A 56,410-nucleotide genomic window follows, 5' to 3' on the forward strand; every position below is an offset into this window, starting at 1 on the left:
CTTGCCCGGCCGGACGGCAGTCTGCGGCAGCGCATCGGACCAGCGCAGCCACCCGGCACGCGACAGGTGGAAGATCAGGTGGATGCCGTCGACGTCCAGGTCGACCCATTTGCCGTGCCGGCGCACGTCCGTCACGGAGAGGCCACCCAGCGAATCCACCGGCGGGTCATAGGTTTTCAGCACCGAGAAGGACCCCAGCTCGACCTTCGCGACCGGGAGGTCGAGCACGCGGGACCGCAGGAAATCGACCAGTCCCTGCACCTCGGGCAGCTCAGGCATCGGCATCACTCCGCGTGCCCGACTCCTGCACGAGGGCCTTCCGGACCAGCCGGTGCAGGGTGAATCCGTCCGGCCCCTCGCACACGATCATCCGCAGCGGTCGACCGCGCAGCTCGTCACGCACCAGCGGGTGACCGTGGGACAGCAGCTGCTGGGTCACGGTGAGCTGCCGGATCGCGATGCACGCAACGTTGTCGGGGTGCTCGACGGCGAAGTCTTCGTAGATGACCGGGTCGTGCTGACCGTCGTCACCGACGAGAAGCCACTGGATGTGCGGGAATTCACGCGCCAGCCGCCGCAACGACGTGCGCTTGTGCTCCTGCCCGCTGCGGAAGATGCTGTCGTCGGTCGGGCCCCAGTCGGTCAGCAGCGCCGGGCCGAGCGGGAAGCCGTGCCGCCGCAGGAAGCGGGTCAGAATCGGCTGGGTGTTCCACGCTCCGGTGGACAGGTAGATGATCGGCGCGCCGGGATGGTCGGCCAGCAGCGAGCGATACATCGCCGGCATGCCGGGCACGACCTTGCGGGCGGTCTCCTCCAGCACGAAGCTGTTCCAGGCCGCGATCATCGGGCGGGGCAACGCGGTCACCAGGCAGGTGTCGTCGACGTCGCTGATGATGCCGAAGCGCGTCTCCGGTCCAATGACCTCGATCGGAGCCTCGACGGTCAGGTCACCGACGGTCACCGTGGCGTGCTGCCGGCCCGGCGCGAGCCCGTGGTCGCGCAGCTCGACATCGAGGTAACCGCCTCGATCGGTCGTGGCCGTGGCGCTCGCGGCTCCGAACCGCACCTGCACGTCGACTCCGGCCAGCGGAGCGGTGAAGAACACCTTGAAACCACGACGGATCGGCGCTTCCTCTGCCGCAGGAGCGGTCGTTGGCTGACCGTCGCGCCCCAGCACCACACGCGCGAGCACGCGTGCAAAACCCTCACCGGCATACCCCATGTAAGGCAGCACCTGCTGCTGCCAGCCGCGCTTGCGCAACCGGCGCGCCACGATGCCGTTGACGGCGTCCTCGGCGCGTGCTGCGGGATGGGCTTTGGGCATGTGCTCAGGTTAGAGCCCGCGGGGGACTACTGGTCATCGTCGTCCGGGTGAACTATCCGCAGGATGATCTCGGTCGCGCTGCGCAGCGCCACCCGCTCCTGCTCGCTCAACCGCGCGACCTCGGGCGCCAGCGCCGCCGCACGCGAAGCGCGCAACTGCTCCAGCTGGGTGCGACCCTCGACGGTCAGATCGATCAGCGCGACCCGCGCGTCACTGGGGTCGGTGGACCGGCTGGCCCACCCGGCGGCCTCCAGCCGCTGCACCTGGGTGGTCATGGTCGGCTGGCTGCAGTGGTCGGCGTTGGCCAACTCACCGATGCGCGCCGGGCCGAGCTCGTCGATCAGCGAGAGCAACCTGGCCTGCGCGGGTGGGATCGGGAGCTCGGCATGCCGGGTCGCCCACCGATTGAGGCGCGCCACTGCGCTGAGCAATCTGGCGCCTTCGGGAACGACGGACTCACCAGCGGATTCGGGCTGCATGGGCGAATGGTAAATAGCATTTCTATGTGTCGTCAACCCGCCGGAAGCGGTTGCTCCGCGGCGGTCGGGTAATCGGTCAACGACCCGGAAGCCGAAATCGATCCCGGCGCGCGTATGCCGTGCAGTATGCCGTGAACCGCGCCGCTCAGCGGCCGATCCTCAGCGGCCGATCGCCGTCGCGACGCTCCCGCTGCCCTCGTCCAGCAACTTCGCTGCCGCCGTGGCGTCGACACCGGCCAGCAGCATCACCACGGCGACCTTGGTGCGTCCGTCGGCCGCGGTCAGTGCACGCGCCGCAGTCTGCTCGTCCGAGTCGGTCGCCGCGGCGACGATCCGGCCGGCGCGGTCGACAAGCTTGTCGTTGGTGGGTCGCATGTCGACCATGAAGTTGCCGAAGGTCTTGCCGATGCGCACCATCGCCCCGGTCGACAGCATGTTGCAGACCATCTTCTGGGCGGTGCCGGCCTTCAGCCGCGTCGACCCGGTCAGCACCTCCGGCCCGGTGGCGACCTCGATCGCGATGTTCGCCTCGCGACCGATGACCGACCCGACGTTGCAGGCCAGGGCGACCGTCTGGGCGCCCCGCTCGTCCGCGCGCCGCAGCCCTGCCACGACGTATGGCGTCCGCCCGCTCGCCGCGATGCCGACGACCGTGTCGTTGGGTCCGACCTGCATTCCGTCGATGTCGGCTGCCGCGGTCTCGGTGTCGTCCTCGGCCCCCTCGACCGCCTCGACGAACGCCCACCGGCCGCCGGCGAGCAGCGCGGTCACCTGGTTCTCGTCGGTGTCGAACGTGGGCGGGCACTCGACGGCGTCGAGCAGCCCGAGCCGTCCGCTGGTGCCGGCCCCGACATAGATCAGTCGACCGCCGGCGCGCAGCGAGCTGGCGATCACCTCGACGGCCTTGGCGATCTCGGGCAGCACCCGGCGGACGGCCACGGCGACGGTCTGGTCCTCGTCATTCATCAACTCCAGCATCTGCTGGGTGTCCATCGCGTCGAGTCCGGCGCTGCGCGGGTTGCGCGCTTCGGTGGTGAGGTCACCTAGGTTCATCGATCTACTTTTTCCTTTTCGTTGCCGACTGCTTGCGATGCTTGATCGGCTGAGCCTCGCGGACCGCGTCGTGCGTGCGGGTCAGCGCCTCGGTGGTGGCCTCGAGGGACGAGCGGGCGACACCGACGAAGAGGAAATCGACGACGGCGAGTTGTGCGGTGCGGCTGGCCAGCGCCCCGGACCGGAAGGTCGTCTCCCGGGCGGCCGTGGTCAGCACGATGTCGGCGTGCTGGACGATCGGGGAGCCGGAGAAGTTGGTGACCGCGATGGTGGTCGCGCCGGTCTCCTTGGCTGCGGCGAGAGCCTCGACGACGTCCTGGGTGGCGCCGGAGTGCGAGATGCCGATGGCGACGACCGACGGGTCGAGCAGCACGGCCGAAGTCATCGCGGCGTGAAACTCCGTCCAGCAGAAGGCGATTCGGCCGGCCCGCATCAGTTTGTATTGCAGGTCGGTCCCGACCAGGCCGCTCGCGCCGATGCCGAAGATCTCCACGCGAGGAGCCCCGGCGACGGCTGCGATGGCCGCGTCCAACTGCGACAGGTCGAGGTGCTCGGCGGTCTCCTGCAGCGCGCGCACCTCGTGGTGCACGATCCCGGCCACGATGTCATCGGTCGTCTGCGCCTCGTCGAGGTCGGGCGGCGGTTTGCGGGTCGGCCCGCCCAGCGCGGACTCGCGGGCGGCGGCTCCGGCGAGCGCGAGCCGCAGGTGCGGATATCCGCTGAAGCCGACACTGTGGCTGAACCGTGCCACGGTCGCCACGGAAGTCGCCGCACGCTCGGCGAGTTCGGTGATCGACAGGTGCGCGGCCGCTGCCGGGTCACGCAGCACGACGTCGGCGACGCGATGCTCAGCGGGTTGTAGTTGGGGCAGCACCGAACGCATGCGCACGAGGACGTCTCGTGTGGGGTCTGCGGTCGAGTCACCTGTTCCGTGATCCATGACGTCCCTTTCCGACCTTCGGCTCCGACCTTCGGCGCGGGCGTCCCAAGGTGTTGGTTGCGAGTCAGGAAGTTGATTCCTGAACGACCAGGCTTCACTGTAACCATCGAGTGAAAACTTCGTGCCAGCTGCGCACCCTCGACCGTTAAAGATTGACATATTCTGACGGCGGCTTTGCGTGACACATAGTGAGCGCTTGCTCGGCGTTCCGGCCACGCAACGCCACAAGATGCGCATTGTCTGCCAGTCGCCTGGGAAAAGGCTCCATATTGCAGGAGGTTCGATGATCGTCGTCGGCTGCATCTCCGGCACGTCGGTCGACGGCATCGACGTCGCCGTCGCGGACCTCGCCGGCGCGGCCGATGGTGACCTGACGCTGCGGCCGTTGGGCGCCCGGACACACCCCTGGTCGACGTCCACCCGCGACGGGCTGCTCGCGCTGCTGCCTCCCGCCGCGACCACCACCGCCGACGTATGCCGCCTCGACATCCTCGCCGGCCGGGAGATCGCCGACGCGGTGCAGGCAGCGATCGACGACTTCGCCGGCGGCACGGCCGATCTGGTGGTGAGCCATGGGCAGACCGTCTTCCACTGGGTCGAGGACGGAGTCGCCCGCGGCGGTCTCCAGCTCGGTCAACCGGCGGCGATCGTCGAACGCACCGGTCTGCCGGTCGTCAGTGATGTCCGCAGTCGTGACATCGCCGCCGGCGGGCAGGGCGCTCCGCTGGCCGGGACCCTGGATCTGCTGCTGCTGCTTGCGGGTCGAGTAGGGCGAGGAACGAGCCCGTATCGAGACCAGCGAAGCGCGGCTGCTCTCCTCAACCTGGGCGGCATCGCCAACGTCACCGTCGTGTCGCCGCACGGGACCGCCGCATTCGACACCGGTCCGGCCAACTGCCTCATCGACGCGGCAGTCTCCGCGGCCACCTCCGGTGCTCGGGCGTATGACGCCGACGGCCGCCTCGCGTCCTCCGGCTCCGTCGACAGGCGCCTGCTGACCCGGTTGCTGAAGGAGCCCTACTACGCCCTTCCCGCACCGAAATCGACCGGGCGGGAGCTGTTCACGACCGACTATCTCGACGCGTTCGGCGATCGACCGACCTCCGTGGTCGGGCTCGCCGACTTGGTCGCGACACTGACCGAGCTGACCGCAGTGACGGTGGCCGACGCGCTGCGCCCCTACGGCGTGACGGAGGTCTACGGCTCCGGCGGGGGCATGCGCAACCCGGTGCTGCGGGAGCGGCTCGCCGCGCAGCTCGCACCCGCCCAGCTTGCGTCCACCGACCAGCTCGGCCTACCGATCGACGACAAGGAGGGCTACCTGATGGCGTTGATCGGCTACCTGACGTGGCACGGCATCCCCGGTGTGCTGGCCGACGCCGACGGCCGCGCTCTGACCGGCGCGACCACCCCGCGGGTGCTGGGTCGGATCAGCCCGGGGGACAAGCCGTTGCGGCTGCCGGACCCTGGCGCCATACCGCGCAGTCTGCGCGTGGTGGACTGATCGGGTGACCGAGCCGGAGCCACTGCACCCGCTGCTGCGACAGCGGTGGAGCCCGCAGGACTTCCGCACCGACCATGAGCTGGACCCGGTCGCGGTCGCCACGCTCCTGGAGGCCGCCCGTTGGGCGCCGTCCGCCGGCAACTCGCAGCCGTGGGCGTTCGTCGCCGCCCGGCGCGGGGACGATATGCACCAGCGGCTGGTCCCCAACCTGCTCGGCGGGGCGCGTCGCTGGGGTCCGCGTGCCAGCCTGCTGCTGGTCAACCTGTGTCATCGGTATGTCGACGAATCCGACTACGAATACTCCGAATTCGCGATGTATGACCTCGGTCAGGCAGTCGCCCACCTCACTGTGCAGGCACAGGCGCAGGGCCTGTCCGTGCGGCAGTTCCGCAGCTTCGACAGGGACGCGATCGAGGACCTGCTGACCGTCGCACCGGGGTGGCAGGTCGCCACGATGGCCGCCGTCGGCGTGCCTCCGGCGACGCCCGCGCCATACGCCGCGAAGTTCCCGGACGGGCAGGTCCTGCCGCGTGCCCGGCGCGACCTGTCCTCCGTGCAGACAGAAGGGCGCGCGGGCTCAGTCGACCCGGGCGGGCGCGAAAGCCGCTGAGCTGCGGGCATATCCGATCGCAGCCACGGCCGCACCCGCGATCACCGCGGTGCTGGCGCCGAGGGTTGCCGCGAACGCACCGGCGAGCACGACGATGCCCGGGTGCATGGCCCAGAGCACGCCACCGCCGCGGCCGGGACCGGACATGAAGATGCCCGGCGCCGGGCCCTTGTGCGCATAGAGCAGCTGTCCGCCGGCGATCAGCAACACCACTGCCACACCGTATGGCGCTGCGTCCGCACCGCTGCCCGTCGCCAGCCCGACGACCGTGACCAGGACGAACTGCACGACCGCCAGCGGCGCCAGGTGCAGCACGGCCTCGTGCGTCCAGGTCAGTCCGAGCAGCGACTGGTCACCAGCTGCAGCGGCCTGCCCCTGCAGGCCGCGGGTGAGACCGGCCGCGCCGATATGGCTGAGCACCACCAGGATCGGCAGCAGCAGCGGTGAGTCGGCGTGCTGGACGGCGTTGAGCCCGGTCAGCGCCACGGCGACGCACTCGAGCACGACCCAGCCGAGCGAGGACCAGCCGGTGCGCAGCAGCCCCGTCACGTCGGCGAGGATCACCGTCAGGTGTGGTCCGGCCACGCGGATCCGGGCCGGCTTGTGTCGCAGCTTCAGCGAGAAGGCCTGGGCGCGAGCACGTCTGGTGTCCGACACGATGAGTGAGGACGTGACCGCCTCGGACAGCAGCGACTGCCGCAGCATGTCCGGGCCGGGCAGTGCCTCCACGAGGGGCCAGCTCGCCATACCGCCGAGGGGTGCGTGGCCACGCACCTGCCCGCGCAGCCAGCTCTGGATGATCAGCAGGCCGCCCAGCAGGCCGAGCACGATGCCGACCGCCAGCGAGACCGCCGAGCCGCCGGCCATGGTGAAGCCGATCGGGATCGCGACGCCGAGACACAGGCAGGACGTCATCACCATCAGCTGGCTGCCGCGCCACGAGTCGCGCAGGGTCAATCGTCTGGGCAGGTCTGTGCCCACAACGAATTCGATGTGCCCGGGCTCCGGCAACACCGGTCCGCGAGCGCCGCCCACCTTGAACGCCACGGCTGCCACCATGAGTATGACGAGCACGGCGACTCCGACAGCACCGATCGGCTGCTGCTCGATCCAGCGCAGCACACCAGGCCATTCCTCGAAGACGTAGTGCGCCAGCACGGAGCCGTAGACAGTGCCGACGAGCGCGGCGAGGTAGGCGCCGAAGAGCGCGGACGACATCGGGCCGCCCTCGCCGCGGTAGCGCAATTCGTAGGCGTCCGAAAGGCGTTCGCGCTCCTCCTTGGTGGCCTTGGGCATCAGGCGCCCTGCGGGAAGTGGACGGTGCGGGTCGCGGTGGACTTGGCCAGCTCCTTGTCGTGGCAGACCCAGACGACCGACCCGCCGTCGGCGACGCGCTCGCGCAGCACCTCACCCAACAGGGCACGGCGGCCTTCGTCCAACCGCTGCTCCGGCTCGTCCAGCACCAGCAGTGCCGACGGTCGCAGCAACACCATCGCCAGCTCGACGAGTTGCCTTTGACCGGAGGACAGCTCGGCCAGGAAGCGATTGCCGAAGCGCATGATGTCCAGACGGTTGAGCACGGCCGCGATGCGCTCGCCGGCGCCGTCGCGGTCACCGCCCCAGGTCTGGTCGATCAGGATCAGGTGGTCGGCGACGGTGAGGTCGCGGTAGCCGGCGACCGGACCGATGAGCGGCGCGATGATCCGCCGGGTCGCCGGGTCGCGCTCGTCGATCGGCTGGCCGTTGAGCGTGACGCTGCCGGACGTGGGCGCCAGGTTGCCCGACAGCACCCGCAGGAACGTCGTCTTGCCGGCGCCGTTCTCACCCAGGATCGCAATGTTCTCACCGGATTTCACGGTCAGCGAGGTCGGCGGCAGCATCGTCACCTCGCCCTGGACGCAGCTGACCTTGTCGACCTTGATCCGGTCGAACGTGGGTGCGGTGGCCGTCATTGCAGCCACCCCAGGTGGTCGTGCAGCAGCGCGTAGCCGACGAAGGCGACCGCGTCGAGGGTCGCGTGGGTGATGATCAACGGGAGCACTCTCCTGGTGCGTAGATAGACGGTGCCGAGGATCAGCCCCATCGCGATGTTGCCGACGAATCCGCCGAACCCTTGGTAGAGGTGATAGCTGCCGCGTACGACGGCCGACACCACGATCACCACCGGCAGCTTCCAGCCGGCCTGACTCCACCGGGTGTAGAGGTAGCCGACCATGACGACCTCTTCGAGGATGGCGTTCTGCGCCGCGGACAGCAGCAGCACCGGCGCCGCCCACCAGTGGCTGCCGAGGTCGGCAGCGACCACGGTGGTGTTGAAGCCGAGGTCGCGCGCCGCGACATACAGCAGCAGGCCGGGCACGCCGACCCCGACGAAAGTGCACAGGCCCCAGGCGATGTCGTGGACCGGGCGGGTGTGGTCGATGCCGAGAAAGCTTGCCGGGCGCCGGACCTCGCGGCCGAGCAGGTGGATCGCCAGCAGCGCGGGCACGACTCCGAGCCCGACACCGACCAGTTGATAGGTCAGGTCGAGCCAGGACTGGCTGGCCTGCGAGTTGTTCAGCGACGACGTCTGCTGGTTGAGCGCCGTCGTGGACTGCAGCATCTTGATGATCGACAGGATCGAGTAGATCGCCGACGATCCGAGGCTGAGCAACAGCAGTAGGACGGTTTCGGTGATCAGCGTGCGCGGCGGGAGCTTCGTGGCGGGCACGTTGAGCGGTCCGCGCCACAACGTGCGGAGTTCACGCGTCAGGGCCGTCACCCGGCCATATAACCACCCGACCCTGGGTCGGCGCAGGTCGCGCCGCCCAGGGTCGGGTGTGGGGAGAGCCGGGGATTACCGCTTGCGGTGGTCCCAGTGCTTGAAGCCGGCCTTCTTCGCGGCTTCCTCGTCGGTGAACCACACCTCGGCCTCGGTCCGGTCGAAGTGCGGGCTGTCGGACGTGTGGAACATCATCGAGTCGGCGTTGCCCTTGATCGTATGCCGCTCGGACGGCGCACTGCCGTCCTCACGCGGGGAGGCAGCGCCGTCTCCGAACTGCGCCCGGATCGGGTCATCATCCGCAGTGTCCGGCGCTGCAGTGCCGGACGTTGCGGTGTCGGGTGTTGCAGCGTCGGCTGGTGCTCCGGCTGCGGGCTGCTGCCCGGCTGCACCGGATGCGTCGTGACCCGTAGCGGAAGTTCCGGTCAGGCCGGTCACTGCCGGACCCGTGTGGCTGGTGCCCACGGTGTATGACGTGCCACCGTCACTCGACGCCGCGCCGGCCGAACCGGCCGCCGACTGACCAGCCGACTCACCAGCAACCGACTCACCAGCAGCAGGCGAGCCCGCAGCGGAGGCGCCGGCATCGGTGGACGCTGCGCGTGCGGCGGCGTCCGTCGAGCCGGAACCTGAACCCGCTGCGGCAGCACCGGCAACACCCGCACCGGCAACACCGGCGCCCGCTGCGCCGCCACCCGAAGCCGCCCCACCACGCTTGTCCCTGTTCCAGTGGGCGAACCCTGCGGAGGTCGCGGCGCCCTCGTCGCGGAACCAGACCGCGGCGCTCGTCGCGTCATACCGCGGGCTGTCCGGGGTGTGGAAGAGCATCGAGTCGGCGTTGCCCTTGATGGAGTAGCCGTCCGGGGCAGAGCCGTCCGACTTCGGCGATGCTGCACCGTCACCGAACCGCTCGGTCATCGGGTCCTTCGACGAGGCTGCGCCCGCGTCGCCGGACGAGCCGGCAGCCGAAGCACCTGCAGCCGAAGCACCTGCAGCAGCCGCGCCACCGGCAGCGGCGCCGCCCACGGCATACCCGACTGTCTCGCCGCCGCCGTCTCCGGCAGTGGCACCAGCGGTGCCAGCGGTGCCAGCGGTGGTGTCAGCCGTGGGGTCACCGACCGTCGGTGCTGCCGGTGCACTGGACTGGCTCGCCTCGGTCGCCGCGGATGAGGCGCCCGCGGTGGGTGCCGCGTCGGCGCCGGTCGGGCCGCCGACTCCGGGTGCGCCGCCCACGGTCTGGGCGTCACCGCCCAGGTTGGCACCGCTGACGTCCTGCGCGTCGGACACCTTCTGCGGCTCGGCAACTGCGGCGGTGCCAGCCTCGTCGGTGCTGCCCTTGTCGGCGTCGCTGACTGTGTCGGTCTTGTCGTCGTCATCCCGCGATGCGGCATACGCAGCGGCACCACCACCGACAGCCGCTGCACCACCGGCGGCCGCGTAGGCCGCACCATGTCCGCCGGCAGAGTCACCCGCCGAATCGGCTGAGGACTCAGCACCTTCCGGCGTGATCGTGCCCGCAGCCGGACGCTGCACGTCAGTGTCCTGCAGCTCGTTGTCGTCGTGCCGCGTCGAAGCCGCGGCGTTGTCCTGCGACGCGTCCGCAGCGTGTGCGCCGCCAGCCTGCCGAGCACTTGAACCATCGGGCGACTCGGCGGTGTCGACCGCGTCGTGCACGTCGTAGAACTCACCTTCGCCGTCGGCCGGCAGCGTGTCTCCGGTCGTGCCGGCAGCAGCCGTGTCCGTGGCTGTCTTGTCCGTGGCTGCCCTGTCATTGCCCGCGCTGTGCCGCCCGCCGGAGGAATCTGCAGCAGCCTTGTCGTCGGCGCTCGTCTCGGCGCCACGCTCGTCGGACGCAGCCTTGTCAGTCCCGGTCTTGTCAGTCCCGGTCTTGTCAGCCCCGGTCTTGTCTGTCCCGGTCTTGTCAGCGCCGGACCGGTCAGCCGCACTCTTGTCGCCGGCCCGGTCCGAGTCGTCATCACCACGCGACGCCGCGACAGCGGCTCCGCCTGCGACGGCTGCACCACCTGCAGCAGCACCGGCGGCGGCCTTGCCGCCGGAGCCTCTGTCTGCACTCGCGCGGTCAGCCGGCTTCGAGTCCGCTCGATCGTCGCCGGACGCGTGCCGCCCGACCTGGCCCTGGCGTTCGGCGGAGGCGCCCTTCGAACCCCTCCCCCGGACCAAGAACCAGATGATCAGCGCGATGATGATGATCGCGATGATGATCCATACCCACACCATTTTGACCGACTCCTTCCATGGAGAACGTCGACGGATGACGGCATCCGGCGTGGATACCGATCACCATTCCACTCCTATCCCTCCCTAAGCTGGCCGCCGTGTCAACACTCTTCCGTCATCCGCGCGTCTTCACCGGCGACCCTGAGCAGCCCTATGTGACTGGAATCCTGGTCGATCACGACCGCATCATCGGCATCGGAGAAAGTGCGCAGATCGCTGCGGAACACGCCCCGTCGACAGTCGTCGACCTGCCCGGGGCACTCGTGTTGCCCGGCATGCACGACGCGCACATCCACACCGCAGGCATCGCGCGCTCGCTCGTCGCGGTCGATCTGCGCACGGCCACTTCATTGCCGGATGCCCTCGAGCGCGTCCGTGAGCACGCGCAGGCGCTGCCCGCCGGATCGTGGATCTTCGGCGGCCGCTGGGACAGCAACAAGTGGGAGCACCCGGTGCAGCCCACGGCTGCCGATCTCGACACCGTCAGCGGTGATCACGCGATCGCGTTGTCCAGCATCGACGGGCACACCATGTGGGCCAATTCGGAAGCGTTGCGCCGGGCTGGCATCACCGCGTCCTGGCCGGACCCGCCCGGCGGTATGGCGGTGCGCGACCCGCAGGGCAACCCGACCGGCATCCTGCGCGAGTCCGCCCAAGACCCGATCGGTGATGTTGCCGCCGGGCCGGACTCCGGTGACCTGCGCGAGTTGCTGAAGGCAGCACAGACGCACCTGTTGTCGGTCGGGCTGACGGCCGTGACGGACCTCAACGGCGAGGAGGCGCGAGCGGCATACCTCTCGATGCACGAGGCGGGCGAGCTGTCGATCCGCGTCGTCAAGGGCATCCCGATGGAGGCACTCGACCTGGCCATCGGCGAAGGGCGACGCACCGGCGACGGGGACGATTGGCTGCGCGTCGGGCCGGTGAAGCTCTTCAGCGACGGAGCGTTGGGCTCCCGGACCTGTCACATGAGCCGCGGTTTCGCCGACGATGCCACGAACCTCGGCATGGCGGTCATGACCGAGCAGCAGATGTATGCCGCCGGCCGCGCCGCCGTCGATGCCGGCATCGCTGTCGCGACGCACGCGATCGGTGACCAGGCGTGTCACGTGGTGCTGGATGTCTACGAACGGCTTCGCCGCGACACCGGCACGACGCTGCCGCTCAGCATCGAGCACACGCAATATCTGCAGCCCGATGACGTGGCGCGTCTGCACATGTGGGGCATCACCGCGTCGATGCAGCCGACACACTGCACCAGCGACATCGACCTGGTCCGCGCGCTGCTGCCCGACCATGATCTGGTCGCCTACGGCTGGCGCAGTGTGCTGGACTCCGGCGCCGATCTCGCGCTGGGCTCGGATGCTCCGGTCGAGGAGGCGAATCCGTTCCACGGCATACATGCCGCGGTGACCCGTCAGCGCGGTGACGGCACACCCGACGGAGGCTTCCAGCCGAACGAGCGCATCACTGTCGCCGAGGCCATCGCCGGCTACACGACCGGGCCGGCCAAGCTCACCGGCACCGCAGACCGGCGCGGCACGCTGACCGCCGGCATGCTCGCCGACTTCATCGCCGTCGACACAGACATCACCGACCCGGCGATCCTGGCCGACGAGCCGCTGCGGATCCGCAACACGCAAGTGCTGCAGACCGTTGTCGGCGGCGAAACCCGTTGGCAGCAGGGTTAGTTCGCGACCACGGTGTCACCCACGCTGACGACACCCGTGGTGATGACGTCGGCATACGCACCCAGGAGCAGGTCTCGCTCCTGCGCCAGCGGGCGGAGCAACTCGCCGTCGACCCGAGCTCCGTCCTGGTCGATGTCGATCATCCTGCACCTTGGAATGCGCTCGACCACGCGGAGCGTGGCGTCGCCGATCGAGACTCGGCTTCCCATCCAGCGCTCTTCGACGAACGGTTCGTCCGAGGCGAAGACGATGTTCACGCGCAACCGGCGCGAGTCCGGCACAACACCCCATCGATCAGCGCACCATTCCAAAGTGGCGGTGCCGACGAGTGAGACCGCGCCCATGTCCTGGTGAGACACCGCCGTCTCGGGCGTGACCCGCACTGCGGCGTCCATCGCCTGACTGAGCTCATCGTCCAGGGCGGGGTCCCCGACTTCCCACCGTGCCGGCCCTCTGGACACGAGCACGTCACCGGAGTGAGTCGTGCTGGCCGCGTATGCGAACACCTCGTCCCGTCTGCGGAACCGCCGGGTGCTCTTGCCGGAGGCGAAGCGTCCTTCCTCGTCCTCGACGGCATACCAGCGGTCACCGACCACCCCGCGCTCATCGAGTGCGACGGTGCTGAGCGGCTCGCCGCCCATCGACTTGACCGGATAGCGGCGCAGCGAAACGACTTCAAGGTCCACCTCCCGAACGGTATCCCCGTGGGACTGGGCTCGGGCTAGCCATCCCCTCGGTCGCGCGCCCCAGAGTGGAACGTCCAGGTGATGTCCATCAGGGTGCGTTCGACGTGCGATCGGGTCGGCGGTGGCATGCCCGGCGGGCCGGGTGGGTGGCTGGTCGCGACCAGTCCGCCTGTCGAAGTGGTCGCGCCGGTGGCATCGCCCGCCACGTCGTGGTCGGGGTGCTCTTCGACGTAGTTGCACCGCTCGCAGAGCCCCTGAGCGTTGCGCTCGGAAGTCGGGCCGCCGTCGGCATACCGGGTGATGTGGTCGATGTGCCGAATCGGCGCGGAGCAGAACGGTGTTCGGCAGGTCTGGTCGCGCAGTTTGATGAACTTCGCAAGTAACCCGGTGAAGGTGCGGGACCGCGACTCCATGCCGACCAGGTCGCCGGAACCCGGGAAGGTGAACAGGCGCCGCACCTTGGCCTGCTGCTCGGGGTCGGCCACCCACTCGCGGGCAAGGTCTGCGGGGATCGGACCGTAGTCGGGCACGTATGCCGGGACGTCGCCGATCAGACTGTCGATCGGCATCACCAGGTTGACCTCGACGTCCGGCCCCTCGGCCGGGCTGCGGCCGGTGACGCGCTCGACGAGCGTGTCGGCCATCACCTGACCGCGCGGATGCTCAGGAGTAGCAGTGGCTTTCGCGGCCGCCTCCAACGCGCCGTAGCAGGCGACGCCGTCCTTGACCGGGAGGAGCGCGGTCAGTCGCGTCATACAGTCGGGAGCCGGGCGCAGGGTGACCCGCCGCTCGGACTCGGCCCGCGCGCGACGGGCGGCGACTGCCTCCGGGTCCAGCCGATAGGCGTGTGCTCGTGCCGTGGCGACCAGCCGCTGGTGGCTGACGGTGCCGAGCTCGTCGGCGACCTCGGCGTCCACGGCAGCGCGGTCCTCGCGTGACAGGCACGCGGTCTCGCGGCACAGCGCCGTGGCGTCCCACTCGGTGATGACCCCTGCGGCCAACGCCGCGCGCGTGTGCGGCATCTCCTCCGTCACCGCGTGCGCCAGGCCGAGCAGTCGCGAGCCCAGCTGGGGCGCACAGCGACGAGCCAGCGCGACCTGCGAGCCGACCATCCGGGCGGTGTCGGCCGCCTTGATGCCACGAGGAACATCCCGCTCGCGTTGACCCTCGTGCACCTGCACGGCCAGCCGCGCCTGCCGGGCCGACAGGGCGTTCTTGAGCTCCTCGCACGCCCGCAGCTCGGCGAGTGGGTCTGCGGTGCCGATCGCGTCGTCCAGTCGATCGTGGAACGAGCGCAGTGCAGCCACGTCGAGAACGTCACTCACGTTCTCGTTCACGTCTGACTGCATCTCGCTCATGTGTTCGATTGTTTCACGAATTTCACTGCAACACAACACTTTTCAGAGATAGATGTTATCCACATCCCCCCGTTTCCGTGTGCGTCGTGCACAGCCGGCGAATAGGGATGTGGACAACCCGCAGCCATTTCGCCGGCCGCGACGGGAGCCTTGAATCCTTACACTGCCGGGCGTGCCATTTCCCGATGAACTCATGCCGCACGGTGTGCAGGTCCACCCCTATCAGCAGGACTGGGCGGACCAGGCGCACGAACTCGCGATCCACTTGCGGGAGCTGGTGCCGGCCGCAGTCGTGATTGAGCACATCGGTTCCACCTCGATCCCGGGCATGAGCGCCAAGGACTGCCTCGACATGATGATCGTCGTCCCCGATCTGGACCCGGCGGCTGCGTGCGAATCCGCAGCAGACCGAAACCTGGGCACGGTTCAAGGTTGCAGCCGCACACGCTGCGAACGACCTGGCCGCGTACGGCTCAATCAAAGAACCGGCGTGGCGTCTCCTGATGGAACTGGCCGAGCAATGGGCGGCCCGAACGAAATGGGCACCTCCTCTCTCAGCACACTGACGTACGAGAGGGGACGCGGCGGAGGCGCGCTACAGCGCCAGACACTTCTCGAACAACGTCGCGCTGAGCCATGCACCGTCGAAATCTCGCCGACCGACCTCTCGGTACCCGAGGGCGCCGTAGAAGTCCCGCAGTCGCCGGTTGGACTCGACACAGTCCAGTCGCAGGACACTCACGCCTTCAGCGATCGCGCGGCGCTCCGCCCACGCGAGCAGCGAGGCACCACTTCCGGGCGCAGCCACCCGACGCTCGGTCATCAGTCCATGGACATAGCGCACACCGTCGGCGGCCCCGGGCCACACGTCGTGGTCGACGCAGAGATAGCGCAGCGCTCCGACGGTCACATCCGATGCGTCGACGCCGACGAACCATTCGCCCCGATCGACCTGCGCGGCAACCTGTGCGGGCGGCACCTCGCCGATGCCCCGTTGCTCGACCCCGAGATCGGCCAGCCACTTCTCACAGCCCAACCGCATCGCAAGCAGTGCCGCAACATCAGCAGGCGTTGCAGCTCGGACATCAGCGACGGCAGAAATCACAGGCAGCACGATTTCACGGCAACAGGATTCAGTCCTGGATCCGCCGCCAGGGCTGTGCCTGCTCGATCTGCAACGCCAGCCGCAGCAGCAGCGACTCGGTGCCGTGGTTCGACGACAGCATCGCGCCGATCGGCAGCCCCTCGTCGGTGGCGCCAGCCGGCACGGAGATCGCCGGCCCACCGGTCGCGTTGTGCAGCGGCGTGAAGCCGGTGTAGTCGACCAGCCGGCGGAAGTGCTCGTCGGCCGGCAGGTCCGCGGCCAGATAACCGAGTTTGGGGGTGGTGTGCGACAACACCGGCGTGAGCACGACGTCGGGGCCCTTCGCAAAGGCCAGTCGCGACGCGGCGGAGGACGCGAGCAGCCGCCCGATGTAGACCGGCGCCTTCCAGAGCCGCTTCTTCGCCGACGAGGCGAGTCCCACGGTCAGCGGCTCGAGCTTGTCGGGGTCGAATCCGGCGCCCCACATCCGTGCACCGCCGGACCGTGCCGCCATCGCCAGGAAGTTCCAGTAGTCGATGAAGTCGTCCTTGAAGAACCCGGGGACCGGCACGTCATACGGCTCGACGTGGTGCCCCAGCGTCTCCAGCAACCGGCCGAGTGCCTCGACCGAGGACCGCGTCGCGTCGTCGGTGCGCGGCGCGACCGGCGAGTCGAGCATGATCCCGATCCGCAACGGGCGGTCGATCGGCCGGTCCACTCCCTCGATCGGGGCCAGCAAACGATTGCGGTGCACCCGCTGCGCCGCGAGGTAGAAATTCGCGACGTCACGCACCGACCGCGCGAGCACCGAGTCGGTCACCAGCCGGACCGGCATCGCCTCGCCGCCATCGGTCAGCCGCAACCTGCCGCGCGTCGGTTTCAGCCCGACCAGCCCGCACGCGGCGGCCGGGATCCGGATCGATCCGCCGCCGTCGTTGCCGTGCGCGATCGGCACCACGCCGGAAGCGACCCACGCGGCGGACCCGCCGGAGCTGCCGCCGCTGGAGTAGTCCAGGTGCCACGGGTTGTGCGTCTGGTCGGCCAGCGTCTCGGTCGTCGCCGTCCAGCCGAACTCCGGCATCGTCGTCGTGCCGATCGGAATGATCCCGGTCTGCAGATATTGCGCCGCGACCCGGCCGTCCTTGGCCTGCGGGGTCGGCGGTATGGCGGCCGACCCCTCTGTCATCGGCATACCGCCGACCTTGATGTTGTCCTTGAATGCCGCCGGCACACCTGCGAACTCGGCGTCACCCGGAGTCTTCGCCCGCTGTCGGGCTCGGTCGAAGTCGGTATGCCGCAGCGCGTGCAGCGACTCCTCAACCCTCTCAGCGCGCGCGATGGCAGCATCGACCGCCTCGGCGGCACTGATCGCGCCGTTGCGGATCTGCTCGGCCACCCCGGTGGCATCGAGGTCACCCAGAGCATCGTCGGTGAAGGCGTGGACTCGCGTGCTCGTCTCCTGATCACTCACTCGACCAACCTACTGGTGAGTCACTTACGTTGGCGATGGAACCGCGAACCGAGTCGTCGCGTCTCAAACGGCGCCGCCTCGGCGACCACACACTCGATCCCCCACCGAAATGGAGAACTCATGGCTCTGCGCGACAAGCTCGCCGGCCGGATGCAGCCCCTGCTACAGGACGGAGAGCAGGTGCACCACGTCTTCATGGTGCAGTCCGGCCCCAGCCCGTACTGGATGTTCCTGACGACATTCGTCGTCTTCATGAACCGCTACCACGTCGTCGCCGTGACGGATCGTGGCATCGTCGTGGCCCGCGCCCCGTGGTGGATGAACAGCAAGCCGAAGAAGGCGGTGGCCCGACTGCCACGCGACATCGTGCTCGGACCGGTGAGCGGCCTGTGGGGCGGACCGCTCTACCTGTCGCCCGACGGCAAGAAGTCGTGGGTCCACAAGCGCTTCCACAAGGACGTCGAAGCGGCCGACGCGCAGTTGCAGTCCAGTGGCCGCGCGGCCGTCGGCACTGCGCAGCAGCCGATCCCGCAGGAGGCGTTGGCACAGGTCACCATCGCCGACTGACCTACTGGCACGTCCTGCTTCCGGAATTTTGCGTCGTGCCACAGTTGACCACGATGACCGAGAACGCGCTCGACCTCCAAGACGTCGCCTTCATCCGCGACGGGAAGCGACTGCTGGACGAGATCACCCTGACCGTCGGACGCGGCGAGCACTGGGCCCTGATCGGGCCCAACGGAGCGGGCAAGAGCACGCTGCTGAACATCTGCGGCGGGGTGACCTTCCCCAGCCGCGGCAATGTGCGGATCCTCGGCGCGCAACTCGGCCGGGTGGACCTGCGTGACCTGCGCCGATCGATCGGCTTCGTCAACCCGCGGCACCCGTTGCGCTCCAACATGCGCGCTGCCGACATCGCGCTGACCGGTGAGACCGGCTCGATCGAGCTGGTGCCGCGCTGGACACCACCGGACCACGTGCGTGATCGGGCCGCGCTGTTGCTGAAGACGATGGGCGTCGAGGACGACCTGCGCTGGCACACCATGTCCCAGGGCGAGCGCGGGCGCGTGCTGATCGCCCGGGCGCTGATGACCGACCCGCCGCTGCTGCTGCTCGACGAGCCGTCGACCGGGCTCGACGTCGCCGCACGGGAGCAGATGATCCGCACCATCGCCGAGCTGCCGGAAGCGCACCCGCAGCTGACCAGCGTCATGGTCACCCATCACTTCGAGGAGCTGCCACCGTCGACGACGCACGCGGCGCTGCTGCGCGGCGGGCGGCTGGTGGCCGCCGGACCGGTCGATCGGGTGCTGACCACCGACCGGGTGACCGAATGCTTCGACCACCCGATCGAGATCGTCCGTCGCCGCGGTCGCTGGAGCGCGATCGCGGGCTGAAGCGGCGGCCGCGGATCCGGCGTGGCTGTGTCTTGCCGGACCCGCAGCCGCGTACGGGTCACTTCACCCAGATCTGCGACAGGCTGGGCATGCTGATCAACGGATTCATCACCACGTTCCCGATGTTCTTGCCGAAGGTCGCGGAGTTCATCGAGTAGTCGTCCGGGATCGACGGGAAGTACTTCGTCATCAGCTCCTTGTCCAGGGCCGCCCACTTCGGGGCCGCCTTGGCCGGGGGCAGTTGCCCGATCTTGGCCATCTCGGCGTTGACCTTGGCGTTCTTGAACTGCCCCACGGACAGCCCGTTGGGTATGCCGGCACCGTTGAACAGCACCGGGTAGACCGAGTCACCGGTCGGCCAGTCGTAGCACCAACCCGGCGTCCCCTGCCCCATGTTGACCGGGGCGGACGGGTCGGAGATCTTCTTCTCGTACTCGGCGGTGGACACCGGGATGTCCTTGACCTTGAAGCCCGCCTTCTCCAGCCCCGCCTTCTCGGCGTTGTTGGCGGCAACCTTCGTCGGCTTGTCGCTGACGTAGTAGTAGGACAGCTTGAAGCCGAGCTTGCCCGCCTTCTTCAAGATCGCCTTGGCCTTGGCAGGATCGCCGTTGCCCTGCCCGGTCGCATAGGGCAGCGGCGAATACTTCTTGAAGCCCTGCAGGCTGGGTGCGGCATACGTCGTCGCCGGCTGATAGCTCAGCGAGGATGCACCCGCTGCCTTGCGCATCTCGTTGAACGGCCACGCGTAGCCGATCGCCTTGCGGATGTTCAGCGGGATCTTGCGCGAGTCCAGCTCGTCGAAGAATTCACACGACGACGGCCCGAGCGCGAACTGGTCCTTCTGCGTGCCGGTCACCTTGTTCACCAGGGATGCGTCGATCGCGTCGATGTTGATGGTGTTCGCGCCGACTCCGCTGTTGGCCAGGATGCGCTGCTGGGACGGCAGGTCCTGGATCGAGAAGTTGATGTTGATCTTGTTCGGGTAGGCGTTGCGCACCGGGTCGGTCTTGGGGTCCCAGTACTTGTTCCGGGTCAGCACCATCTTCTGGCCCTTGGTGTAGTTCGCCACCTGGTAGGGGCCGGTCGTCAACGGGTGCAGCTGATACTTGCCCTTGGTGTCCGCGCTCTGCGGGATCGGACTGAACTCCGGGAACGACGCGAAGTAGTTGAACGACGGCATCTTCTTGGACAGGTGGAAGACCAGCGTGTTGCTGCCCTTGGTGGTCACGCCGGGGAACTTCGCGTGCGGCTGCCGGAACGGCCCCTTGTAGCTGCTGCCGCCCTTGAGGAACTCCATCTGGTAGTTGGTGCCGTTGGCCGCCACGCTCTCGGTCGCGAACGACCGCTTGATCGCATAGACGAAATCGGCCAGCTTGACCGGCTTGCCATTGGAGTACTTCAGGCCGGGCTTGATCTTGAAGGTCCAGGTCAGCCCGTCCGCCGACGGCTTGCCGACGCCCTCGGCCAGGTCGGGGACCAGCACCGGCTTGCCCTTGACGATCTTGTATTGCGTCAGCGTCCGGAAGAGATACTGCGTCGCGTAGGCGTTGGAGTCGATGTAGTAGATCCCCGACGGGTCCATCGTCGGCGGGTTCGAGCCGTCGTCGATGTTCAAGGTGCCGCCCTTCTTGGCGCCCGTGACCGCCGGCGCCGGGCCCTTGAGGTCCGGATTTGTCGCAGCGACAGCGGCTTTCGTCTGTTGGGCCGCTGCGGTGTTGCTCCCGCCCCCGCCGCTGCTGCTCGGGGATCCGCCGCTACTGCAAGCAGCAAGTGAGAGCGCGGCAGCACCTGAGGCTGTGAGAGCGGCCAATTTTGTCCAGCGCATGGTGATTCTCCTAGTCATCACTTCCCGGCCGTGCCGGGGAGAGCCGGTTCACCACTGCATCTCTGCTGCGCGGCTGCCCCCGGAGCCACCTCGGTCGGACTGACCGATCAGGGATGTGGAACCAACTGATTGCAACGCTAGGAAGCGGTCATGGGAGCTCTCCGTGAGCTCCCTGGGAGCCACGGGTTCGGTATCAAGTCGTGATCTGCGCCCGCTGCTCAGCTCGCGCCGGCGTCAATCTCCTGACCGGCCTCCGCCAGAACCGCGTCCCACGTCTGCACGCGGGAGGTGTATGCCGGAACGGCGGCCAGGTCGTCATGCTCGACGGCCGCGGCGAGCCACCCCAGCAGCGCGGGCTGCGCCCGCTCGACGAAGTGCCGCAACTGCTGCTGCGGCAGTGCCAGCACTCGGCGGCACAGGCGTGCGTTGGGCACGAAGCGTCGCTCGTCGGCGATCTCCAGCAGGTCCTGCGCGCCGTCGATCGCGGCCTCGTTGAGCACCGACTCGATCTGCGGACACTGCGCGAAGTCGGCGGCGTCGACGACATACAGGTGCCACACCTCGGCGACACCCGCGTCGTTGAGGCAGCGGTCCATCGCCCGCTCGTGGTTGCCGGTGACCCGGATGTCGTCGAGCGCGAGCACGGTGGTGCCGCTGACATCGCGCTCGGGCGTCAGGTCGGCGGACCCGATCGAGGCGCGCCGGTCGGCCGGCGTCATCCGCGAGTAGTCGCCGTTGCTCACTCCGCGCCGGTTGATCCGGAACGCTCCGACCTCCAGGTCGGGGCGCAGCGAGCGCAGGTGCTCCACGAACGGGATCAGCAGGCTGTATGCCGCCGGCGGCACCTGCGCGAATGCCGACGTGGTGACCAACACAGGCCGACTGTCCAGACACTGCGCGGCCAGCGCTGCGAGCGCGACCGCGAAACGACGACCGGCAGCCGCGTCACCGTGCTTGAACCGGGAGTATCCGCGAGCATCGACCAACGCAGCCTGCGGGAGCCCGTGCTCGGAGTCGAGCTCAGTCAGGCAGATGCGATTCATCCCGCGCTCCTTCCGACAGTGTTCGTTGACCGGGAATCGGACTCCGTGAACAGGGCGGTGGTTCCCGCGGGATAACCGGCCAGGAAGTCCGCGCCGGTGGCCTCGGCGTCCGCCCGGAAGCGCTCGACCAGCTCCGGTGGGCAGGCCGCCAGGAAGTCGGCGACGTCCGGGTCGGCCAGCATCCGCTTCAGGAAGCGGATCGTCGGCACGAACTCACCACGCCGCACGCTGGGCAGCATGTCGTGGATCGAGGCGACCTGCGCGTGGTTGAGCGCGGCCTCGACACTCGGGTCGGCAGCCAGCTGCTCGTCACAGGTCGCGACGTATGCCGTCACGATCTGCCCGACGCCGTTGTCCTGCAACAGATCCACCATCACCTGCTCCGCGAGCCCGGTCACCCGCACGTCGTCGACAACGATCGCGACCGCGTCACGGACCGGCCCGGTGAGCCGGAAACCGATGGATGCCAGGTCGTTTCGCCGGTCCTGTGCGGACGACGCGGCATAGTCGATGTGTGTCACCGAGTCCTTCCGCACGTGTATGACGCGCGCCTCCGGCGCGACCGTGCCGGACACGCGTCTCGCGACGGTCAGCCGCTCCGCGATGCGGTCGGCGAGGTAGCGACAGGCCGGCGGTGCCACCAGGTAGGCGACCGGCAGGATCACCGGTCGTTGCTCGGTCAGCAGCGACGGGACCTGCGCGATCAGCGCCTCCGCGAGCCCGTCGGCGAGCCGGTGCGTCGACGGCAGGTCGCCGTGCTTCATCAGCGAGTAGGTGCGGGTGTCGAAGTCGGCTCCGGTCCGTGCGTCGACCGGGTGGCCCGCGGTGCCGGTCAGCGGGTGCGCGACGACCTGCGTCAGCGGCGTGATCATGCGACCTCCTGCAGCACCCGAAGGGTCGACGCTCCGTCCGGCTGCACCAGCGCCGCCGACATCCCGGCCGCCTGTGCACCGACGACGTCCGCGGCCGGGTTGTCCCCGACGTGCAGCACCTCGGCGGCCGGCGTGCCCAGCACGTCGCACGCCGCCGCGAACATCCGCAGGTGCGGCTTGGCAACGCCCAGCTCGTTGGAGAAGACACCGGGGATCCCGCCGAAACCGGCCAACGCCAACAGCTTGCGCATCAACTCACCCGGAAGCATGCCGGTGTTGCTGGTCAGCACCACCGGCATCGGCAGGGCCGACACCGCCGCAGGGAGTTCCACGTGCAACGGCCGCGGCGGGTGTGCGAGCGCCAGCTCCTCCTGCGCGGCATACAGCTGGGGAGCCTGTGCGGCAACGCCATCGGTCGGGCGACCGAGCGCCACCAGAGTGGCCTCGATCCGCCCGGTGAAGCCGACGTCGATGCCGTCGCGCACACAGCGGTCGTCGACATCACGGTCGGCCTGCCGCATCGCACTGTCGAAGGTGTCGGCGGGCACGTCAGGTGCCACCGCGGCACGCAGCATCGCATTGCGGGCGGGCTTGAACGCCGGGTCACTGCCCAGCAGGGTGCCCCAGATGTCGAGGCTGACGCCGGCCGGCGGGCGGTCGGTCTTCGTCATACGAAGGAGGTCAGAGGACGCTCAGCGCCAACGGCTCGAGATCACGCGCGGTGCGGCCGTTGCCGGGCGCGCCGATCGCGGTGAAGTTCCAGCCGCCGGGGGTGCGCGAGACGCGGGCCATCACCAGCGCGGTGTGCGTGCCGGAGCCGGTCAGCTGGAAGCGGGCGAGCTCGGTGTCGCGAGCCATCGAGTCGACGACGCGGACGAAAGCGTTGTCGATCTCGCTGAAGTTCTCGCCGCTGTAGGAGTTGACGACGAAGACGATGTGCTCGACCGAGCCGTGCACCGCACCGAGGTCGACGTTGATCGACTCGTCGTCGCCGTCGCCCTCACCGGTGAGGTTGTCGCCGGTGTGCTGGATGGCGCCGTCGCTGGACTTCAGCTTGCCGAAGTAGACGGTGTCAAGCACGCGGCCGCCGCCGATGACGATGGCCGACGCGTCCAGGTCGATGTCGCGCTGGACCTGCTTGGTGCCACCGAACATCTTCTTCTTGGTGACGACCTTGGCGTCCCAACCCAGGCCCATGCGGACCCGGTTGAGGTCGCCGCCGTCCTGCTTGCGCAGATCGACGGTCTGGCCCTTGGAAAGGCTGATGCTCATGTGCGTGCTCCCTCGTTCTCGATTTCTGCGTCGGCCCCCTCGGCCGCTGCATCACGTTTGTTCGCCAGCACGGAGCTGGCCCAGGCGGCAAGGATGAAGGCGATGCCGATGGCACCGATCACGAACTGGCCCAGATCGACCCGGATGCTGAGCACCAGCAGCACCGCGAGTGCACCGATCGCCCAGTGGGCGCCGTTCTCCAGGTAGCGGTATTCGGCAAGCGTGCCGTTGCGGACCAGGAAGATCGTCATCGACCGGACGTACATCGCGCCGACACCCAGGCCCAGCATGATGATGATCGGGTCGGGCGTGATCGCGAAGGCCCCGATGACACCGTCGAAGGAGAAGGTCGCGTCGAGCACCTCGAGGAAGAGGAACATCGAGAACGCAGCCTTGCCGGCCAGCAGCACCTTCTCCCCGGTCGTGGAGTGCGCGTCGGCCTCCTCGAACTCGTGGTCCTTGGCCGCCTCGCGTTCCTCCATCATCGTGGACAGGCCGTTGACCGCAAGATATCCGAGGATGCCGAGCAGGCCGGAGAAGAGCACGATCGAGCGCATCTCGACCGCGGTGTGGACGTGCGTCTCGTGCGTCAGCGTCTCGGCGGCGACCAGCAGGAAAGTGCCGGCGATGATGACCGACAGCACGTCGAGCTTGCCGAGCCTCTGCAGTGGCTTCTCGATCCAGGTCAGCCAGCTGATCTCGCGGTCCTCGTCGAGCATGAAGTCCAGGAAGAGCAGCAGCAGGAACATGCCGCCGAATGCCGCGATGGCCGGGTGCGCCTCGTTGAGGATGTAGCCGTAGGTGCCGGGTGTGTGCGGGTCGCCCTTCTCCAGCGCCAGCTGCAGGGCACGCCAGGGCGTGATCGACCCGGAGAGGCAGACGATGACGAAGGGGAAGACCAGCCGCATGCCGAAGACCGCGACGAGCACGCCGACGGTCAGGAACATGGTCTGCCAGAAGTGGTTGAGGCGCGTCAGGTATTTTGCGTTGACCGCGGCATTGTCGAACGAGAAGACGATCTCGACCACGATCAGGATCGCGGTCAGCCCGACGCCTGCCCAGTTGTCGTAGAGGAATGCGACCACCAGCACGGCGAACGTGATGACGAAGTCGATCCGAAAATGCTTCAGCGCTTGCAACAGGTGCTCTTCTCGGGGTGACGGGAACAGAAATCGCTAACAGTATGACGACCGGGACCGGCTGGTGGTTTCACCGCAGTGGCAACGAAGGGCCACGACCGAGGGTTCCCGGACGTGGCCCTGTCGGCCATCAGTAGGCCGCGATACTTCGTGGGGTTACTTATCCGACCTGCAGGCCGAACTGGGTGATGACGCTGGCCAGGCCGCCCGCGAAGCCCTGCGCGATGGCGCGGAACTTCCACTCGCCGCTGTGCCGGTAGAGCTCACCGAAGATCAGTGCGGTCTCGGTCGAGGCATCCTCGCCGAGGTCGAAGCGCAGACCCTTCTCCGAGTTGTTCGGGTCGTCGGCGTCGAACACCCGGATGTAGGCGTCGGCGACCTGCCCGAAGTTCTGCCCGCGCTGGTCCGCCTGGTCGATCGAGGCGACCACGACGATGCGCTCGACGTCCGGGGAGACCTGGTTGAGCGCGACGTGGATCTGCTCGTCGTCGCCGTCACCTTCGCCGGTGCGGTTGTCCCCCTGGTGCTGCACGGCGCCGTTGTCGCCGGTGAGGTTGTTGTAGAAGACGAAGTCGGCGTCGTGCCGGACCTTGCCGGTGTTTGCCAGCAGCAACACCGAGGCGTCCAGGTCGAAGGGTGCACCGTCGGTGGTCCGCGGGTCCCAACCCAGGCCGACCACGGCGTTCGTCATACCCGGAGCGGCCTTCGCCAACGAAATGTTGCCGCCCTTGCTGAGGCTCACTGCCATGGTGAGTTTCCTTTCCTGTCGTAGCTCTTGTCGTGACTCATGTCGTGCTGCTCGTCATACGAGCGGGGTGTAGGGGTCGCGCCAGGACATCTCCCGATAACCGTATGCCGCGCAGACCTGCTGCAGGGTGCCGGAGTAGGGATCGTGTTCGGCGCGGATGACGAGGCGGCCTTCGACCGCGTGCGCGGTCAGCAGCGCCTGCGCGCCGAGCGTCGGGCCCGCGACCAGCGGCAGCTCCAGTCGTGACTCGCCGTATGTCGTCACCGTGACGGTGCCGCCCGGCAGCTGCTTGGACGGCCGGGTCGGCACGGCGAAGAGCAGCCAGCGCTGGATAGAGGTGATGCTGCGCAGGTTGACCGCGACACCGCTGGAGGTGGCCCGGAAGATCGGCCGTCGCGGGTCGGGTCCTTGCTGGGAAAGGCCTGGCAGCACAAGGGATTGGCGTCCGTCGCTGGTCTCGAAGACCATGCCGAGGACGACCTCGGACGGGTTGGGGACGGCGACCTTGGCCTCGAGGGCACCCGCCGCGGACTGCATCCGGGTCAGCTCCACGACCGGCTCGTGCTCGGTCAGCAGGCGGCGTTCGCGAGCGTTGATCGCAGGCAGTCCCAGGTCGTGCTCGGGGATCCGCCGGTGGCCGTGCGGCGACGTCCGCACCGGCGCGGGCGCACCCGACGGCGCGTCCAGCGAGAGCGATGTACCCGAGGAAGCTGGTCGAGTGCCGGGGGAGCGAAGCGGAGGAGGTGTATCGAGACCCGCTTCCTCCTCGTCAAGACTCAGCGACGAACCACCCGACGCCGGCGTCGAGGGTGCGCTGGGCGCTCCGAGGTCGAGCGACGAACTCGCCGGCGGCGCTGATGCTGGTCGAGTGCCGGGGGAGCGAAGCGGAGGAGGTGTATCGAGACCCGATTCCTCCTCGTCAAGACTCAGCGACGTACCACCCGACGCCGGCGTCGAGGGTGCGCTGGGCGCTCCGAGGTCGAGCGACGAACTCGCCGGCGGCGCTGATGCTGGTCGAGTGCCGGAGGGCTCTTCCTCATCGAGACTCAGCGACGTGCCACTAGATGCTGGTCGAGTGCCGGGGGAGCGAAGCGGAGGAGGTGTATCGAGACCACGAGGCGTATCGAGAACCGGCTCGTCCCCATCGAGACTCAGCGACGTGCCTCTAGATGCTGGTCGAGTGCCGGGGGAGCGAAGCGGAGGAGGTGTATCGAGACCACCAGGCGTATCGAGAACCGGCTCGTCCCCATCGAGACTCAGCGACGTGCTGCCCGATGCCGGCGTGCTCGGTGTATCGAGATCGAGCGAGGTACCGCTCGTGGACGCGGACGGTGCATCGAGATCGAGCGAGGTGCCGCCGCTTCCTTGGTCTCGATACGCTCCCCCGCTGCGCTCCTCCGCTACTCGACCGGCGGGGAGCGACTGCTCGGCGGCAGGCTGCGTCGACCGGAGGCTGCGCGCACGCAGCCACGGCAGGTCGGTGCGGGTGCCCTCGCTCACAGCTTGACTCCGTACTCCTTGGCCACTCCCTCGAGCCCGGAGGAGTATCCCGAGCCGAGCACCCGCAGCTTCCACTGGCCGCTGTGGCGGTAGAGCTCGGCGAGCTTGAGCGCGCTCTCCCCGGACAGTCCCTCGGCCAGGTCCACCGACGAGATGATCGACGCGCCGCCGTCCAGGTTGAGCAGTCGCACCACGAGCCGCTTGAGCTGCCCCAGCGAGCGACTGCTCCCGCTGCCCTCGGAGAGGTAGAGGACGAAGACGACCTTCGCGACGTCGTCGGGCACCTGGTCCAGCTCGACCTCGACCTGCTCGTCGTCGCCGCCGAGCGCCTGCTCGAGTTGTGCCGTCGACAGGTCGGCGGAGACCAACTGGTTGAAGTAGACGACGTGCTGGGGCGAGAGCGCCTGACCGTTTGCACCGACCAGCAGCGTGAGCAGGGTGAGGTTGTCGTCCAGCACCCGCTCGCCACCGGTGTCCCAGTCGATGCCGAACACCACACCGGTCAGGTTCGGCAGCTCCCGCTGCAGCGCGATATTGGCGCCCTTGGCCATCGGGCTCACGATCTGCCCCTCACCTTTCTCGACTCCACCCTGGAATCCAGTTTGGAATCCGTCTTGGAATCCGTCGTCAACCGCGAACTTCTCGCGACCGTTGTCACTTAATCACTGATCTGCGTGCTGTCGGCGTGCATTTCCGGCGACCGTTGCTACTTGTGCACCGGAATCGCCCCGTATGCCGACCCAACCGGCGACCGTTGCTACTTGTGCACCGGAAACCCGCGGACCGTCCCTCACAGGTCCAGATCCGACTCACCGAATTTCGTCTCCAGGAAGCGGCCGTGCACCTGCAGCGCCTGCATGTCCCGCATCCGGCTCGCCTCGGCCAACTTCTCCACGCTGTGCCGCAGCGTCGTCAACTGCTCCACCAGGGCGTCGGTCGCGCGCTCCTCCGCGTCCGGGTCGGCGGCGCGGACGGCTCCGACATACGACCTGATCGACCCCGGCAGGTAGTCGGTGAGCGTGCCGTTGATCGCGACCCGCACCCCGATGTCCAGCCGATCGGCCTCACCGGACGTCAACACCTCGCGGATCGTGTCGGTGACCGCGCGGGCGAGCACCACGCCGATCGTCGGCAAGTCACCGGCGCTGCTGTTGATCTCCAGGACCAGTGATTGGTTCTTGCGCAGCAACGACTGGACGGAATCACCCGCCGGGTCGGTGACGGCTTGCGTGGCAGCGTCGAAGCGGGCCTGTGCCTGCCCGCGCAACTGACCGGACGAACCGTCGGGGTCGAACAGGCGCGACAACAGTCCCACGGCTGCCCGGCCCTACTGCTGGCCGCCCGGCAACTGCTGCCCGGAGTTGGGGGGCAACTGCTGGTTGCCGGTCGGCTCGAAGCTGGCCGCCGTCCTGGCGTCGATCCCCTGCGAGCGCATCGACCGCTCGAGGTAAGGCTTGGCGCGCTGCACCTGACCCTCCAGGGCACCGATCGTCTGCGACATCGACTGCGTCGCGTCGGACCGGAACTTGTCGATCGCGTCCATGGTCTCGAAGACGTTGTCGAAGGCCTTCTGCAGCTTGTCGACCTCGATGGTGCTGCTGGCCGCCTGCTTGTTGATCTCGGCGCCCTGTGTGCGCAGCTGCTCGGAGGTCTGCTCGATCAGGTTGGACGTGGTGGTGTTGAGCGCGGTGATCTGGTCCAGGACGATCTTCTGCTGCGCGAGCGCCTGGCTGACGATGACGGCGGTGCGCAGGGCTGCGACCGTGGTGGTCTGTGCGCGGTCGACACCGCGGATCAGCTCCAGGTTGTTCTTGCGCACCAGGTCCAGAGCGAGGTAGCCCTGCACCGAGACCGCCATCTGGGTCATGATGTCCTGCCGCCGCTGGCGGACCGCGAAGAGCACGTCGGACTTCATGATGTCGGAGTCCTCGGTGCGGCCGGCAGCCGACAACTCGGCGATCTTGCTCTCCACCGCGGAGTCCAAAGCCGTTGCCAGCTGGTTGTATTCGCCCAGCTTCTGCATCGCCTGCCACATGTTGTTGCGCTCGATCTCGATGGACGCGTTGTCCTTGCGCAACTCGTCCTGACCGGCGGCCAGCGACCGGATGATCGCATCCAGGTGGCTCTGCGCCGACTGGTATTTCATGAAGTAGTTCTCGATCTTGTTGCCGCCGGGCAACCACTTCAGGATCTTCTTGGCGCCCTTGAGGTCGGCGCGGTTGGGGTCCAGGTCGGTGATCGTGCGGCGCAGGTCGACCAGGGTGCCGCCGACCTTGGACTGCGCGGAGTCCTTGCCCGCCTGGGCGGCCGGACGCTGCAGCATCCGGTTGGACACGTCCGAGGTGCGGCGGATCTCGCTGTCACCCATGTTGACGATCGAGTTGACCTTCTCGCTGAAGGCCGGTGCCTTCATGTCCATCGAGGTCAGCTCGGTGACGAACGCCTGGGCCTTCTTGTCCAGCTCGGTCTGTGCCTCGGGCGCGACCGGCACCGCCTGCACGGCCTGCTGGTCCTGGATCACCGGCACGGCGTCGGGCGCCTGCAGCACCAGCCCGGTCGAGGTCGCAGCGGGCGCCGGCGCGGGCGCTGCCTGCTGCTGGGGTGCCGGCGCGGTCTGCTGCTGTGGTGCAGCCTGCTGTTGCGGGGCAGCCTGCTGTTGCGGGGCAGCCTGCTGCTGCGGTGCCGGCTGTTGCTGTGCAGGGGGCTGCTGGGGCGCAGGCGGCTGCTGGCCCCCATTGCCCTGCTGGAACTGGTCACCGAGCCCACCGCTCAGATCGAGGTTGGACATGTTGCGAGCCTCCTAGCTGCCGCGGGCGTTCCGCGGACCCCCGAGTGTTCCTCATACCTTATGTATTGGTGCGCGAAGCTCAACAGCCCCCGCACCTCCTGCACGTCATACGACCGGACATACGACCGCGCGAAATGGCCAGGCGTTCCACTGGTCGTCCAACGAACGAGCAGCCCGCACGATTCCACGCCGTCGAGTCCGGACCTATAGTCCCGGACGTGACCTCTCTGCGCATCGCGATCATCATCGGCAGCACCCGACCGGACCGGGTCGGCCCGACGATCGCCGAGTGGGCCTTCGGGCGGGCGGCGGAGCGCAGGGACGCGACATACGACCTGATCGACCTGGCGCACGTCGGGCTGCCCCTGCTCGACGAGCCCGAACCCGCTTCGGCACAGCACTATCAACAGGAGCACACCAAGCGCTGGTCCCGCCTGATCGAGTCGTATGACGGCTACGTCTTCGTCGCGCCGGAGTACAACCGCGGCATGGCGGCGTCGCTGAAGAACGCCATCGACTTCCTGTACGCCGAGTGGAACGACAAGGCCGCGGGCATCATCTGCTACGGCTCCAGCGGCGGGCTGCGCTCGGGCGAGCAGCTGAAGTCGACGCTCGGCGAGGTGCAGATCGCGACGGTGCGCGCGCAGGTGTCGCTGTCGATCTATGACGACATGGTCGACTTCGTGCAGTTGCAGCCGCGTGCCTATCAGGCCGGCAATCTGGACGCGATGCTCGACCAGCTGCTGCGCTGGGCCGCTGCAATGCGCGCGCTGCGCACCGGTGGCCTGATCACCTGACTCACCCGCGCAGCACGTCGTTCGGGAAGCCCGGGCTGCGGTGCCCGTCGCGGCCGATCATCGTGTCTGCGGCGACGAGTGCGTTGACCACTGCTTCCTCGGTGGCCTCCACGACCGCGCCATACAGGGGATTGATCGCCGGCCACGGCACGAACTCCAGCCGTTGTATGCCGCTCGGCGCGGCTCCGATGCCGCTGCCCAACGCGCCGGGGTTCGCCGTGGAGAAGGCCAGGAAGACATCGCCGGAGAAGTGGCTGCCGGTCGTGCCGGTGCGCGCGAGGCCGAGAGTGACGCGCCGGGCGAGCGCCTTGCACTGCAGCGGCAGCAGCGGTGCGTCGGTGGCGACGACCGTGATGCACGAGCCGGATCCCGGCGGGGCGCTGCGTGCCGTGTCCTGCATCGGGTTGTCGTCCAGCAGCTGCGTCCCCAGCGGACGACCGCGGACGGTGAGCTGCCGGCGTCCGCCGAAGTTGGCCTGGGTGAGGACACCGACGACATACTCCTGCTCGCCGACCGTGACACGGCGTGACGAAGTGCCGGTGCCGGCCTTGAAGCCGTAGCAGTTCATCCCCGTGCCGCCGCCGACGCTGCCCTCGGCGAGCGGCCCGGATGTTGCGGCGTCGAGCGCCGCGGCAGCGGTCTCCTCGCGGACGTGCCGGCCGTTGATGTCGTTGAGGTAGCCGTCGAAGGTCTCGCCGACCACGGGCAGGTGCCAGCTCTCCTGCAGCGCGGGGCGCTGCGCCAGCGACCAGTCGATCACCCCGCGGTGCACCGGACCGACCGCGTGGGTGTTGGTGATCGCGACCGGCAGCGCGAGTGACCCGCTCTCCTCGACCCAGTGACTGCCGGTGAACTCGCCGTTGCCGTTGAAGGAGAACATCCCGGCCGCGAGCGCCGTGCCGACCCTGTCGCTGCCCAGCGGCAGTATCGCGGTGACACCGGTGCGGACGTCCTCCCCCTCGACGAGGGTCGCGTAGCCGACCTCGACTCCCGGCACGTCGGTGATGGCGTTCCAGGTGCCCGGCGTGCCGTCGAAGTCGACGTAGTCGCGAGCACGGCGCTGATCGACACTCATCCGGCCACTCAACCAGACGCTGTGCGCCCGGTTGGTCCAGGTCGGTCGACTCAGGCCGTCCGGTGTGCTCGGGCCAGCAGGGCTGCGACGACCGCGGTCGCGACCGCACTGATCACCGCGGCCACCAGCAGGATGGTGTGGATGCCGTATGCCGTGCTGTCGACGGCCGCGTGGGTGAGCTGTCCGCGCAACTGCGGCGGCGCCTCACCGGCGACCAGGCGTCCCGCGCCGGAGGCGATCGCGTCCTGCAGGACACCCAGTTTGGCCTCGGGCAGGTGCGCCGGGGCGACGTCACTCGCGATGCGCGAGCCGGTGCGAGCGGCGAAAAGTGCTCCCAATGCTGCAACTCCGGCTGCAGTGCCGACCTGCCGCAAGGTGTTGACCACCCCGGTCGCCATACCGGCGCGGTCGGGTTCGACACTCGCCAGCGCTGCGTTGGAGAGTATGGCGCTCGACGCGCCCAACCCGATGCCGGCGAGCACGAAGCCGGGCGCGAGCGCGGTCCAGTCCGAGGTCGCGTCGATGCGGGAGGCCCACCAGAGGCCGACGGTGACGGCGAGCATGCTGCCGGTGATGGTGAACAGGATCGGGATGCGGTGGTTCAGCTGCGCGAAGACGGGCGCAGCGACGAACGACGTGACGGTCAGCGGGAGGAACCGCAGACCGGCCTCGAAGGGCGTGTAACCGAGCGTGTTGACGAAGTAGAGACCGACGTAATTGGTTGCGGCGACAAGGGTTCCGGCGACGATGAAGCCGGTGACGCCGATCGCGACGAACCCGGGGCGGCGGAAGAGCTCGAGGTCGACCATCGGCTGCTCGGCGCGTGCGGAGCGGACCAGGAAGGCTGCCAGCGCGAGCGCCGCGACCACGAACGCGCCCACGATGAGCCCGGACCCCCAGCCCTCCGACTGGCCGCGAATCAGCCCGAAGACCAACGCTGCCAACGAGATCGTCAACAGTGCCGTGCCCGCGACATCAACCGACCGAGGGGTCTCGGCCTTCGACTCCGCCAGCCCGACGCGTGCCCCGATGAACGCCAGCACGCCGATCGGGACGTTGATCGCGAAGATCCACTGCCACCCGGCGTTGTCGACGATCAGCCCGCCGAGCAGCGGACCGACGGCGGTCGCGCCGGCGAGGGTGCCGCCGAAGGCACCGATCGCCTTCGCCCGGGCCTTCAGGTCGGGGTAGGCGTGTCCCATGATCGGCATCGCCGTCCCGAAGAGCATCGCGGCGCCGATTCCCTGCAGAGCGCGCATTCCATTGAGCATCAACGGATTCACCGCGAGCGCACAGGCCAGCGAGCCGATCGTGAAGATCGCCATACCGGCGGAGAAGAGGCGACGGCGGCCGAAGCGGTCGCCGAGCGTGGCGGCGGTCAGCAGCAGTGCGGCCAGCGGCAGCGTGTAGGCGTCGACCACCCACTGCAGGTCGCCGAGGTCGGCGTGCAGGTCGGCCTGTATGTCGGGCAGTGCGACCGCGACGATCGTCATGTCCAGCATCAGCATGAACATCGCGACGCAGATCAGCGCCAGCGCGACGCCCGGTCGCTTGGGCGCGGCCGGCGTGCCGCTGTGGGGTGGGGTGAGCGTGCTCGCGGTCATCTCTGCCTCGGAACTTTGGTGCGGTGATGGTGGACTGTGCTTGGGCTACGGCTGTTCGGTGACTTAGTGAACATCCGTAGCGCTACAGTCGTCAACAGATATTTCTGAGAGGATCGCCGCATGCCGCAGAACAAGACCCGTCGTCGCGCCGTCGCGCCGCGCGGAGAAGGCACGAAACTGCGCGACGAGATCCTCACCGCGACCGTCACGCTGGTCGAGGAGCTCGACGATCCGTGGCAGCTGTCGCTGCGCGCCGTCGCGCGACACGTCGGCATCGCGACCACCTCGATCTACCTGCACTTCGAGTCGCTCGAGGACCTCCTGTTCGCCGCGAAACACCAGATGTGGCAAGCCTTCGGGGCACAGATGGTGGCCGCGGCGCAGGAGTCCGGCGGCACGCCGTACGACAAGGTGCTGGCCTTCGGCCGCGCCTACATCACCTTCGCCCGCGAGCACCCGGGTGCGTTCCGCACGCTGTTCACCACGGCGTGGAAGCTCCCGGTCGACGACGGTATGACGTTCGCCGGCGAGGCACAGTTCGGGCTGCTCGCCGAGGTGCTGCGGGACGTCGCAGGCTCACCCGAGGAGGCGCACCTGCGCGCGGTGCAGCTGTGGTGCGGCATACACGGGCTGGTGGTGCTGCGGCAGCCGATGAGCCTCTTCCCGTGGCCGGAGGTCGACGCACAGCTGGAGTCGCTGGCGCGGGCGTGGACGAGCCCCGCCACCGCTTGATCTCGATACACCTCCCCCGCTGCGCTCCTCCGGCACTCGATCAGCGCGGGCTAGCGGTAGCCGGCGGCCTGCAGGCCGTAGAGCTCCGCGTAGTGACCGCCCGCGGCCATCAGCTCCTCGTGCGTGCCCTGCTCGGCGACCGCGCCGTCGGCCAGCACGATCACCCGGTCGGCCGACGCGACGGTCGAGAAGCGGTGCGTGACGATCAGCGTGACCCCGCCCGCGCGCGAGGTCTCCTTGGCAGCGGCGGCGTAACGGTCGAAGAGCTTGTGCTCGGTCGCCGGGTCCAGCGCCGAGGTCGGCTCGTCCAGCACCAGCAACAGGGGTGACTCCCGGACCATCGCGCGACCGATCGCCAGGCGCTGCCACTGACCGCCGGACAGGTCCACCCCGCCCGGCCAGGACGCGCCGAGCCGGGTGTCGAGCCCCTCCGGGAGCGCGGCGAGGACGTCGGTGGCCGCGGCGGCGTCGAGGGCCTCCAGCAGGCGTATGTCGTCGGGGAGGCCGAGGGCAAGGTGGTCGAGTGCCCGGGGGAGCTGCGGGGTCCCCGCGAAGTATTCGGAGGAGCGAAGCGGGGGAGAAACTTCGTGGGGTGCCGGAGCGGAGGAGGGTGTATCGAGACCCTCGATCTCGATACGCTCGTCCCTCGCTACTCGATCACCTTCAGCATCAAGGTGGTCGAGTGCCCGGGGGAGCGAAGCGGAGGAGGGTGTATCGAGACCGCCGACACCGATCGCTTCGCGCGCGGTGAGCTCGAGCTTGAGGTGATCCTGGAACGCACCGGCACAGTGGCGACGCCAGTCGTCGAGTGAAAAGTCTTGCAGGTCAGTCGAATCCACCAGAACCTTGCCGGCGCTGACGTCATACATCCCGGTGAGCAAGCCGATGAGAGTGGACTTGCCGGCGCCGTTCTCGCCGACGACCGCGATCACCTCACCGGCCGGCAGGTGTAGGTCGACGTGGCTCAGTGCCTCGCGGGACGAGCCGGGGTAGCGGAAGGTCACGTCCTGCAGCGTCAGCCCGTCACGCAGCGCGGTCGGCGCGGGTTGCGCGCCGGAGTGGGCGTCGGCGGTCTTTTCGCCATACTCCTCGAGCCAGCGGTAACGCTTGACGGTGCGCAGCGTCCGCCCGAGGAAGTGCACGGTGTTCTGCAGGCTGCCGACCACGTCGCGCAGCTGGCCGACGACGAGGATCCCGGTCGCGAAGCGTCCGGCGGACACCCGCCCGTGCAGCGCGTCGTGTGCCATCCAGGCAAGGATGGCGATCGCGGCGGCGACATACAGCACGGTGATCCCACTTGAGGCGAGAGAACCGCGAGTTTCCGCTCGCGCAAAGGGAATCCGCCACTCCCATGACTCGCGCCCGAGCAGCCTGAGCACCGTGGCGCGCGCCCCGAAGACGCGCAGCTCGGACGCTGCGACCGGGTCCGTCGTCAGGTCGGCGAAGTGCTTGCTGCGGCGGCCGGCCTGTGCCGACTCGTCCTCCGCCTCCTTCTCCCAGCGCATCGTCGCACTCGCCCACCAGGAGGCGGGAGCGCCGACGAGGAGGAGCAGCAGGAGGCGTATGTCGGCTCCGATCGCGACGATGATGGTCGTCACCGGCGCCACCAGGTTGTTGCAGGCGTTGATCATGGCGTTGTACGCCATACCGAGGGCGCCCATGCGTTCGCGCAGTGCGTGCATCTGGTCCTGATAGCGCGGGTCCTGCAGGTGATCCAGGGTTGCGGTCGTGCCGCTGATTCGCCCGATCCGAGCATCGAAGTGCTGCCCGATGCGCTCGTTCAGCCCGATCCGGGCCTGCACTCCGCAGATGCCGAGGATGAAACCGAACGCCTCGGTCAGGATCATGCCGCCGACGCCGAGCACGAGGGGTGTCAGCCGGTGGGCCGTGAGCCCGCCGACGGCGAGACCGATGAAGAGCGGTCGCAGGTATTGCAGGATGCGACCCAGCACTTCCAGGAACGCGATGATGGTCGCACTGCGGCTGATCCCCCACGAGGTGTGCACGATCAGCTTGATGGACTGCCAGTGATAGCGAATCATCAGCATTCACCTGCCATTTCGGTCGCTCCGGCACCTGCGGCGGCAAAGCGTGCCGCTTGCAGGTGGAACATCTCGGCATAGGGTCCGCCGTCGCCCAGCAGTTCGTCGTGCGAGCCGTCCTGGACCACGCCGTCCGGTCCGAGCACGACGATCCGGTCAGCGTGCCGGACACTCGAGAGTCGGTGACTGACCAAGATCGTCGTGACGCCCTGCGTCACCTCGAGGAAGCGACTGAAGATCTCGGCCTCGGCACGCACGTCGAGCGCCGCGGTCGGCTCGTCGAGCACCAGCACACCGGCTCCGGCGGAGACTGCGGTGAGCGCGCGGGCGAGCGCGACGCGTTGCCACTGGCCGCCGGAAAGGTCTGTGCCACCGGCATATCCAGGCTCGAGCACGGTGCTCCAGTCATCGCCCACGCGGGTGAGCACGTCAGTGCCGGCTGCGTCGCGCAGCGCCGTGTCGGCCGTATGCCGGTGCTCTGCCACACCCCCGGCGCTGTCGCCCGCGGCGAATGCGTCGGACAGCAACGGAAGTGCGACGTTGTCCTCCAGGCTGAGCTGATAGCGGACGAAGTCCTGGAAGATCGTGGCGACCCGGCGCCGCGACGCGTCGTCCTCGGCCGGATCCTTTCCGTCCACCCGCACGGTGCCGGTGTCGGGTCGGTAGAGACCGCACAGCAGCTTGATCAGGGTGGACTTCCCGACGCCGTTGACACCCACGATCGCCACGGACTGGCCCGCGGGGATGTGCAGGTCGAGGTTGCGGAAGACCGGCTCCGTGCGGGACGGATAGGTGAAGGTGACGTCGGTGATGTCGACCATTGCTGGTCTCGATACACCTCCCCCGCTTCGCTCCTCCGGCACTCGACCAGCTTGCTCGCCGCCCTCGACCAGCTGCGGGGGCAAGCCGAAGTCGGCGCGCAGCTCACGAATCTCGTTCTCATAGAACCGAGCTCGGACAGCCTGCACGTTGACGTCGCCGAGTGCGCCGAGCGCGGCCATCTGCATCAACCCCTGCAGGACCGTCACTGCGCCGCCGATGGCCAGGCTGCCGGTCCATGCGGCGTGTCCGGCCCACGCGTAGGACCCGATCAGCATCAGCGCAGTGGCGAACGCACCGACGAACGCGCCGCGGACGGCCCGATCACGGCGTTGCCAGACGCCGGTGAAGGCGATCGTCCAGACTTCGGAGTAGCGCCGGAGGACCCAGGGCGTCATACCGAAGAGGCGCAACTCCTTCGCGGCCCCACGATCGAGTGGGAGTGACCGCAGGTAGTCGGCTTCCCGCCGCTCAACGCTCCCCTCCTCGACCAGATCGCGCAGGGTCACGTCGAGGTATCGCGTCCAGCTGGCGTGCAGCAGCCGGAAGGCGAGCAGCGTCCACAACGCCGCCGGCCACGACCACTGGGCGACAGCGACGAACCCGCCGAGCCCGACAGCGGCATACCCCAGGACAGCCCAGACCGACTGCATCGCGTTGACACCGAACATTCCACGCAGGTAGCTCTCGATCTCGGTGAATCGTGCTCTGGTTGCTGGGTCCTCGAGGTGCTCGATGCCGTGCGGGGCATTCGCCGCTTCGGCGAGCATGGTCACCTGCTGACGGGTGAGCCGCGCCTGGAGTGCGTATGCCGCGCTGTTCTGCCAGGCCTCCGCGAGCGGCTCGAGAGCGAGGCCGATCGCGGTCATGGCCAGCCAGAACCAGACTCGGTCGGATCCGACGGTCAACGCTTCGAGCGCCTGACCGCTGGCGTGGACCATCAGCCAGATGCCGACGCCGCGGAGGGCGACGACGAGCAGCAGCGCAAGCACCAGCGGCCGACTGGAGCGCCACATCATCCGCCAGAAATGCCGCTCGACACCCACCCAGCGCCGTGCCCATGTCGTGAGACGCGATATATCGAGAGCTTGCACAAGGAGGAATGTAAACACAGAGCTACTTCGATCGCTACCACGTATTCTGAGTAGGTGGAGATCACCGACCCGATTCAGGTGCGATCGCTGGTCCGCGACGAGGCAGCGACCTACCTCGCGCCATTCCTGCACGAGGACCATTCGGTGAGCGAGGCGGCGGCGCTGCTGAAGCTGCCGCTCGCCCGGGTCCACTACTGGGTGCGCAGCCTGTATGCCGACGGCATCCTCGAGGTGGTGGCCGAGCAGCGCCGCAAGGGTCGCCCGATCAAGCGATATCAAGCAATTGCAACGGAATTCATCATTCCTGCGGAGTTCCTGCCGGAGGGGCATTTCGCCGGCCTGATGCGGCGGTCCAACGCCGAGATGACCGAGGATCTGCTCGCGGGGTCACCCGAGTGGGTCATCGCCGGCGACTTCCGGATCTGGGCGTCGGCGCCGACCCGCGGCAGCCAGGACCGCTTGCCGCGCGCCGGGGTGGACCGGGGCGCCGTGACGCATCAGAGCATGTGGACCGTGCGCATCACCGAGGACGAGGCACGCGAGCTCCAGCAGGAGCTGAACGACCTGCGCGACCGGTGGATCGCGCGCAGCCAGGACGAGTCACAGTTGCGCGCCTACCACGCCTCCGTGGCGTTCGCGCCGACCGGTGAGAACGCTTGATCTGAGCGGGTGCTGGACCACAGGAGGAACCCCGCAATCCCGGCAACGGTGAACCACAGATCCGCCCCGAAGCTCACCACGCCGAAGTCCCCGGCAGCGGCATCCATGACCAACGCGGGTGCGCCGCGCAGCAGCGCGAGGATCGACGCGACCCGCGTCACGCGCCGCAACCGTTCGGTGCCGGAGCCCGATGCCAGGAGCAGAGCCCCGCCTGCCGCAGCGATCATCAACAGGCCGGCCAGGACGTCATACGCGAGGAACCAGGGCCGCTCGAAGATCGACTCGAACGACTCGTCGAGCCCGCCACGCCACCCTGCCGCCCACGCCAGATGCACGCAGCCGAAGCTTAAACTCCATGCGGCCAAGGCGGTTCCGATGATCCGTGTTCGTTGTGACATGACATCGAAGGTATGGCGCCGCCGTGTGCTGCTCTTCCCGCGCGCGGAGGAATCAGCTCCCTCTCACGGGGGAGCAGGTGGCCGAGGAGGTCCGAGCGAACGCGAGGACCGTCTCGAGGCCACGCGGGCGGGGTTTCGAGACGGCTCCTGCTTCGCTGGTCTCGATACACCTCCCCCGCTTCGCTCCACCGGCACTCGACCCGCGCCTCACGGCAGTCGCTGGCGCAGCGCTTCGTGCAGCACGATGGAGCCGGCGGTCGCGGCGTTGAGCGAGCTGGCCGAGCCCACCATCGGAATGCTCAGCATCAGGTCGCACGCCTCCCGCCAGGCGCGACTCATCCCGCGGGTCTCGTTGCCGATCACCAGGACCGTCGGACCGGCGAGGTCGACCTTCCGCAGGTCGGTCTCACCACCCTCGTCGGTGCCGAAAACCGTGTAAGCAGTGTCGGATTCACGCTGCTCGGCGATCCAGGTGATCACGTCGGATGCAGCGGGGACACGGACGGTGGGCAACGCGAAGAGCGAGCCGGTGGATGCCCGAACGGCGCGCGGATCATAGGGATCAGCCGCATGCCCAGCCACGATCAGCCCGGTTGCGCCGAACGCGTCCATCGAGCGCAGCAGCGTGCCGATGTTGCCCGGCCCGGACGGTCGGTCGAAGACGACGAGCAACGGAGCTTCGGGGTCTCGATACGACCGGCCTGGTTGCGCGAGACGATCGAGGTCGTCGTCGGGCATCCGCACCACGGCAACCAGCTCCGGTGCTTCGTCGGAGTCGCGCTCGGCCAGCTCGGCGAGCAGGTCCTCGGCGAGCTCGTAGCGGGCGCCGGGCGCGGTGCGCCATACACCATCGGCCCAGTCACTGGGACGCGTGCGAGCCGGGCGCAACAGCGCCACGAAGTCCCAATTGTGCTCCAGCGCAAGGGATATCGGGCGTACGCCCTGCACGATGAACTCGGCTGCGCGATGCCGTTTCGTCCGGTTGCCGAGCAGCGCCTGCCACTGCTGGAAGGTGGCGTTGCGACTTGTGATGCGCGTCTTCGAAGGGCTCACGGCACCATCTTCTCTCGTACGGGACCTCGAGACGCTCGTCCCTCGCTCCTCGGCCACCTCAAGCAGAGCTCCTTCGTCGCCACTCGACCTACGTCGGCGTGGCAGGGTGGAGGAATGACCCAGGCATCATCCGCGGACGACCGCGCCCAGGAGTTCGCGAACGACTCACTCGCCGACGGCAGCCCGACCGCTTGGTTCGACCGCTTGTATGACGCCGCCGGGCGCGGCCAAGCCGAAGTGCCGTGGGACCGGGGCGCTCCGCATCCGCTGCTGGCGGAGTGGTTCGCGCAGCATCCCGAGGAGGCGACGGGTGACGGGCGGACCGCGATCGTGCCGGGTGCGGGACCCGGCCATGACTCGGAACTGCTGGCATCATTGGGCTTTCGCACTACCGCATTCGATGTCGCGCCGACCGCGATCGAGCAGGTGCGGGCCGCGCACCCCGACAGCCCGGTGGACTATCAGGTCGCCGACCTCTTCGAGCTCCCCACGGAGTGGCAGGGCGCCTTCGACTTGGTGGTGGAGTCGATGACCGTGCAGTCGATGCCGCGCGACGTGCGGGCGAATGCCACTGCCGCTGTCCGGTCGCTCGTCGCACCCGGCGGCGTGCTGCTGGTCATCGGCGGTGTCTTGCCTGCCGACCACGACCCGGCATACGGACCGCCGTGGCGGCTGACCCGGCACGAGATCGAGGCGTTCGGCGACGACGGCCTGGCCCTGCAACGAATCGATCAGGATGCCGAGGGAAACCGCTACCGGGCTGAGTTCAGGAGGGCCCGCTAGGGACCGCCAACGGGTCTCGATACACCTCCCCCGCTTCGCTCCTCCGGCACTCGACCCGCGTTGTCGGGCCAGACGCTGACGGCGTCGGGCGCGACCTGGACCAGCGCCGTGTCGCCCGGGCGGTATCCGTTGCGCTGTGAAATCAGCTGGTGCGCCAGCAGGTTCAACCCACCAGCCCACTCCAGCTCGAGACGCAGCTCGCTGCCCAGGTCCGCGACGTCGACGACCGTCACCTTGTCGCCGACGTCACCCACGATCACCCGCTCCGGCCGGACACACCAGGTCACCGGCGTCCCCGCGGGCAGCGTCGACGTGGTGCTGAGACACGCACCGTCGCTGACGAGCACGCCGTCCGCGGCCATCTCACCGCGGCGCACGTTGGTGAGCCCGAGCAACCGCGCGACCCGGGGGCTCGCGGGTGCGTCGAAGACCTCTCGCACGGTGCCGGCCTGCGCGATGCGCCCGTGGTCGATCACGATGAGCTCGTCGGCCAACATCGCCGCCTCGACCGGGTCGTGCGTGACCAGCACCGTCGCCAGCGAGTCGCGTCGCTGCAACTGTCGTAGCAGCGCCGTCAGCTCCTGGCGGACCGGGTAGTCGAGCGCGGAGAACGGCTCGTCCAGCAACAGCAGCCGCGGGGATCCGGCGAGCGCCGCCGCCAGCACGACCCGCTGCCGCTGTCCGCCGGACAGCTCCTGTGGCAGCCGGTCCTGCAGGCCGTCCAACTGCAGCCGCTGCAGCCACCAGGCGGCCACTGCCGGATCGGATCGGATGCCGAATGTCGCCTGCTCCCAGGCTGTTCGGTTCGGGAAGAGCCCGTGCTGCTGCGGCACATAACCCAGCTTGCGATCCTCGACCGGCGCCCCGGCGAGGTCGATCTCGCCGAGCCGGACCTCGCCCACCTTCGACCCCGCCAGGCCCGCGATTGAGCGCAACAGCATCGACTTTCCTGCCCCCGACGCACCCAGCACCGCGATGCGCGGACTGCGGGCCGTGTGCGCGACCTGCAGGTGAAAGTCCCCGACACGCGTGTCGATGTCGAAGGACACCGACCGCGCCTCGATCGCGACCGGGCGTGCGGGCTGCACCTGCGGCGCACGTCGCCGCAGCTTGTCCCGGACCACACGCGGTAGCTGAAAACTCGCCAGCAGCAACACGATCGCGGCCACCGCCAGGGCGATCGCGGTCGGCGCCTGCGTCGTCGGTATGCCGGTCGAGGAGAACTGCACGTAGGTGAAGACCGGCAGCGTGTAGGGGTGGTAGGAGAGCAGCACCGTGGCGCCATACTCACCGAGTGCGCGCAGCCAGGTCAGCAGCAGTCCAGCCCGTATGGCGGGCGCGGCGATCCGCAGGTCGACCCGGACGAAGCGGGAGAGCGGCCGGTGACCGAGCGTGGCGGCGACATCCTCCAGCTGCGGGTCGATCGCCTCGAAGGCCGACCTCGCGGCGATGATCAGGAAGGGCGCCGCGACGAAGGTCTGCGCGATCACGACCCCGGCGATCGACTCGGTGAGCCGGCCTGCGAAGTGCTCGCCGAGCCACGTGTAGGGGCCCACGACGTAGACCAGCACGATGCCGCTCATCACCGGCGGCAGCGCGAGCGGCAGCTGCACCAGCACGCCGGCGATCCTGCGCAGGACCCCGTGGGAGTGGGCCATCCAGTGCGCCAGCGGCACACCGAGCACGGTCACGATGGTCGCGCTGATGGTCGCGCTGATCGCGGAGGTGCGAGCCGCGTCGAGCAGCCCGGACTGTCCGAAACCGCGATTGTCCGAGCCGGCCAGGCGGATCAGGAAGGCGACGAGCGGGACCGCCAGATAGAGGGCGAGCAGTGCCCCCAGGGCGGCGATCGGGCCGCTGCGTCGCCGGGTGAGCACTAGCTGGACAACACCTTCCGGACGCTGTCGGGCACGCCCTTGCCGGTCTGCTTGGGCGGGTCGATGAGCTGGAAACCGTCCTTCTGCAACACCTTTCGGGCCTCCGGACCCAGCAGGTAGGCAACGAACGCCTCGGCACCCGCCTGGTTCGGAGCGTCCTTGACCACGGACGCAGTGTAGGTCGCCTCGAGGTCCTGCCCCGTCAGCTCCACGGTCGGTATGCCGGCGATCTTGGCCTCGCTGGAGTAGAAGAAGCCGGCGTCCAGCTGCCCGGACTGCAGGTCTGCGACGAGAGTCTCCTCGGGGAAGACGATCTTCTCGTTCGTGGCCAACTCCCGCAGCTTCGGGTGCTCCTTGCCAGCATCGACCAGCGCCTCGTGGGCCAGCTTGCCCTTGGGGTCCGCCTTCGGGTCGGTGGTGCCGACGCGGAAGCCGGACTCGGTGATCACGTCATACCAGGGACCGGCCTTGATCTTCTCCGCGAACTTGCTCTTCTTGTTGTAACCGAGGACCAGCGGCGAGCTGGCGTAGCTGAGGTACCACTGCACCCAGTCGCCATTGTCGGCGCCCATCAGCTCCGCGTCCGCCTTCGGGGAGGCGCTGATGAAGACGTCGGCCTTGCGGACCTTGCCCTTGATCTGTGCTGCAAGCGCGGTCGAGCCCGCGCTGAAGCCGGAGAAGGTGAAGCCCGTCGCCTTCTCGTATGCCGGGCCGATCTGCTTCTCCATCAGCGCGACGAGGGACCCGGCATACAGCACATTGACCTTGCCTGAGCCGGTGCCGCCACCGGACGAACTCGCCGACCCGCCGCCGGAGGAGCCACACGCAGCGAGCGCCGCTGCACCGCCCACGAGGCCGAGAGTCAGGACACTTCGCCGCGAGAGATCACTCATGGAAGATGAAACTATCAGCGAACTAGTTTCAATGTGACTAGTTGCTCAAGGTGTCCAGGAAGTCCAGGACCGCCTGGGTCCCGCTCACCCGCCACAGCGCGAGGGTGCGGTCGAATCCGTCGGGATCGGCGGCCTGCACCTCCTGCTGCAACTCCGCGACCCGTGCGGTGAAGACCTCGCGTTGCGCACGGATCAACGACCCCGGGTCACGGCCGGCCCGATCCAGCAGCGCGAGCTTCAGCAGCAGCGCCGACCGCGCGTCGCGCGCCCGACCGACCGGCTCGGCGAGCCACTCGTCGGCGCGCCGCCGCCCGGCGTCCGTGACCTCGATCAACGTCCGGTCCGGCCCCGGCCCGCCCGTCTCGACTCCGACCGAGCGCACCAGTTGTGCGTCGGTGAGCCGGCCCAGCTCGCGATAGACGACGGCACGCTGGATGCGCCATACACGACCGAGCTCACCGCCGGAGGCGAAGAGCGTCGCGACTGCGAAACCGTGGGTGCGCCCCTCGGCGACGACCCCGAGCACCGCCAGACCGGCCGTGCTGATCGCGGCGGCTGCAGGAGTTGCTCGGTCACCGCTCGACATGCGAGACACGATACGACGGTCCGAGACGGGCAGCGCCCAGTCGTCGCGTCATACTTGACCAACGCATTACCAAATCTTGCGAATTTCCCTACACCGCAACGACATCCGGTTTCCGCGACGATGGGACCATAAGGACGTGACACAACTCGCGCACGCGGCCGAAGCTGCCCCTGTCCGGTCCGAGGACGACATCCACGCGGGTCGCCGGCACGATCTCGCCGTCGCCGCCCTGCACACCTGGAGCGAGCACGGCTACTCCCACGTGTCGGTCCGCAACGTCGCGCGCCGCACCCGCTTCTCACACGGCATGGTGCACTACTACTTCCGCAGCAAGGACGCACTGGTCGCCGAGTGTGTGCGGATGGTGCGGGAGTCCGACATCTTCGCCCCGGGCACAACGAATTTATCTGACATCACGGCCTATTCGCGCTTCGTGGCGGACCGTCTCTGCGAGAGCCTGCGCACCAACCGGCGGCTGCACCGGATCCGCTTCGACCTGCGCAACCAGAGTCAGTTCGAGCCCGGGCTGCGCGAGTATGCCGACCAGATCGAGCAGGAGTATGCCGCGGCGCTGGACGCGGTGCGCCGACGCTACGAGGCGCTCGGCTGGAGCTTCGACCCGCCCTTCGAGCTGCTCGCCGCACAGGTCGATGCACTGGGCGAGCGCGCGATCCGCGACGATCTCCTCGGGCAGGACCTCGAGGAGACCGTCGCGCGGACGCACCAGGACCTGCTGCGGATCCTGCCGACCAGCCGCTGACCCGTCAGCTGGTCGGGATGGCACCCTTCAGCTCGTCGCGGCTCAGCTTGCCGTCGCGTGACTTCGCGATGACGTCACGGGCCTTGTCCGTGGAGTCCCAGACGTTCCACAGCAGCACGCCCTGCACCTTGTCGCCGTCGAGGTAGTAGACGACGACACTGCTGCGGTCGTCCTTCCAGTCCTCGACGGTGTCCAGCCTGGAGTCGAGCTGCCCGACGGCCTCGTAGCCGAAGTCGAAGAGGTCGGACCAGAAGATCGGCGTGTAGTCGTAGGTCTCGTCGGCGCCGGCCATGTTGCGACCGGCCTTCTTGCCCATGGCTTCGGCGTTGTCGACGTGCTCGACGCGACGCCGGCCCAGCAGCTTGTCGTCGTAGCTGGCGACATCGCCCGCGGCATAGACGTCGGCCGTCGAGGTGGCCAGGTGGTCGTCGACCACGATGCCGTTGTCGGTCGTGATGCCCGCGGACTCGGCGAGTCCGGTGTTGGGCATGACGCCCACGCCGACGACCACCGCACCGGCCTCGACGGACGTGCCGTCGCTGACCTTGATGGCGACCCGGTCGTCGGCGAGTGCACCGGCGGCCACGGTCTCGCCGGTGAGCAGGCGCACACCGCGGTCGGTGAAGTCCTTGGTGATCAGCTCGGCGACGGACTTGGGGAAGAGCCGCTGCTGCACCAGCTTCTCGTCGAAGACCATGGTGACCTTGGCGCCGTTCAGGGTGAGTGCCGCTGTCACCTCGGCGCCGATGTAGCCGCCGCCGACCACGGTCACCGGCGTGTCCTGGCCGGCCAACTCGCGCAGCCGGCGGTAGTCACCGGCAGTGCGGTAGTAGATGACCCGGTCGGTCTCCGGCAGGTCGAGGGTGCGCGGGCTGGACCCGGTGGCCAGCAGCAGCTTGCCGTAGGTCACGGTCGCGCCGCCGTCGACGGTGACGGTGTGCGCGCCGGAGTCGATCGCCGTCACCGGGGAGCTGGTCTCCAGCTCGACCTGCTTGCCGTCGAGCAGCTGGATCTTGTCCAGGCTGGAGTCCTTGTCCAGCCACAACGTCTTGGACAGGTCGGGACGGTAGACCGGACCGTCGGGTTCGGCGCCGAGCACCAGCACCGAACCACTCTCGTCGAGCTCGCGGATCCCGTCGACCGCAGCCGCCGCCGCGACGCCTCCACCCACGATCACGTAGTCGTAGTTCTTGCCGTCGAGATCTGCCATGACTCTCCTCATATCGCATCGCTGTGTGGGGTACTTCTCTTTTGATGGTATGCCGCAGGTCACAGCGCGACGCAAATGCACGGAGAACCTTCACTTATTCCGCTCGTTGCTTGTGAAAATTCTTACCCGACAACGGATTTCCGGAATTTCGACTGCCCGACCGTCCGGGACTATCGTCGATTACATGCCAACTACGACACCCGCCCTTTCCGTTGCCGCCCCGGGTGAGCGCTTTGCGCCGATCAACCTCGAGCGCCGCGACCTGCGTGACAACGACGTCCGCATCGACATCCAGTGGGCAGGCATCTGCCACAGCGACATACACACCATCCGCGAGGAGTGGGGCAGCGCCAACTTCCCGCTCGTGACCGGCCACGAGATCGCCGGCATCGTCAGCGAGGTCGGCTCCGCCGTCACCCGGCACAAGGTCGGCGACCGCGTCGGTGTCGGCTGCCTGGTCGACTCCTGCGGCGAGTGCGAGCAGTGCAAGAACGGCTTCGAGCAGTTCTGCGAGCGCGGCTCGGTCGGCACCTACAACGCCACGGACTACGACGGCGAGATCACCCAGGGCGGCTACGCCCAGCAGGTTGTCGTGTCCGAGCGGTTCGTCTGCCACATCCCGGACGGCATCGACCTGGACGTCGCCGCGCCGCTGCTGTGCGCGGGCATCACGACATACTCGCCGCTGAAGCGCTGGGGCGCGCGTCCCGGCACGACCGTCGGCATCGTGGGCATGGGTGGCCTGGGGCACATGGGCGTCAAGATCGCCTCTGCGCTCGGCGCCGAGGTCGTCGTGCTGTCCCGGACCACGGCAAAGTCCGCCGACGCCAAGGAGTTCGGCGCGGTCGACCACATCGCGACCTCGGACGAGAACGTCTTCAAGGACAACGCCGGCCGCTTCGACCTGATCCTCAACACCGTCAGCGCGGACCTGCCGATGGAGGACTACCTGCGGCTGCTGAAGCCGACCGGTGCCCTCGTGTCGGTCGGTATGCCGAACAAGCCCTACGAGATCTCGCCGGGCAGCCTGATCGGCCGCAACAAGGTCGTCGCCGGCTCGATGATCGGCGGCCTGCCGGAGACCCAGGAGATGCTCAACTTCTGCGCCGAGCACGGCATCGGCGCGACGGTCGAGCGGATCGACGCCTCCCAGGTCGACGAGGCCTACGACAAGGTCGTCGCCGGTGACGTGCGCTACCGCTACGTGATCGACACCTCGACGATCAAGCCCTGAGCATCACAGGTGGTTGAGGAGCGGCGGAGCGTAGCGGGGGAGCGTCTCGAAACCACACGCGGCCTTTCGAGACGCCCGCTCGTTCCCCTTCGAGACGCCCGCTCGTCCCTCACGGGCTCCTCAGGGCACAGCTCACGGGCTCCTCAAGGACCTTGGTTGGGGTCGATGATCGTGATGCCTTCGGGCGCGGCGGTGTCCATCGCGGGCAGCAGGGACGCCGCCGCCTCGAGGCCGACCACGCGCTCGACGAGCCGCTGCGTGTCTAGCCCGCCGGACCGCACGAGCGCGAGCATCGCCGGGTAGTCCACGGCCGCCATGCCGTGACTGCCGAGCACGTCGAGCTCCCAGCCGATCACGCGGTCCATCGGCACGCGTGGGTGCCCGTCGACGGGTGGCAGCAGCCCGACCTGCACGTGCCGTCCGCGTCGACGCAGGCTGAGGATCGAGTCGGCACAGGTCTTTTCGGTGCCGACGGCATCGACCGCGACATGCGTGCCGCCGGTGAGGTCGTGCACCTGCGCGGGTATGTCGCGCCCGTCCGCCACCAACACATGATCGGCGCCGAAGTCCGTTGCCCTGGCCAGCGCACGCTCGTGCCGGTCGACCGCAATCACCTGTGCGCCAAGGGCTTTCGCGATCATCACGGTCGAGAGACCGACACCACCGGCGCCGACGACGGTCACCCACTCGCCGGTCCGCACCTGCGCACGCCCGACGAGTGCGCGGTATGCCGTCGCGAACCGGCACCCGAGACTTGCTGCGGCTTCGAGGGACACGCCCTCCGGCACCGCGACGAGGTTGGTGTCGGCCGCGTGGACCACTACATACTCGGCGAACGACCCCCAGTGGGTGAAGCCGGGCTGCTGCTGGTCGGGGCAGACCTGGGCGTTGCCCGACATACACCACTCGCAGCGACCGCAGCCCTCCACGAACGGCGTCGTGACACGGTCACCGACCCGCCAATTGCCCACGCCTGCACCGATGTCGGCGATCACGCCGGCGAACTCGTGACCCGGCACGTGCGGCACGGCGATGTCGTCGTGACCGGCCCAGGCGTGCCAGTCGCTGCGGCACAATCCGGTCGCGCGCACCTGCACCACCACGCCGCCGTCGGGCGCTGTCGGCGTCGGCACCTCCCGCACACACAGCGGACCGGCGATCTCGTCCAGGACCAGGGCACGCATCACCGGTCGATCATTCCTCGTCGTCGTCGCCTTCGTCGACCTCGTCTTCGGATGTGTCCGCCTGTCGAGCCCGGCCGCGGGTCAGCAGGATCGCTGCGACGCCGCCCACGCCGAGCACCGCGATGATCACGACCGCGACGATGGCACCCGTCGGTGCGCCTCCGTCGGACTTCTGTGGCGCTGCGGATGCGGGCGCGCTCGTCTTGTCGGTGCACGGCTTCGGGGCGGCGATGCCCTCGGCTGCCTTCGCGCCCGGCTTCGGGTGGTAGGTGAACGACAGCGAGTCGGAGACGGGGTGCCCGTCGGCCGACACGATCCGCCAGGTGACGGTGTATTTGCCGGCGCCGCCGAGCGCGACAGGGGTGGCCACCGTGGCGTCGGTGACCTTGCCGCATCCGGTCTCGTAATAGCGGCCGGCAGGACCCTTGACGCTCACCTGTGGCGGTGCAGGGCTGGTGAGCACGATGTCGTTGAACTTCAACGTCACGTGCTGCGGTGCGGTGCTGACCGTGCTGCCCAGCTTCGGGGTGCTGCCGACGAGGTAGTCGTGCGCCTGCGCCGCCGGTATGACGCCGAAGACCGCCAGCAGCACCGCCACCGTCGCGATCAGGGTGCGGCGCAACGTCAGCCGAAATCGTATGGCGCTCAACGCGATCGCCTGGTTGCGGCATACAGGGCGAGGAGCAGGGCGACCACGGCGACGGCGAGACCGCCGACGCCGAACCAGACTCCGGCGTCGGAGGAGTCGTCGGCCGGTTGCGGCGCGGGGGAGACCGAGGGCGCGTTGCTCGGAGCGGGGGAGGCGGATGCCGCGCCGATCGTCAGCACGGGCGCGGGGTGCTCCGGCTCGGCCTTGCCGGGCTTGGTCGGGTCGTCCCACTTCACGACCGACCCGTCGGAGTAGGTCTGGATCGCGTCGAAGCTCACCGACGGGACGTCGGGGACAACTCCGAGCGACACCGGAAACTGTTGGAACTCACCGGGTTTGATCGCCGCGCTCTTGCTCGCGGTCCACACGATCTTGGTCGACGCCTCGGTGATCGTGCCGCTCTCGGACTTCACCGGCTTGTCGAGCTTCGAGGTGGTGATCTTCGCCGTCCACCCAGCAACCGGCTGGTAGGAGACCGAGGTGAAGGGGTGGTCCGTCGGCAGGTCGACCTCGACCTTGACCGTGGATGCATTGGCCTTCTCGGTCGGCACCTTGAAGACCAGCGTGGTGTAGGAACCGGCCTCGGCCGTGTCCGGGTTGACCGTGACGTGGGCCGACGCCGCGACGGGAACTGCCAGGAGCAGACCGGAGACGGCGAGCGCCGCGGCGGAGCGACGGACGGTGGCAGCGCGCAGTGATATGGTCACCCGATCACTCTACAACTTGTAGAAATCAATGCCGCGGGCGACGTCACCGGAAGGCGGACTCGCCCGTCAGCGCCTGCCCGATGATCAGCTGGTGCACCTCGCTGGTGCCCTCGTAGGTGAGCACCGACTCGAGGTTGTTGGCGTGCCGCATGACCGGGAACTCCAGGGTGATCCCGGCTGCGCCGAGGATGGTGCGGCACTCGCGGGCGATCGCGATCGCCTCGCGCACGTTGTTCAGCTTGCCGAGCGAAATCTGTTGTGGCTGCACAGTTCCGGCGTCCTTGAGCTTGCCGAGCTGCAGCGCGAGCAGCATTCCCTTGCCGAGCTCCAGGCTCATGTCGGCGAGCTTCGCCTGGGTGAGTTGGTATGCCGACAACGACCTGTCGTAGAGCTGCCGGTCCGCGGCATACGCAATGGTCGCCTCCAGGCAGTCACGCGCAGCACCGAGCGCGCCGAAGACGATCCCGAAGCGGGCCTCGTCGAGGCAGGTGAGCGGTCCGCGCAGGCCGCGAGCCTCCGGCAGCATCGCCGAGGCGGGCAGCCGGACCTCGTCCAGGACCAGCTCACTGGTGACCGAAGCCCGCAGCGACAGCTTGTGCTGCACCTTCGGCGCGGAGAAGCCGGGTGTGTCCGTCGGGACGACGAATCCCCTGATGTCCCGGGCGCTTTCGCCGGTCTGCGCCCACACGACGGCCACGTCGGAGATCGAGCCGTTGGTGATCCACAGCTTGTTGCCGGTCAGGATCCAGTCCGCGTCGCTCCCTGAGCCCCCGCCGTTCCCTGAGCCTGTCGAGGGGTCGCGACGTGCTCGGGTGCGCATTCCGGCCGGGTTGGAGCCGAAGTCGGGCTCGGTCAGCCCGAAGCAGCCGATCGCCTCACCGCGCGCCATACGAGGCAGCCACTCGTCCTTCTGCTCGTCGCTGCCCCAGTGGTGGATCGCGAACATCGCCAGCGACCCCTGCACCGAGACCAGCGACCGGATGCCGGAGTCGGCGGCCTCCAGCTCCATGCAGGCCAGGCCGTATGCCGTCGCCGACGTCCCGGCGCAGCCGTAGCCCTCCAGGTGCATGCCCAGGACGCCCAGCTCACCCAGCTGCAGGGCGAGCTCGCGCGCCGGGAGGTCACCGGCCTCGAACCAGTCGGCCAGGTGCGGTTTGATCTTGTCGGTCGCGAACGACCTCACCGCGTCACGCAATTCGCGGTCGTCGTCACCGATCAGCTGGTCGGTGGAGAAGAGTTCCAGCGGTGTCTGCGGCATCATGCTTCCTTCGTGCGGTCGTGGGCGGCTTCGTCATACGTGACCAACCCCCAGTGTGCCGGTCGGTGTCCATGTCGCTGTGCACCACGGGCTTCGCCAGCCTGATCGCCAACGGTCCCTTGGCACTCAAGGCGTGGTATCTCAGCAGGACCCGCGACGTGCTGCAGTAGCCGGGGGTCGGCCGGACCTCTCGGAGCCTTCGTGATGCGATGGACGACAGGACCGACCCACAGTTGAAGCACGGGAGCAGCACCAATGGCCGACAAGACCTCTCCGAACCTGCGCATGGGCGGCCTCCCGCCGCTGCGCGACGCCGACGGATTCCAGGACTTCATCCGCACCGGTTGGGCGCGGCCCGCTCGGCAGGCGCCGGTCGTGGCCGGGGCCGCCGATGCCGCCGCAGGACACCGGCGGCGGCTGGCGGAGGCGCTGCCCGGCCGCACGATCGTGGTCGGCGCGGGGGCTGCTCCGGTGCGCAACGACGACAACGACTACGAATTCCGCGCGCACTCGGACTTCCTCTGGCTCGTCGGTGCGCCGGTCGAGCGAGGCGTCGTCGTGATCCGCACCGGCTCCGCTGACGCGTCCGCGACCCTCTACATCACGCCCCCGGAGACACCGGGCGACGCCGGGTTCTACGCCGACTCGGCATACGGCGAGTTGTGGACCGGGCCCTCGCCGAGCTTGTCGGACTGGGCGGCGGCGCTGCAGCTCGAGGTCCAGACCATCGACAAGCTCGCGGGCTCATTGTCCGCTGAATCCGACGTGCTGGTAGCCGGATTCGTCGATCAGGACATCCTCGGCCCGGTGCGTCGCGGCGAGGTCGCCGCCCTGCACCAGACCCTCTCGCGACTGCGAATGATCAAGGACGCGTGGGAGATCGAGCAGCTGCGGCTCGCGGTCGACACCACCATCGACGGCTTCCGGACGGTGGCCGGACAGATCCCCGTCGCGGCTCGTCGCGGCGGCGAGCGCTGGCTGCAGGGGACGTTCAACCGGCACGCACGCACCTTCGGCAACGACGTCGGCTATCGCACGATCGTCGCGACCGGGGAGAACGCCGCGGTCCTGCACTGGACGCGCTGCGACGCCGCACTCGGTGAGCGCGACGCCCTGCTGCTCGACATGGGCGTCGAAGCCAAGAGCTTCTACACCGCGGACGTGACCCGCACGATCCCGGTCTCGGGCACCTTCACCCCCGAGCAGCGCATGGTGCACGACCTGGTGGAGAAGTCCCACCGGGCCGGCCTGGACGCCGTCCGACCGGGCCGCACCTTCGTCGACTTCCACCACCGCTGCATGGAGGTCATCGCGCAAGGTCTGCACGACTGGGGTCTGCTGCCCGTGTCGGTGGACGAGGCACTGTCACCCGGCGGTCAGCAGCACCGGCGCTACATCGTGTGCGGTGTGGGCCACCACCTAGGGCTGGATGTGCACGACTGCTCCAAGTCGACCTTCGAGGACTACCAACTCGGCGCCGTCGCACCCGGTATGGCGCTCACCGTCGAGCCGGGGATCTACTTCCACGGCACGGACGAGACCGTGCCGCCGGAGCTGCGCGGCATCGGCATACGCATCGAGGACGACCTGCTGGTCACCGACACGGGGATCGAGATCCTGTCGGATGCACTGCCGCTGACCGCGACCGGCCTCGAGGAGTGGACCCGGGCGCAGCAGACAGCGGGAGCCGACGGGGTCGCGGGTCAGTAACTGCCGATGATCGCCTTGGCCACCGCGACCAGGGCGGCCTTGTCGACCTGCTTGCCGTCACGCTTCGCCGACCCCTCGATGTAGACCAGCCGCTGCTTCGTCGCCACCCGAATCGTCGGCCGCTCGGCGCTCGTCGGAGGCGTGTAGACCGCGTCTGCACCGACACCGAACACCCGCTCGGAGGTGGGCCGCCGCTTCAGGATTGCCTTGACCACGATCGGCCAGTCGGCCGGCCCGCTGTCGGCATACGTCCGCACGTATGCCGTCTCCGTCGACCAGCCGCAGGTGAGGTCGCCACCCGTGCCGCTGTCCCGCCGCACCATCGCCGCCCGGCCCAACGCATCCGCAGCGGCGGCGTCGGCTCGACCGCAGGCCGGGACCGTGATCGCAAGGCGCGCCGCGTACGCCTGCCGCACGAACGGGATGGCGAGCTTGAGCTCGGCGGTGACCTGCTGCCGGGTCTGCCCGGGCGGGCCGAAGACGGTCAGCACCTTTGCGCCGATCAGCACTTCATACCGCGTCCCGGTGGCGCTTCGGGTGATGAGCAGGTCGTGGCCCTGCAGCTCGGCCGCCTCGGCACCTCCCCGCACCTTGGCCGACCATTGAGAGACGCCCCAGTTTGCGACCGACACCCCGAATCCGATGTCGTAGCTAGACTTTTCGGCGCCGCGTTGCAACGCAACGGTGCACACGTCGAAGGTCGGGACGCCGACGACGCTCACCATACGTTTGTGGACCAGTCGGGGTGTGACGTCGTCGCCGGCGGCCTTCGCCACCTTCGCCGGGTCGAGCTTGCTGCACACGCTGACGTCCCAGCGCTGCGACTGCGTGACCGGCGGGGGACTGCCTCGGGGCACGGTCGCACTCGTGGACGAACTGATCGACGAACCGGTCGACGAACTGGTGGACGGCGCGTGTGCGGAGGTCGAGCCGGGCCAGTCGCAGGCGGCCAGGCCCAGGGCAGTGACCGCTGCGGCAGTCACCGCAAGCACTCGTCGCACGGTGGTCTCCTGTCGTCGGCGGCTCGGCATACCGGCTGGTGCTGACAGTAGACGCTCGACGGGCGGCGTCCGGCTGCATCGGCGCGCCGCGGCTGCAGGCGCCGGGGCTCGTCAGCCGCGGGACTACACGGCGACAAATCTGCCGAGATCGAGTGCAACGTCGGCGGTTTCGGTCAGTTGTGCGTCGTTGGTGGTGATGAGGACCGATGCGCCGCCGTCGGCGAGCCGCCGGAGCTCGGCGAGCACGAGGGCACGGTTCTCGGCGTCGAGTGCGGACGTCGGTTCGTCGGCCAGGATGACTGCCGGCTCGTCGACGATCGCCCGTGCGACCGCGACCCGTTGGCGTTGCCCGCCGGAGATCTCGCCGATCAGGTGATCGCCGATGGCGTCGACCCCCAGCCGGCGGAGTGCCTGCGCCGTGCGTTCACGCGCGTCGGCATACGCCGTGTCGTGCGCGGTCAACGGCAGCACGATGTTCTCGGTGACCGTCAGCGACTCACACAGGTCGTAGCTCTGGGTGATGACACCGCACCGCCCATCCCCGAGCTCGACCGTGCCGGAGCTGAGCGGCAACTCGCCGCGGCATACGTCGATCAGTGCGGTCTTCCCGCTGCCCGCGTGACCGGTGACGATGCCGACCGCACCGTCCGGGATGGCCAGGTCCAGATCGGCGAAAATCGTTATGTCGTCACGGGTTCGGGCGGTGGCCTCGTGCAGCCGGATCATGCTTCGCCTCCGTCGACGCGGCGGACGACAAACGTGTCGGCATCCTCGCCCGGCCGCAACGTGACCGGGGTCCCGGCCGGGAACTGACTGAAGATGTCGTCGGTGAGCGGGATGCTGCCGTCCTCGCGGACGTGCACCTGGGTGCTGCCGCCGCGGGCGTCCATCCGGATCCGCCCGTCGCGGATGGTGATCACCCGGGCATCCAGGGCTGTGGCCACATCCAGGTCATGGGTGACGGCGATGACCGTGGTGCCCAGGTCCTTGTTGGCGCGCAGGATGGCGTCGGTGACGGCTTGCACCTCCACCCCGGCCAGGCTGCTGGTCGGCTCGTCCGCCAACAACACCGACGGGTTCGTCGCGATCGTCGCCGCGATCGCGGTCAGCTGCCGAGTGGCCGCTGAAATCCGGTGCACCGGTTGGGTTCTCAGCTCCGGCTCGATCCCGACGATGTCGAGCACCGCGTCCGCGTCGATGCTGCCCGCGAGCCGTTTCGGCCAGCCCAACTCGATGTTCTGCCGCACGGTCAGATAAGGAAACAGGTTCTTGCTGACGTCCTGCAACAACACCGCCAGATCGGTCCCGCGCACACCGTCCAGGCGTCCGACGTCATCGCCGCTGAGCTCGTGCCCGGCAATCCGAACTCTCCCGGCGCTGGGCGCGGTCAGGCCCGCGAGCACGCTCAGCAGCGTGGACTTGCCCGCGCCCGACGGCCCGACCAGCGCGACGATCTCACCGGGCTGCACGCTCAGGTTCACCCCGGACAGGGCGGCGACGTCCTGACCTTCCATCCGGTAGATCTGGACCAGGCCTTCGACGCTGACGATCGGCGGTGCCGTGGTATCGGTGACGCTCATACTTCATTTCCCCTTACCTGCTGACTGGCCGAGCGGGCGATGCGCGTGCCGAAGGCGGTCGCGACCACCACCAGGACCACGATCAACGCGATGGCAGCCGACACACCTGCAGTCCATTGGAACCCGGTCTTGGTCAGTGGCTGATCCGGCGGTGTGGACCACCACAACATCGTCCGCCCGGTCAACCAGGCAGCGAACGGTGCCGTCGCCGCCCCAATCACACTGCCCACGAGTGCCAGCAGCACGAACTCACCCACCGTCGCCGCACGCACCACCCGGCGCGGCAGTCCACCGGTGCGCAACGCCCGCAGATCGCGTTCCCGATCCGCCCGGGAAGCCACCGCCACCAGCACCACACTGACCAGCGCCGCCAGCACCGACAACGCCGAAACCACAATGGACAGGTTCATCGCCCACGCCGTGGCCGTGGCGTCGTAGTCGGATCGCGTCTGATCCAGTGTTTGCACATCGGTGCCCGCAAAGCCGGCCTTGCGGACCGCGGCATCCAAGCGCTTGAGCGCCTGCGGGTCCTGCGTGGCCGAAAACACCNCACCACAATGGACAGATTCATCGCCCACGCCGTGGCCGTGGCGTCATACCCCGCACGCACTTGGCGTTCGGTCTCGACATCAGTGGAGGCGAACCCTGCCTTCCGAAGCGCAGTCTCGAGCTTGGCAAGTTCGGCCCGGTCCTGTGTCGAGGCGAACACTTGGAAAGCGACGTTGTCCTGCCGCTCGCCGGCTTGCAGCATCGTTTTCAGGTCCACCACGATGGTGCGGGCGCCGACGCCCGGGATGTATGGCGCGGTCCCGACGACCGTGAAGTCGCCGTCCACGTCCGCCATGGTCGGAGCTGAAACAACCGATCCCACAGCACCTTTCGTCGTCCAGGTGGAGATGATCGCGGCCGGATTCCCTGCGC

The 56,410-nt window shown here is 68.5% G+C and carries 54 protein-coding genes and 1 pseudogene (1 of these 55 running past the window's edge); 13 read left to right on the top strand and 42 right to left on the bottom strand.

The genetic code is table 11. The features are described from left to right. The 5 genes from ACSZL9_RS15575 to ACSZL9_RS15595 form a co-directional block, all read right to left on the bottom strand. Positions 1-279 carry the 5' end (the start) of an Fpg/Nei family DNA glycosylase gene (locus tag ACSZL9_RS15575; protein WP_446666432.1) on the bottom strand. It extends 576 nt beyond the left edge of the window, so 279 of the gene's 855 nt are visible here — the first part of the coding sequence; the start codon lies at positions 277-279; its stop codon lies beyond the left edge, outside the window. Further along, positions 272-1,324: an App1 family protein gene (locus ACSZL9_RS15580; RefSeq protein WP_446666433.1), complete on the bottom strand. Its 1,053-nt coding sequence runs from the start codon at positions 1,322-1,324 to the stop codon at positions 272-274. The genes ACSZL9_RS15575 and ACSZL9_RS15580 overlap by 8 nt, the downstream gene beginning before the upstream one ends. A 26-nt stretch (positions 1,325-1,350) precedes the next feature. Next, positions 1,351-1,803, bottom strand: a complete 453-nt coding sequence (locus ACSZL9_RS15585) for a MarR family winged helix-turn-helix transcriptional regulator (RefSeq protein WP_446666434.1) — start codon at positions 1,801-1,803, stop codon at positions 1,351-1,353. Between the two features lie 159 nt (positions 1,804-1,962). Then, a complete protein-coding gene (gene murQ / locus ACSZL9_RS15590) occupies positions 1,963-2,856 on the bottom strand; it encodes an N-acetylmuramic acid 6-phosphate etherase (protein ID WP_446666435.1) in 894 nt (297 codons plus the stop codon). A gap of 4 nt (positions 2,857-2,860) precedes the next feature. Next, positions 2,861-3,796 carry a MurR/RpiR family transcriptional regulator gene (locus ACSZL9_RS15595; protein ID WP_446666436.1) on the bottom strand — a complete coding sequence of 312 codons (936 nt, stop codon included), beginning with the start codon at positions 3,794-3,796 and terminating at the stop codon, positions 2,861-2,863. Positions 3,797-4,079: 283 nt separating this feature from the next. On the opposite strand from ACSZL9_RS15595, the gene ACSZL9_RS15600 reads away from it, so the two are divergent. Both ACSZL9_RS15600 and ACSZL9_RS15605 read left to right on the top strand, forming a co-directional pair. Next, complete coding sequence (locus tag ACSZL9_RS15600; RefSeq protein WP_446666437.1) at positions 4,080-5,300, top strand: anhydro-N-acetylmuramic acid kinase; 1,221 nt, start codon at positions 4,080-4,082, stop codon at positions 5,298-5,300. 4 nt (positions 5,301-5,304) lie between these two features. Then, complete coding sequence (locus ACSZL9_RS15605; protein ID WP_446666438.1) at positions 5,305-5,910, top strand: nitroreductase family protein; 606 nt, start codon at positions 5,305-5,307, stop codon at positions 5,908-5,910. Here the strand turns inward: ACSZL9_RS15605 and ACSZL9_RS15610 are convergent. From ACSZL9_RS15610 to ACSZL9_RS15625, 4 genes are all read right to left on the bottom strand, one after another. Next, positions 5,878-7,206, bottom strand: a complete 1,329-nt coding sequence (locus ACSZL9_RS15610; protein ID WP_446666439.1) for a hypothetical protein — start codon at positions 7,204-7,206, stop codon at positions 5,878-5,880. The two genes, ACSZL9_RS15605 and ACSZL9_RS15610, sit on opposite strands and share 33 nt — an antisense overlap. Beyond that, on the bottom strand, positions 7,206-7,862 hold the full coding sequence (locus tag ACSZL9_RS15615) for an ABC transporter ATP-binding protein (RefSeq protein WP_446666440.1): 657 nt from the start codon (positions 7,860-7,862) through the stop codon (positions 7,206-7,208). The genes ACSZL9_RS15610 and ACSZL9_RS15615 overlap by 1 nt, the downstream gene beginning before the upstream one ends. Then, positions 7,859-8,671 carry a CPBP family intramembrane glutamic endopeptidase gene (locus ACSZL9_RS15620; protein ID WP_446666441.1) on the bottom strand — a complete coding sequence of 271 codons (813 nt, stop codon included), beginning with the start codon at positions 8,669-8,671 and terminating at the stop codon, positions 7,859-7,861. The genes ACSZL9_RS15615 and ACSZL9_RS15620 overlap by 4 nt, the downstream gene beginning before the upstream one ends. A 75-nt stretch (positions 8,672-8,746) precedes the next feature. Next, complete coding sequence (locus tag ACSZL9_RS15625) at positions 8,747-10,909, bottom strand: sunset domain-containing protein (protein ID WP_446666442.1); 2,163 nt, start codon at positions 10,907-10,909, stop codon at positions 8,747-8,749. Between the two features lie 98 nt (positions 10,910-11,007). On the opposite strand from ACSZL9_RS15625, the gene ACSZL9_RS15630 reads away from it, so the two are divergent. Further along, positions 11,008-12,600, top strand: coding sequence for an amidohydrolase (locus ACSZL9_RS15630; RefSeq protein ID WP_446666443.1), 1,593 nt, complete (start codon positions 11,008-11,010; stop codon positions 12,598-12,600). On the opposite strand, the gene ACSZL9_RS15635 is transcribed toward ACSZL9_RS15630, so the two are convergent. Beyond that, the gene (locus ACSZL9_RS15635; RefSeq protein ID WP_446666444.1) at positions 12,597-13,286 is read right to left on the bottom strand and encodes an MOSC domain-containing protein; all 690 of its coding nucleotides are present in this window, start codon (positions 13,284-13,286) and stop codon (positions 12,597-12,599) included. The two genes, ACSZL9_RS15630 and ACSZL9_RS15635, sit on opposite strands and share 4 nt — an antisense overlap. 35 nt (positions 13,287-13,321) lie before the next feature. Then, positions 13,322-14,644: a DUF222 domain-containing protein gene (locus tag ACSZL9_RS15640; RefSeq protein WP_446666445.1), complete on the bottom strand. Its 1,323-nt coding sequence runs from the start codon at positions 14,642-14,644 to the stop codon at positions 13,322-13,324. 193 nt (positions 14,645-14,837) lie between these two features. Between ACSZL9_RS15640 and ACSZL9_RS15645 the strand changes: the two are divergent. After that, positions 14,838-14,978 (top strand): annotated as a pseudogene (locus tag ACSZL9_RS15645) (GrpB family protein); the annotation flags it as partial. Between the two features lie 261 nt (positions 14,979-15,239). Here the strand turns inward: ACSZL9_RS15645 and ACSZL9_RS15650 are convergent. Together ACSZL9_RS15650 and ACSZL9_RS15655 are read right to left on the bottom strand one after the other, a co-directional pair. Next, positions 15,240-15,749 (bottom strand): GNAT family N-acetyltransferase, encoded by a 510-nt coding sequence (locus ACSZL9_RS15650; RefSeq protein ID WP_446666446.1) that lies wholly within the window; start codon positions 15,747-15,749, stop codon positions 15,240-15,242. 28 nt (positions 15,750-15,777) lie between these two features. Then, a complete protein-coding gene (locus tag ACSZL9_RS15655; protein WP_446666447.1) occupies positions 15,778-17,199 on the bottom strand; it encodes an amidase in 1,422 nt (473 codons plus the stop codon). Positions 17,200-17,319: 120 nt separating this feature from the next. Here ACSZL9_RS15655 and ACSZL9_RS15660 point away from each other — a divergent pair, with 120 nt between their 5' ends. After that, entirely contained in the window at positions 17,320-17,766 is a 447-nt protein-coding gene (locus tag ACSZL9_RS15660; RefSeq protein ID WP_446666448.1) for a hypothetical protein, read from the top strand. Between the two features lie 53 nt (positions 17,767-17,819). After that, positions 17,820-18,596 (top strand): ABC transporter ATP-binding protein, encoded by a 777-nt coding sequence (locus tag ACSZL9_RS15665; RefSeq protein WP_446666449.1) that lies wholly within the window; start codon positions 17,820-17,822, stop codon positions 18,594-18,596. A gap of 58 nt (positions 18,597-18,654) precedes the next feature. Here ACSZL9_RS15665 and ACSZL9_RS15670 read toward each other — a convergent pair whose 3' ends face one another. From ACSZL9_RS15670 to ACSZL9_RS15720, 11 genes are all read right to left on the bottom strand, one after another. After that, complete coding sequence (locus ACSZL9_RS15670) at positions 18,655-20,421, bottom strand: ABC transporter substrate-binding protein (protein WP_446666450.1); 1,767 nt, start codon at positions 20,419-20,421, stop codon at positions 18,655-18,657. A gap of 218 nt (positions 20,422-20,639) precedes the next feature. Continuing rightward, complete coding sequence (locus ACSZL9_RS15675; protein WP_446666451.1) at positions 20,640-21,464, bottom strand: phosphoribosyltransferase family protein; 825 nt, start codon at positions 21,462-21,464, stop codon at positions 20,640-20,642. Beyond that, a complete protein-coding gene (locus tag ACSZL9_RS15680; RefSeq protein ID WP_446666452.1) occupies positions 21,461-22,336 on the bottom strand; it encodes a phosphoribosyltransferase family protein in 876 nt (291 codons plus the stop codon). The genes ACSZL9_RS15675 and ACSZL9_RS15680 overlap by 4 nt, the downstream gene beginning before the upstream one ends. Continuing rightward, positions 22,333-23,007: an HAD family hydrolase gene (locus ACSZL9_RS15685; protein WP_446666453.1), complete on the bottom strand. Its 675-nt coding sequence runs from the start codon at positions 23,005-23,007 to the stop codon at positions 22,333-22,335. The genes ACSZL9_RS15680 and ACSZL9_RS15685 overlap by 4 nt, the downstream gene beginning before the upstream one ends. A gap of 10 nt (positions 23,008-23,017) precedes the next feature. Next, positions 23,018-23,608: a TerD family protein gene (locus tag ACSZL9_RS15690; RefSeq protein ID WP_446666454.1), complete on the bottom strand. Its 591-nt coding sequence runs from the start codon at positions 23,606-23,608 to the stop codon at positions 23,018-23,020. Beyond that, positions 23,605-24,747 carry a DUF475 domain-containing protein gene (locus ACSZL9_RS15695; protein WP_446666455.1) on the bottom strand — a complete coding sequence of 381 codons (1,143 nt, stop codon included), beginning with the start codon at positions 24,745-24,747 and terminating at the stop codon, positions 23,605-23,607. Before ACSZL9_RS15695 ends, ACSZL9_RS15690 begins: the two co-directional genes overlap by 4 nt. Before the next feature lie 160 nt (positions 24,748-24,907). After that, positions 24,908-25,495: a TerD family protein gene (locus ACSZL9_RS15700; protein WP_446666456.1), complete on the bottom strand. Its 588-nt coding sequence runs from the start codon at positions 25,493-25,495 to the stop codon at positions 24,908-24,910. A 54-nt stretch (positions 25,496-25,549) separates the two neighbouring features. After that, on the bottom strand, positions 25,550-26,152 hold the full coding sequence (locus ACSZL9_RS15705; protein WP_446666457.1) for a hypothetical protein: 603 nt from the start codon (positions 26,150-26,152) through the stop codon (positions 25,550-25,552). An 839-nt stretch (positions 26,153-26,991) separates the two neighbouring features. After that, the gene (locus ACSZL9_RS15710; protein ID WP_446666650.1) at positions 26,992-27,546 is read right to left on the bottom strand and encodes a TerD family protein; all 555 of its coding nucleotides are present in this window, start codon (positions 27,544-27,546) and stop codon (positions 26,992-26,994) included. A 239-nt stretch (positions 27,547-27,785) separates the two neighbouring features. After that, on the bottom strand, positions 27,786-28,310 hold the full coding sequence (locus ACSZL9_RS15715) for a hypothetical protein (protein WP_446666458.1): 525 nt from the start codon (positions 28,308-28,310) through the stop codon (positions 27,786-27,788). A gap of 12 nt (positions 28,311-28,322) precedes the next feature. Continuing rightward, positions 28,323-29,783 (bottom strand): toxic anion resistance protein, encoded by a 1,461-nt coding sequence (locus tag ACSZL9_RS15720; RefSeq protein WP_446666459.1) that lies wholly within the window; start codon positions 29,781-29,783, stop codon positions 28,323-28,325. A 218-nt stretch (positions 29,784-30,001) separates the two neighbouring features. Between ACSZL9_RS15720 and ACSZL9_RS15725 the strand changes: the two genes are divergently transcribed. Further along, positions 30,002-30,580, top strand: coding sequence for an NADPH-dependent FMN reductase (locus ACSZL9_RS15725; protein WP_446666460.1), 579 nt, complete (start codon positions 30,002-30,004; stop codon positions 30,578-30,580). A gap of 1 nt (position 30,581) precedes the next feature. Here ACSZL9_RS15725 and ACSZL9_RS15730 read toward each other — a convergent pair whose 3' ends face one another. After that, positions 30,582-31,655: a DmpA family aminopeptidase gene (locus tag ACSZL9_RS15730; RefSeq protein ID WP_446666461.1), complete on the bottom strand. Its 1,074-nt coding sequence runs from the start codon at positions 31,653-31,655 to the stop codon at positions 30,582-30,584. 50 nt (positions 31,656-31,705) lie between these two features. Beyond that, a complete protein-coding gene (locus tag ACSZL9_RS15735) occupies positions 31,706-33,259 on the bottom strand; it encodes an MFS transporter (protein WP_446666462.1) in 1,554 nt (517 codons plus the stop codon). A 120-nt stretch (positions 33,260-33,379) separates the two neighbouring features. Here ACSZL9_RS15735 and ACSZL9_RS15740 point away from each other — a divergent pair, with 120 nt between their 5' ends. Further along, positions 33,380-33,991, top strand: a complete 612-nt coding sequence (locus ACSZL9_RS15740; RefSeq protein ID WP_446666463.1) for a TetR/AcrR family transcriptional regulator — start codon at positions 33,380-33,382, stop codon at positions 33,989-33,991. A gap of 50 nt (positions 33,992-34,041) precedes the next feature. Here ACSZL9_RS15740 and ACSZL9_RS15745 read toward each other — a convergent pair whose 3' ends face one another. After that, complete coding sequence (locus tag ACSZL9_RS15745) at positions 34,042-36,033, bottom strand: ABC transporter ATP-binding protein (RefSeq protein WP_446666464.1); 1,992 nt, start codon at positions 36,031-36,033, stop codon at positions 34,042-34,044. Then, positions 36,033-37,946 carry an ABC transporter ATP-binding protein gene (locus ACSZL9_RS15750; RefSeq protein WP_446666465.1) on the bottom strand — a complete coding sequence of 638 codons (1,914 nt, stop codon included), beginning with the start codon at positions 37,944-37,946 and terminating at the stop codon, positions 36,033-36,035. The genes ACSZL9_RS15745 and ACSZL9_RS15750 overlap by 1 nt, the downstream gene beginning before the upstream one ends. 54 nt (positions 37,947-38,000) lie before the next feature. Between ACSZL9_RS15750 and ACSZL9_RS15755 the strand changes: the two genes are divergently transcribed. Next, entirely contained in the window at positions 38,001-38,606 is a 606-nt protein-coding gene (locus ACSZL9_RS15755; protein WP_446666466.1) for a hypothetical protein, read from the top strand. Here ACSZL9_RS15755 and ACSZL9_RS15760 read toward each other — a convergent pair. Both ACSZL9_RS15760 and ACSZL9_RS15765 read right to left on the bottom strand, forming a co-directional pair. Further along, positions 38,561-39,004 carry a hypothetical protein gene (locus tag ACSZL9_RS15760; RefSeq protein ID WP_446666467.1) on the bottom strand — a complete coding sequence of 148 codons (444 nt, stop codon included), beginning with the start codon at positions 39,002-39,004 and terminating at the stop codon, positions 38,561-38,563. The two genes, ACSZL9_RS15755 and ACSZL9_RS15760, sit on opposite strands and share 46 nt — an antisense overlap. A 207-nt stretch (positions 39,005-39,211) precedes the next feature. After that, positions 39,212-40,057: a TrmH family RNA methyltransferase gene (locus ACSZL9_RS15765; protein ID WP_446666468.1), complete on the bottom strand. Its 846-nt coding sequence runs from the start codon at positions 40,055-40,057 to the stop codon at positions 39,212-39,214. Between the two features lie 114 nt (positions 40,058-40,171). Here ACSZL9_RS15765 and ACSZL9_RS15770 point away from each other — a divergent pair, with 114 nt between their 5' ends. After that, the gene (locus ACSZL9_RS15770; RefSeq protein WP_446666469.1) at positions 40,172-40,840 is read left to right on the top strand and encodes a class I SAM-dependent methyltransferase; all 669 of its coding nucleotides are present in this window, start codon (positions 40,172-40,174) and stop codon (positions 40,838-40,840) included. Here ACSZL9_RS15770 and ACSZL9_RS15775 read toward each other — a convergent pair. From ACSZL9_RS15775 to ACSZL9_RS15785, 3 genes are read right to left on the bottom strand one after another with little or no spacing between them, the layout of a single operon-like run. Beyond that, positions 40,837-42,717 carry an ATP-binding cassette domain-containing protein gene (locus ACSZL9_RS15775; RefSeq protein WP_446666470.1) on the bottom strand — a complete coding sequence of 627 codons (1,881 nt, stop codon included), beginning with the start codon at positions 42,715-42,717 and terminating at the stop codon, positions 40,837-40,839. The two genes, ACSZL9_RS15770 and ACSZL9_RS15775, sit on opposite strands and share 4 nt — an antisense overlap. After that, positions 42,717-43,610, bottom strand: coding sequence for an extracellular solute-binding protein (locus ACSZL9_RS15780; protein ID WP_446666471.1), 894 nt, complete (start codon positions 43,608-43,610; stop codon positions 42,717-42,719). Before ACSZL9_RS15780 ends, ACSZL9_RS15775 begins: the two co-directional genes overlap by 1 nt. 37 nt (positions 43,611-43,647) lie before the next feature. Beyond that, complete coding sequence (locus ACSZL9_RS15785; RefSeq protein WP_446666472.1) at positions 43,648-44,196, bottom strand: PadR family transcriptional regulator; 549 nt, start codon at positions 44,194-44,196, stop codon at positions 43,648-43,650. A 136-nt stretch (positions 44,197-44,332) separates the two neighbouring features. Between ACSZL9_RS15785 and ACSZL9_RS15790 the strand changes: the two genes are divergently transcribed. Continuing rightward, a complete protein-coding gene (locus tag ACSZL9_RS15790) occupies positions 44,333-44,956 on the top strand; it encodes a TetR/AcrR family transcriptional regulator (RefSeq protein ID WP_446666473.1) in 624 nt (207 codons plus the stop codon). Between the two features lie 4 nt (positions 44,957-44,960). Here the strand turns inward: ACSZL9_RS15790 and ACSZL9_RS15795 are convergent, their stop codons facing one another. Continuing rightward, positions 44,961-46,166: an NAD(P)/FAD-dependent oxidoreductase gene (locus ACSZL9_RS15795; protein ID WP_446666474.1), complete on the bottom strand. Its 1,206-nt coding sequence runs from the start codon at positions 46,164-46,166 to the stop codon at positions 44,961-44,963. A 184-nt stretch (positions 46,167-46,350) separates the two neighbouring features. On the opposite strand from ACSZL9_RS15795, the gene ACSZL9_RS15800 reads away from it, so the two are divergent. Further along, positions 46,351-47,400, top strand: coding sequence for an NAD(P)-dependent alcohol dehydrogenase (locus ACSZL9_RS15800; protein WP_446666475.1), 1,050 nt, complete (start codon positions 46,351-46,353; stop codon positions 47,398-47,400). A gap of 143 nt (positions 47,401-47,543) precedes the next feature. Here ACSZL9_RS15800 and ACSZL9_RS15805 read toward each other — a convergent pair whose 3' ends face one another. The 4 genes from ACSZL9_RS15805 to ACSZL9_RS15820 are packed head-to-tail and all read right to left on the bottom strand — an operon-like array spanning position 47,544 to position 51,198. Next, complete coding sequence (locus tag ACSZL9_RS15805) at positions 47,544-48,584, bottom strand: alcohol dehydrogenase catalytic domain-containing protein (protein ID WP_446666651.1); 1,041 nt, start codon at positions 48,582-48,584, stop codon at positions 47,544-47,546. 10 nt (positions 48,585-48,594) lie between these two features. Next, positions 48,595-49,233 (bottom strand): copper resistance CopC family protein, encoded by a 639-nt coding sequence (locus tag ACSZL9_RS15810; RefSeq protein WP_446666476.1) that lies wholly within the window; start codon positions 49,231-49,233, stop codon positions 48,595-48,597. Continuing rightward, on the bottom strand, positions 49,230-49,940 hold the full coding sequence (locus ACSZL9_RS15815; RefSeq protein WP_446666477.1) for a YcnI family copper-binding membrane protein: 711 nt from the start codon (positions 49,938-49,940) through the stop codon (positions 49,230-49,232). Before ACSZL9_RS15815 ends, ACSZL9_RS15810 begins: the two co-directional genes overlap by 4 nt. Before the next feature lie 43 nt (positions 49,941-49,983). Further along, complete coding sequence (locus tag ACSZL9_RS15820) at positions 49,984-51,198, bottom strand: acyl-CoA dehydrogenase family protein (protein WP_446666652.1); 1,215 nt, start codon at positions 51,196-51,198, stop codon at positions 49,984-49,986. A gap of 255 nt (positions 51,199-51,453) precedes the next feature. On the opposite strand from ACSZL9_RS15820, the gene ACSZL9_RS15825 reads away from it, so the two are divergent. Then, a complete protein-coding gene (locus tag ACSZL9_RS15825; RefSeq protein WP_446666478.1) occupies positions 51,454-52,908 on the top strand; it encodes an aminopeptidase P family protein in 1,455 nt (484 codons plus the stop codon). On the opposite strand, the gene ACSZL9_RS15830 is transcribed toward ACSZL9_RS15825, so the two are convergent. The 4 genes from ACSZL9_RS15830 to ACSZL9_RS15845 form a co-directional block, all read right to left on the bottom strand. After that, complete coding sequence (locus tag ACSZL9_RS15830) at positions 52,902-53,909, bottom strand: hypothetical protein (protein ID WP_446666479.1); 1,008 nt, start codon at positions 53,907-53,909, stop codon at positions 52,902-52,904. The genes ACSZL9_RS15825 and ACSZL9_RS15830 overlap by 7 nt on opposite strands. A 123-nt stretch (positions 53,910-54,032) precedes the next feature. Then, the gene (locus ACSZL9_RS15835) at positions 54,033-54,635 is read right to left on the bottom strand and encodes an ATP-binding cassette domain-containing protein (RefSeq protein WP_446666480.1); all 603 of its coding nucleotides are present in this window, start codon (positions 54,633-54,635) and stop codon (positions 54,033-54,035) included. Beyond that, complete coding sequence (locus ACSZL9_RS15840) at positions 54,632-55,489, bottom strand: ABC transporter ATP-binding protein (protein WP_446666481.1); 858 nt, start codon at positions 55,487-55,489, stop codon at positions 54,632-54,634. Before ACSZL9_RS15840 ends, ACSZL9_RS15835 begins: the two co-directional genes overlap by 4 nt. After that, positions 55,486-55,899: an FtsX-like permease family protein gene (locus ACSZL9_RS15845; RefSeq protein WP_446666653.1), complete on the bottom strand. Its 414-nt coding sequence runs from the start codon at positions 55,897-55,899 to the stop codon at positions 55,486-55,488. The genes ACSZL9_RS15840 and ACSZL9_RS15845 overlap by 4 nt, the downstream gene beginning before the upstream one ends. Between the last annotated feature and the right edge of the window lie 511 nt (positions 55,900-56,410).

Source organism: Flexivirga sp. B27, assembly GCF_052905685.1.

Bases quoted from the DNA above. Each gene is read 5' to 3' on its own strand.
- ACSZL9_RS15580 (WP_446666433.1), bottom strand. From the start codon at position 1,324: ATGCCCAAAGCCCATCCCGCAGCACGCGCCGAGGACGCCGTCAACGGC.
- ACSZL9_RS15585 (WP_446666434.1), bottom strand. From the start codon at position 1,803: ATGCAGCCCGAATCCGCTGGTGAGTCCGTCGTTCCCGAAGGCGCCAGA.
- murQ (WP_446666435.1), bottom strand. From the start codon at position 2,856: ATGAACCTAGGTGACCTCACCACCGAAGCGCGCAACCCGCGCAGCGCC.
- ACSZL9_RS15595 (WP_446666436.1), bottom strand. From the start codon at position 3,796: ATGGATCACGGAACAGGTGACTCGACCGCAGACCCCACACGAGACGTC.
- ACSZL9_RS15600 (WP_446666437.1), top strand. From the start codon at position 4,080: ATGATCGTCGTCGGCTGCATCTCCGGCACGTCGGTCGACGGCATCGAC.
- ACSZL9_RS15610 (WP_446666439.1), bottom strand. From the start codon at position 7,206: ATGCCCAAGGCCACCAAGGAGGAGCGCGAACGCCTTTCGGACGCCTAC.
- ACSZL9_RS15615 (WP_446666440.1), bottom strand. From the start codon at position 7,862: ATGACGGCCACCGCACCCACGTTCGACCGGATCAAGGTCGACAAGGTC.
- ACSZL9_RS15625 (WP_446666442.1), bottom strand. From the start codon at position 10,909: ATGGTGTGGGTATGGATCATCATCGCGATCATCATCATCGCGCTGATC.
- ACSZL9_RS15640 (WP_446666445.1), bottom strand. From the start codon at position 14,644: ATGAGCGAGATGCAGTCAGACGTGAACGAGAACGTGAGTGACGTTCTC.
- ACSZL9_RS15660 (WP_446666448.1), top strand. From the start codon at position 17,320: ATGGCTCTGCGCGACAAGCTCGCCGGCCGGATGCAGCCCCTGCTACAG.
- ACSZL9_RS15665 (WP_446666449.1), top strand. From the start codon at position 17,820: ATGACCGAGAACGCGCTCGACCTCCAAGACGTCGCCTTCATCCGCGAC.
- ACSZL9_RS15670 (WP_446666450.1), bottom strand. From the start codon at position 20,421: ATGCGCTGGACAAAATTGGCCGCTCTCACAGCCTCAGGTGCTGCCGCG.
- ACSZL9_RS15675 (WP_446666451.1), bottom strand. From the start codon at position 21,464: ATGAATCGCATCTGCCTGACTGAGCTCGACTCCGAGCACGGGCTCCCG.
- ACSZL9_RS15680 (WP_446666452.1), bottom strand. From the start codon at position 22,336: ATGATCACGCCGCTGACGCAGGTCGTCGCGCACCCGCTGACCGGCACC.
- ACSZL9_RS15685 (WP_446666453.1), bottom strand. From the start codon at position 23,007: ATGACGAAGACCGACCGCCCGCCGGCCGGCGTCAGCCTCGACATCTGG.
- ACSZL9_RS15690 (WP_446666454.1), bottom strand. From the start codon at position 23,608: ATGAGCATCAGCCTTTCCAAGGGCCAGACCGTCGATCTGCGCAAGCAG.
- ACSZL9_RS15700 (WP_446666456.1), bottom strand. From the start codon at position 25,495: ATGGCAGTGAGCCTCAGCAAGGGCGGCAACATTTCGTTGGCGAAGGCC.
- ACSZL9_RS15710 (WP_446666650.1), bottom strand. From the start codon at position 27,546: ATGGCCAAGGGCGCCAATATCGCGCTGCAGCGGGAGCTGCCGAACCTG.
- ACSZL9_RS15720 (WP_446666459.1), bottom strand. From the start codon at position 29,783: ATGTCCAACCTCGATCTGAGCGGTGGGCTCGGTGACCAGTTCCAGCAG.
- ACSZL9_RS15730 (WP_446666461.1), bottom strand. From the start codon at position 31,655: ATGAGTGTCGATCAGCGCCGTGCTCGCGACTACGTCGACTTCGACGGC.
- ACSZL9_RS15735 (WP_446666462.1), bottom strand. From the start codon at position 33,259: ATGACCGCGAGCACGCTCACCCCACCCCACAGCGGCACGCCGGCCGCG.
- ACSZL9_RS15740 (WP_446666463.1), top strand. From the start codon at position 33,380: ATGCCGCAGAACAAGACCCGTCGTCGCGCCGTCGCGCCGCGCGGAGAA.
- ACSZL9_RS15745 (WP_446666464.1), bottom strand. From the start codon at position 36,033: ATGATTCGCTATCACTGGCAGTCCATCAAGCTGATCGTGCACACCTCG.
- ACSZL9_RS15760 (WP_446666467.1), bottom strand. From the start codon at position 39,004: ATGTCACAACGAACACGGATCATCGGAACCGCCTTGGCCGCATGGAGT.
- ACSZL9_RS15770 (WP_446666469.1), top strand. From the start codon at position 40,172: ATGACCCAGGCATCATCCGCGGACGACCGCGCCCAGGAGTTCGCGAAC.
- ACSZL9_RS15780 (WP_446666471.1), bottom strand. From the start codon at position 43,610: ATGAGTGATCTCTCGCGGCGAAGTGTCCTGACTCTCGGCCTCGTGGGC.
- ACSZL9_RS15785 (WP_446666472.1), bottom strand. From the start codon at position 44,196: ATGTCGAGCGGTGACCGAGCAACTCCTGCAGCCGCCGCGATCAGCACG.
- ACSZL9_RS15795 (WP_446666474.1), bottom strand. From the start codon at position 46,166: ATGGCAGATCTCGACGGCAAGAACTACGACTACGTGATCGTGGGTGGA.
- ACSZL9_RS15800 (WP_446666475.1), top strand. From the start codon at position 46,351: ATGCCAACTACGACACCCGCCCTTTCCGTTGCCGCCCCGGGTGAGCGC.
- ACSZL9_RS15805 (WP_446666651.1), bottom strand. From the start codon at position 48,584: ATGCGTGCCCTGGTCCTGGACGAGATCGCCGGTCCGCTGTGTGTGCGG.
- ACSZL9_RS15820 (WP_446666652.1), bottom strand. From the start codon at position 51,198: ATGCCGCAGACACCGCTGGAACTCTTCTCCACCGACCAGCTGATCGGT.
- ACSZL9_RS15825 (WP_446666478.1), top strand. From the start codon at position 51,454: ATGGCCGACAAGACCTCTCCGAACCTGCGCATGGGCGGCCTCCCGCCG.
- ACSZL9_RS15835 (WP_446666480.1), bottom strand. From the start codon at position 54,635: ATGATCCGGCTGCACGAGGCCACCGCCCGAACCCGTGACGACATAACG.
- ACSZL9_RS15840 (WP_446666481.1), bottom strand. From the start codon at position 55,489: ATGAGCGTCACCGATACCACGGCACCGCCGATCGTCAGCGTCGAAGGC.
- ACSZL9_RS15845 (WP_446666653.1), bottom strand. From the start codon at position 55,899: ATGAACCTGTCCATTGTGGTTTCGGCGTTGTCGGTGCTGGCGGCGCTG.